The organism is Mesorhizobium sp. M5C.F.Ca.ET.164.01.1.1 (genome assembly GCF_004792125.1).
GTDB classification, from domain to species: domain Bacteria; phylum Pseudomonadota; class Alphaproteobacteria; order Rhizobiales; family Rhizobiaceae; genus Mesorhizobium; species Mesorhizobium wenxiniae.
In genome coordinates, this window is the sequence record NZ_SRTG01000002.1 from 1 (window position 1) to 55,605 (window position 55,605).

General features: G+C 62.3%; 58 protein-coding genes and 1 pseudogene (1 of these 59 only partly in view). 43 read left to right on the plus strand and 16 right to left on the minus strand.

All coding sequences use genetic code 11. From position 1 onward, the window contains the following. The coding region (locus tag EN807_RS16750; RefSeq protein WP_135935908.1) for a fumarylacetoacetate hydrolase at positions 1-877 on the minus strand (877 nt) is incomplete at its 3' end. 275 nt (positions 878-1,152) lie between these two features. On the opposite strand from EN807_RS16750, the gene EN807_RS16755 reads away from it, so the two are divergent. The 7 genes and pseudogenes from EN807_RS16755 (at position 1,153) to EN807_RS16785 (ending at position 8,557) form a co-directional block, all read left to right on the plus strand. Continuing rightward, on the plus strand, positions 1,153-2,490 hold the full coding sequence (locus EN807_RS16755) for an FAD-dependent oxidoreductase (RefSeq protein WP_292463053.1): 1,338 nt from the start codon (positions 1,153-1,155) through the stop codon (positions 2,488-2,490). A 27-nt stretch (positions 2,491-2,517) separates the two neighbouring features. Continuing rightward, a pseudogene (locus EN807_RS16760) lies at positions 2,518-3,404 on the plus strand (ABC transporter permease). Further along, positions 3,401-4,279: an ABC transporter permease gene (locus EN807_RS16765; RefSeq protein WP_135935909.1), complete on the plus strand. Its 879-nt coding sequence runs from the start codon at positions 3,401-3,403 to the stop codon at positions 4,277-4,279. Before EN807_RS16760 ends, EN807_RS16765 begins: the two are co-directional and overlap by 4 nt. Next, the gene (locus tag EN807_RS16770; RefSeq protein WP_127314322.1) at positions 4,264-5,334 is read left to right on the plus strand and encodes an ABC transporter substrate-binding protein; all 1,071 of its coding nucleotides are present in this window, start codon (positions 4,264-4,266) and stop codon (positions 5,332-5,334) included. The genes EN807_RS16765 and EN807_RS16770 overlap by 16 nt, the downstream gene beginning before the upstream one ends. A gap of 73 nt (positions 5,335-5,407) precedes the next feature. Then, positions 5,408-6,016 carry a cupin domain-containing protein gene (locus EN807_RS16775; RefSeq protein ID WP_135935910.1) on the plus strand — a complete coding sequence of 203 codons (609 nt, stop codon included), beginning with the start codon at positions 5,408-5,410 and terminating at the stop codon, positions 6,014-6,016. Next, the gene (locus EN807_RS16780; protein WP_135935911.1) at positions 6,006-7,091 is read left to right on the plus strand and encodes an ABC transporter ATP-binding protein; all 1,086 of its coding nucleotides are present in this window, start codon (positions 6,006-6,008) and stop codon (positions 7,089-7,091) included. The genes EN807_RS16775 and EN807_RS16780 overlap by 11 nt, the downstream gene beginning before the upstream one ends. Positions 7,092-7,129: 38 nt before the next feature. Continuing rightward, entirely contained in the window at positions 7,130-8,557 is a 1,428-nt protein-coding gene (locus EN807_RS16785) for an aldehyde dehydrogenase family protein (RefSeq protein WP_135935912.1), read from the plus strand. Positions 8,558-8,624: 67 nt separating this feature from the next. On the opposite strand, the gene EN807_RS16790 is transcribed toward EN807_RS16785, so the two are convergent. Beyond that, positions 8,625-9,317: an FCD domain-containing protein gene (locus tag EN807_RS16790; protein WP_065010097.1), complete on the minus strand. Its 693-nt coding sequence runs from the start codon at positions 9,315-9,317 to the stop codon at positions 8,625-8,627. 177 nt (positions 9,318-9,494) lie between these two features. On the opposite strand from EN807_RS16790, the gene EN807_RS16795 reads away from it, so the two are divergent. Genes EN807_RS16795 through EN807_RS16825 form a run of 7 tightly spaced genes read left to right on the plus strand, consistent with a single transcriptional unit; the run spans position 9,495 to position 16,127 of the window. After that, a complete protein-coding gene (locus EN807_RS16795; protein WP_135935913.1) occupies positions 9,495-10,490 on the plus strand; it encodes an ABC transporter substrate-binding protein in 996 nt (331 codons plus the stop codon). A gap of 12 nt (positions 10,491-10,502) precedes the next feature. Beyond that, complete coding sequence (locus tag EN807_RS16800; RefSeq protein WP_135935914.1) at positions 10,503-11,330, plus strand: ABC transporter permease; 828 nt, start codon at positions 10,503-10,505, stop codon at positions 11,328-11,330. 1 nt (position 11,331) lies between these two features. Continuing rightward, positions 11,332-12,135: an ABC transporter ATP-binding protein gene (locus tag EN807_RS16805; protein ID WP_127314370.1), complete on the plus strand. Its 804-nt coding sequence runs from the start codon at positions 11,332-11,334 to the stop codon at positions 12,133-12,135. 6 nt (positions 12,136-12,141) lie between these two features. Continuing rightward, positions 12,142-12,897, plus strand: a complete 756-nt coding sequence (locus EN807_RS16810) for an ABC transporter permease subunit (RefSeq protein WP_135935915.1) — start codon at positions 12,142-12,144, stop codon at positions 12,895-12,897. Positions 12,898-12,899: 2 nt separating this feature from the next. Further along, positions 12,900-13,598, plus strand: coding sequence for a fumarylacetoacetate hydrolase family protein (locus EN807_RS16815; protein WP_135936463.1), 699 nt, complete (start codon positions 12,900-12,902; stop codon positions 13,596-13,598). Beyond that, complete coding sequence (locus EN807_RS16820) at positions 13,591-15,141, plus strand: acyl--CoA ligase (RefSeq protein ID WP_135935916.1); 1,551 nt, start codon at positions 13,591-13,593, stop codon at positions 15,139-15,141. The genes EN807_RS16815 and EN807_RS16820 overlap by 8 nt, the downstream gene beginning before the upstream one ends. 2 nt (positions 15,142-15,143) lie before the next feature. Continuing rightward, positions 15,144-16,127, plus strand: coding sequence for a 2-dehydropantoate 2-reductase (locus EN807_RS16825; RefSeq protein WP_135936464.1), 984 nt, complete (start codon positions 15,144-15,146; stop codon positions 16,125-16,127). A 111-nt stretch (positions 16,128-16,238) separates the two neighbouring features. Here the strand turns inward: EN807_RS16825 and EN807_RS16830 are convergent, their stop codons facing one another. Next, a complete protein-coding gene (locus EN807_RS16830; protein WP_135935917.1) occupies positions 16,239-16,724 on the minus strand; it encodes an SRPBCC family protein in 486 nt (161 codons plus the stop codon). Beyond that, positions 16,721-17,086 carry a metalloregulator ArsR/SmtB family transcription factor gene (locus EN807_RS16835; RefSeq protein ID WP_135936465.1) on the minus strand — a complete coding sequence of 122 codons (366 nt, stop codon included), beginning with the start codon at positions 17,084-17,086 and terminating at the stop codon, positions 16,721-16,723. Before EN807_RS16835 ends, EN807_RS16830 begins: the two co-directional genes overlap by 4 nt. 180 nt (positions 17,087-17,266) lie before the next feature. Here EN807_RS16835 and EN807_RS16840 point away from each other — a divergent pair, with 180 nt between their 5' ends. After that, complete coding sequence (locus tag EN807_RS16840) at positions 17,267-17,623, plus strand: ArsC family reductase (protein WP_029355455.1); 357 nt, start codon at positions 17,267-17,269, stop codon at positions 17,621-17,623. A gap of 54 nt (positions 17,624-17,677) precedes the next feature. Here the strand turns inward: EN807_RS16840 and EN807_RS16845 are convergent, their stop codons facing one another. Together EN807_RS16845 and EN807_RS16850 are read right to left on the minus strand one after the other, a co-directional pair. Continuing rightward, complete coding sequence (locus EN807_RS16845) at positions 17,678-19,174, minus strand: FGGY-family carbohydrate kinase (protein ID WP_135935918.1); 1,497 nt, start codon at positions 19,172-19,174, stop codon at positions 17,678-17,680. Positions 19,175-19,229: 55 nt separating this feature from the next. After that, the gene (locus EN807_RS16850) at positions 19,230-20,213 is read right to left on the minus strand and encodes a sugar-binding transcriptional regulator (RefSeq protein ID WP_135935919.1); all 984 of its coding nucleotides are present in this window, start codon (positions 20,211-20,213) and stop codon (positions 19,230-19,232) included. Between the two features lie 139 nt (positions 20,214-20,352). Here EN807_RS16850 and EN807_RS16855 point away from each other — a divergent pair, with 139 nt between their 5' ends. Both EN807_RS16855 and EN807_RS16860 read left to right on the plus strand, forming a co-directional pair. Continuing rightward, on the plus strand, positions 20,353-21,681 hold the full coding sequence (locus tag EN807_RS16855) for a sn-glycerol-1-phosphate dehydrogenase (RefSeq protein WP_135935920.1): 1,329 nt from the start codon (positions 20,353-20,355) through the stop codon (positions 21,679-21,681). A 4-nt stretch (positions 21,682-21,685) separates the two neighbouring features. Further along, positions 21,686-22,495, plus strand: coding sequence for an HAD-IIB family hydrolase (locus EN807_RS16860; RefSeq protein WP_135935921.1), 810 nt, complete (start codon positions 21,686-21,688; stop codon positions 22,493-22,495). Between the two features lie 184 nt (positions 22,496-22,679). On the opposite strand, the gene EN807_RS16865 is transcribed toward EN807_RS16860, so the two are convergent. Next, positions 22,680-23,600: a sugar-binding transcriptional regulator gene (locus tag EN807_RS16865; protein WP_135935922.1), complete on the minus strand. Its 921-nt coding sequence runs from the start codon at positions 23,598-23,600 to the stop codon at positions 22,680-22,682. 155 nt (positions 23,601-23,755) lie between these two features. Here EN807_RS16865 and EN807_RS16870 point away from each other — a divergent pair, with 155 nt between their 5' ends. The 5 genes from EN807_RS16870 to ugpC all read left to right on the plus strand — a co-directional run bounded on the left by EN807_RS16870 (position 23,756) and on the right by ugpC (position 28,970). Further along, the gene (locus EN807_RS16870) at positions 23,756-24,643 is read left to right on the plus strand and encodes a sugar ABC transporter permease (RefSeq protein ID WP_029355468.1); all 888 of its coding nucleotides are present in this window, start codon (positions 23,756-23,758) and stop codon (positions 24,641-24,643) included. 1 nt (position 24,644) lies between these two features. After that, positions 24,645-25,517 carry a carbohydrate ABC transporter permease gene (locus EN807_RS16875; RefSeq protein ID WP_135935923.1) on the plus strand — a complete coding sequence of 291 codons (873 nt, stop codon included), beginning with the start codon at positions 24,645-24,647 and terminating at the stop codon, positions 25,515-25,517. Between the two features lie 59 nt (positions 25,518-25,576). Continuing rightward, a complete protein-coding gene (locus EN807_RS16880; RefSeq protein WP_029355472.1) occupies positions 25,577-27,082 on the plus strand; it encodes an extracellular solute-binding protein in 1,506 nt (501 codons plus the stop codon). A gap of 63 nt (positions 27,083-27,145) precedes the next feature. Next, positions 27,146-27,871, plus strand: a complete 726-nt coding sequence (locus EN807_RS16885) for an SDR family oxidoreductase (RefSeq protein WP_127314342.1) — start codon at positions 27,146-27,148, stop codon at positions 27,869-27,871. 31 nt (positions 27,872-27,902) lie between these two features. Further along, positions 27,903-28,970, plus strand: a complete 1,068-nt coding sequence (gene ugpC / locus EN807_RS16890; RefSeq protein WP_135935924.1) for a sn-glycerol-3-phosphate ABC transporter ATP-binding protein UgpC — start codon at positions 27,903-27,905, stop codon at positions 28,968-28,970. 45 nt (positions 28,971-29,015) lie between these two features. Here ugpC and EN807_RS16895 read toward each other — a convergent pair whose 3' ends face one another. From EN807_RS16895 to EN807_RS16905, 3 genes are all read right to left on the minus strand, one after another. Beyond that, positions 29,016-29,372, minus strand: a complete 357-nt coding sequence (locus tag EN807_RS16895; RefSeq protein ID WP_135935925.1) for a DUF488 domain-containing protein — start codon at positions 29,370-29,372, stop codon at positions 29,016-29,018. Between the two features lie 45 nt (positions 29,373-29,417). Beyond that, on the minus strand, positions 29,418-30,674 hold the full coding sequence (locus tag EN807_RS16900) for an aminopeptidase (RefSeq protein ID WP_135935926.1): 1,257 nt from the start codon (positions 30,672-30,674) through the stop codon (positions 29,418-29,420). An 84-nt stretch (positions 30,675-30,758) separates the two neighbouring features. Then, positions 30,759-31,673: a LysR substrate-binding domain-containing protein gene (locus tag EN807_RS16905; protein WP_135935927.1), complete on the minus strand. Its 915-nt coding sequence runs from the start codon at positions 31,671-31,673 to the stop codon at positions 30,759-30,761. A gap of 97 nt (positions 31,674-31,770) precedes the next feature. Here EN807_RS16905 and EN807_RS16910 point away from each other — a divergent pair, with 97 nt between their 5' ends. The 3 genes from EN807_RS16910 to sbmA all read left to right on the plus strand — a co-directional run bounded on the left by EN807_RS16910 (position 31,771) and on the right by sbmA (position 35,048). Then, a complete protein-coding gene (locus EN807_RS16910) occupies positions 31,771-31,992 on the plus strand; it encodes a hypothetical protein (protein WP_135935928.1) in 222 nt (73 codons plus the stop codon). A 496-nt stretch (positions 31,993-32,488) separates the two neighbouring features. Continuing rightward, positions 32,489-33,649, plus strand: coding sequence for a YbfB/YjiJ family MFS transporter (locus EN807_RS16915; protein WP_135935929.1), 1,161 nt, complete (start codon positions 32,489-32,491; stop codon positions 33,647-33,649). A 121-nt stretch (positions 33,650-33,770) separates the two neighbouring features. After that, positions 33,771-35,048: a peptide antibiotic transporter SbmA gene (sbmA, locus tag EN807_RS16920; RefSeq protein WP_135935930.1), complete on the plus strand. Its 1,278-nt coding sequence runs from the start codon at positions 33,771-33,773 to the stop codon at positions 35,046-35,048. 28 nt (positions 35,049-35,076) lie between these two features. Here sbmA and EN807_RS16925 read toward each other — a convergent pair whose 3' ends face one another. After that, on the minus strand, positions 35,077-36,072 hold the full coding sequence (locus tag EN807_RS16925; RefSeq protein WP_135935931.1) for a polysaccharide deacetylase family protein: 996 nt from the start codon (positions 36,070-36,072) through the stop codon (positions 35,077-35,079). Between the two features lie 203 nt (positions 36,073-36,275). Here EN807_RS16925 and EN807_RS16930 point away from each other — a divergent pair, with 203 nt between their 5' ends. Then, complete coding sequence (locus EN807_RS16930; protein WP_135935932.1) at positions 36,276-36,941, plus strand: tetratricopeptide repeat protein; 666 nt, start codon at positions 36,276-36,278, stop codon at positions 36,939-36,941. Positions 36,942-36,944: 3 nt separating this feature from the next. Then, the gene (gene der / locus EN807_RS16935) at positions 36,945-38,378 is read left to right on the plus strand and encodes a ribosome biogenesis GTPase Der (protein WP_135935933.1); all 1,434 of its coding nucleotides are present in this window, start codon (positions 36,945-36,947) and stop codon (positions 38,376-38,378) included. A 36-nt stretch (positions 38,379-38,414) separates the two neighbouring features. Here der and EN807_RS16940 read toward each other — a convergent pair whose 3' ends face one another. Then, complete coding sequence (locus EN807_RS16940) at positions 38,415-39,170, minus strand: glucose 1-dehydrogenase (protein ID WP_135935934.1); 756 nt, start codon at positions 39,168-39,170, stop codon at positions 38,415-38,417. Positions 39,171-39,358: 188 nt separating this feature from the next. Here EN807_RS16940 and EN807_RS16945 point away from each other — a divergent pair, with 188 nt between their 5' ends. The 12 genes from EN807_RS16945 to EN807_RS17000 all read left to right on the plus strand — a co-directional run bounded on the left by EN807_RS16945 (position 39,359) and on the right by EN807_RS17000 (position 47,977). Beyond that, complete coding sequence (locus tag EN807_RS16945) at positions 39,359-39,955, plus strand: L,D-transpeptidase (RefSeq protein WP_127314354.1); 597 nt, start codon at positions 39,359-39,361, stop codon at positions 39,953-39,955. 199 nt (positions 39,956-40,154) lie between these two features. Then, entirely contained in the window at positions 40,155-40,292 is a 138-nt protein-coding gene (locus tag EN807_RS36605; RefSeq protein ID WP_135935935.1) for an ABC transporter, read from the plus strand. 143 nt (positions 40,293-40,435) lie between these two features. Further along, complete coding sequence (locus EN807_RS16955) at positions 40,436-41,035, plus strand: hypothetical protein (protein ID WP_135936466.1); 600 nt, start codon at positions 40,436-40,438, stop codon at positions 41,033-41,035. A gap of 161 nt (positions 41,036-41,196) precedes the next feature. Next, positions 41,197-41,784: a protein-S-isoprenylcysteine O-methyltransferase gene (locus EN807_RS16960; RefSeq protein WP_135936467.1), complete on the plus strand. Its 588-nt coding sequence runs from the start codon at positions 41,197-41,199 to the stop codon at positions 41,782-41,784. A 10-nt stretch (positions 41,785-41,794) separates the two neighbouring features. Next, entirely contained in the window at positions 41,795-42,574 is a 780-nt protein-coding gene (locus EN807_RS16965; RefSeq protein ID WP_135935936.1) for a 2-oxo acid dehydrogenase subunit E2, read from the plus strand. Then, positions 42,571-43,461 carry an SDR family NAD(P)-dependent oxidoreductase gene (locus EN807_RS16970; protein ID WP_135935937.1) on the plus strand — a complete coding sequence of 297 codons (891 nt, stop codon included), beginning with the start codon at positions 42,571-42,573 and terminating at the stop codon, positions 43,459-43,461. Before EN807_RS16965 ends, EN807_RS16970 begins: the two co-directional genes overlap by 4 nt. A 386-nt stretch (positions 43,462-43,847) precedes the next feature. Continuing rightward, positions 43,848-45,032 (plus strand): cell wall hydrolase, encoded by a 1,185-nt coding sequence (locus tag EN807_RS16975; RefSeq protein WP_135935938.1) that lies wholly within the window; start codon positions 43,848-43,850, stop codon positions 45,030-45,032. A 242-nt stretch (positions 45,033-45,274) separates the two neighbouring features. Continuing rightward, on the plus strand, positions 45,275-45,673 hold the full coding sequence (locus tag EN807_RS16980) for an AtpZ/AtpI family protein (protein WP_127314360.1): 399 nt from the start codon (positions 45,275-45,277) through the stop codon (positions 45,671-45,673). A gap of 71 nt (positions 45,674-45,744) precedes the next feature. Beyond that, on the plus strand, positions 45,745-46,503 hold the full coding sequence (locus EN807_RS16985) for a F0F1 ATP synthase subunit A (RefSeq protein WP_135935939.1): 759 nt from the start codon (positions 45,745-45,747) through the stop codon (positions 46,501-46,503). 78 nt (positions 46,504-46,581) lie between these two features. After that, positions 46,582-46,806 (plus strand): F0F1 ATP synthase subunit C, encoded by a 225-nt coding sequence (locus EN807_RS16990; protein WP_023799397.1) that lies wholly within the window; start codon positions 46,582-46,584, stop codon positions 46,804-46,806. A gap of 69 nt (positions 46,807-46,875) precedes the next feature. Beyond that, positions 46,876-47,475, plus strand: coding sequence for a F0F1 ATP synthase subunit B (locus EN807_RS16995; protein ID WP_135935940.1), 600 nt, complete (start codon positions 46,876-46,878; stop codon positions 47,473-47,475). A gap of 10 nt (positions 47,476-47,485) precedes the next feature. Then, the gene (locus EN807_RS17000; RefSeq protein WP_127314363.1) at positions 47,486-47,977 is read left to right on the plus strand and encodes a F0F1 ATP synthase subunit B; all 492 of its coding nucleotides are present in this window, start codon (positions 47,486-47,488) and stop codon (positions 47,975-47,977) included. Positions 47,978-48,216: 239 nt separating this feature from the next. On the opposite strand, the gene EN807_RS17005 is transcribed toward EN807_RS17000, so the two are convergent. Then, positions 48,217-48,912: a ribonuclease HII gene (locus EN807_RS17005; RefSeq protein WP_127314364.1), complete on the minus strand. Its 696-nt coding sequence runs from the start codon at positions 48,910-48,912 to the stop codon at positions 48,217-48,219. Positions 48,913-49,067: 155 nt separating this feature from the next. After that, positions 49,068-50,222, minus strand: coding sequence for a PA0069 family radical SAM protein (locus EN807_RS17010; protein ID WP_135935941.1), 1,155 nt, complete (start codon positions 50,220-50,222; stop codon positions 49,068-49,070). Positions 50,223-50,373: 151 nt separating this feature from the next. Between EN807_RS17010 and EN807_RS17015 the strand changes: the two genes are divergently transcribed. From EN807_RS17015 to EN807_RS17030, 4 genes are all read left to right on the plus strand, one after another. Further along, positions 50,374-50,880 (plus strand): glycosyltransferase, encoded by a 507-nt coding sequence (locus tag EN807_RS17015; protein ID WP_095491071.1) that lies wholly within the window; start codon positions 50,374-50,376, stop codon positions 50,878-50,880. A gap of 237 nt (positions 50,881-51,117) precedes the next feature. Continuing rightward, positions 51,118-52,047 (plus strand): cyclase family protein, encoded by a 930-nt coding sequence (locus tag EN807_RS17020; protein ID WP_135935942.1) that lies wholly within the window; start codon positions 51,118-51,120, stop codon positions 52,045-52,047. A 192-nt stretch (positions 52,048-52,239) separates the two neighbouring features. Next, entirely contained in the window at positions 52,240-53,067 is an 828-nt protein-coding gene (locus tag EN807_RS17025; protein WP_135935943.1) for an MBL fold metallo-hydrolase, read from the plus strand. 259 nt (positions 53,068-53,326) lie between these two features. After that, a complete protein-coding gene (locus EN807_RS17030) occupies positions 53,327-54,301 on the plus strand; it encodes a hypothetical protein (protein WP_135935944.1) in 975 nt (324 codons plus the stop codon). Between the two features lie 32 nt (positions 54,302-54,333). Here the strand turns inward: EN807_RS17030 and moaB are convergent, their stop codons facing one another. Further along, complete coding sequence (gene moaB / locus EN807_RS17035) at positions 54,334-54,891, minus strand: molybdenum cofactor biosynthesis protein B (protein ID WP_135935945.1); 558 nt, start codon at positions 54,889-54,891, stop codon at positions 54,334-54,336. After that, a protein-coding gene (locus EN807_RS17040) for a 4-(cytidine 5'-diphospho)-2-C-methyl-D-erythritol kinase (protein WP_135935946.1) crosses the window boundary here: on the minus strand, positions 54,878-55,605 show its 3' portion. Its footprint extends 175 nt past the window's final position; only the last 728 of its 903 coding nucleotides appear in the window; the start codon falls outside the window, past its right edge; its stop codon occupies positions 54,878-54,880. Before EN807_RS17040 ends, moaB begins: the two co-directional genes overlap by 14 nt.

Below are 55,605 nucleotides of genomic sequence, written 5' to 3' on the forward strand. Positions count from 1 at the left end.
CGGCCATCGAACTGGCGCCCTCCAGCGAGAAACCGTCTTCGCCCTCGACCTTTAGACGCACGATGGCCTGCTTCACGTCATCGATGGAAAATGTCGCGTCGCACAAGCGGATGAACGGGCCGAGCGCGGCCGAGGCGTTGTTGTCCTTGGCCTTGCCGAGCAACAACGCCGAGCGCCCTTCGACGTCGCGCAGATTGACGTCGTTGCCGAGCGTCGCGCCAACGATCTTGCCGCTGCTGGCGGCTATCATGGCGATCTCCGGCTCCGGATTATTCCAGGTGGAAACCGGATGCAGGCCGACATCGGCGCCGAAGCCGACCGACGCCATCGGCTGGCATTTGGTGAAGATTTCGGCATCAGGGCCGATGCCTACTTCCAGATATTGCGACCAGGCGCCTCGTTGGATGAGCTTTGCCTTGATCTCCATCGCCTCCGGCGAGCCGGGCTTGAGCTTCGACAGATCGTGACCGATCAGCCCGGCAATGTCGGCGCGAATGGCGTCGGCTTTTTCCGCCGAGCCGCGCGCCTGCTCCTCGATGACCCGTTCGAGCAGGCTGACGACGAAGGTGACGCCCGACGCCTTGACCGCCTGCAGGTCGACCGGAGAAAGCAGGTACGGTTTTTGCGAATCGCGCGCGGCCTGGAAACTGTTGGCGGCGATCGCATCAAGTGATCCGATCGGTTCGCCTCTGGCCGCCTGGACGTACCCTGCCGGGTCTGGCATCTCGCAGACGTCGCGCACGGTTGGTGCCATGCTCAACGTGATGTCGAACACCGTGCCGTCGCGCACCGTGACCACCAGCGGATGGGACCTATCGCTTGTCCGGGCGCGGCCGATGAAGAGGCCCTCGTTGGGCAGGAGAGTGGTGTTCGTCATGGCTACGGTCCTCTGCTGTCTTGTTCTGCGACGGTCGTCGCTGCCGGACCAATGGTTCACAAAGAGCCTGGCAAGCGGCGGCGGCACTTTCAACAAATTCCGGCCAAAGGTCTATCCCATCCTCAAGGCGAGTTTTGTCAATCTGTCCGGGCGAACTCCGCGCTGCTTGACGGTGATTGCTCCTTGACGTGTCCCAATTGCGGAGCGGAAACGAGCTTTCAAAATTATGAAACGGTGACTAGGATTTTCACAACGAACTGCACTCCAGGTGATCCTTGCCCGCACCGTTTTCCGATCCGATCTGGCAGAGGCCGCAATCGGCCGCCGCGCCCCAGGCGCTTGTTGGCGGTAAACCCGTCGATGTCGTCATCATCGGCGGTGGCATCATGGGTTTGTCGACTGCGTTGCATGCAGCCCGGTTCGGCTTTGCCGTGCAGGTGCTGGAAGCCGGCGAGATCGGCCAAGGCGCATCGGGCCTGAATGGCGGCCAGGTGATCCCCGGCCTGAAATATGATCCGGAATGGCTGCTGGAGCATTTTGGCCCCGAACGCGGCGAGATCCTCGTCAATTTTGCCGCCTCTACGGCGGACGCCGTCTTCGAATTGATCCGCGACGAGAAATTGGCGGTGCCGTTCGTTCGCAACGGCTGGATCCAGGCAGCGCACACCGAGACGGCGCTGAAGGCGGCGGGGAACAGGGACCGGCAGTGGCGGAACCGCGGCGCCGATGTCCGGCTTCTGAGCCAGACCGAGATCGCCGCGTTGACCGGCGCGCAGGGCTATCTCGGCGGCTGGCTTGACCGCCGCGCCGGCGTGATCGATCCGCTTGCCTACACGTCGGAACTGGCACGAATCGCCTCGGCCGGGGGCGTGAAGATCGCCGAGCACCAGAAGGTGGTGCGCCTCGATAAGAACGCCGGCCTTTGGCGTATCTCGACGGAGGGCGGCGCCGAATTGCAGGCGAAGGCGGTCATTCTGGCGACGAACGCCTATACCGGCGATCTGCTCCCCGGTCTCGCCGAGACGATCGTTCCGCTGCACTCCTTCCAGATCGCGACAGCGCCGCTGCCGGCCGATCTGGCGGCCGGGATTCTGCCGGAGGGGCAGGCGGTATCGGATTCGCGCCGCATCCTCGTTTACTACCGCAAGAGTGCCGACGGGCGGCTGGTGCTTGGCGGGCGCGGCCGGATGGCGCTGCCGACCAGCGAAGGAGACTGGGCGCATCTCGAGCGCGCGCTGCTCCGGCTCTATCCCGCGCTATCCGGCGTCGGCATCGAAAAGCGCTGGTTTGGCCGGGTTGGCGATGACGCCGGATCACCTCCCGCATATTCACGAGCCCGAGCAGGGCCTGATAGCCGTGGTCGGCTGCCAGGGCCGTGGCGTCGGCCTGATGACCGCGCTTGGCGAGCGCATTACAGGCTATCTGGCGAGCGGCGACGCCAGGCAATTGCCGTTCCCGGTCTCTTCGATCCGGCCGATACCGTTCCACGCCTTTCGGCAGGTCGGCGTCGCTGCGACGATCGCTTGGTATCGTACGCTGGATGTATTCGAGCGCTGATTTCACACCGGCGTAGGAATCAGCTTGACAGTTTCATGATTATGAAAAACCTTTAGGTGATTTCAAATTCCGATGGGCATGCGATGTCGACCATCGTTGCAAGGCAGCCACTGCCGGAGTCCCGGTCCTCGGCGGGTTTCCGGTTGGCCATGCTGCTGCCGGGCGGGCTGGTCACCTTCTTCCTGATCCTGTTTGCGCTTGGTCTCGTACTTTTCCTCGCCTTTCGCGGCAATGACGGTTCGCTGCTGGGCGCCGGTTTCACCTTTGCGAATTTCATCACGGTGGCGTCCGATCCTCTGTACTGGAGGTAACGCTGCGCTCGCTGGCCATTGCCGGCCTGGTGACGCTGGCAACGGTCGTCACCGCCTATCCGGTTGCTTATTATCTTGCCTTCCACGCCGGACGGCGACGCGGCCTGCTGTTGTTTCTGGTGACGCTGCCGTTCTGGACCAGCTATCTCCTGCGCGTCTTCGCCTGGAAGATCGTGCTGGCCTATAATGGCGTGCTGAACTCGGCGCTCATCGAAAGCAGCATCTGGTCCGAGCCGACACTGGCGTTTCTCAACACGCCGGCCGCCGTCGTCGTCACGCTGGCTCACGCCTATGCGCCGTTCGCCATCCTGCCCATCTATGTGGCGCTGGACATGATCCCGAAATCGCTGCTCGAAGCTGCCTCCGATCTCGGCGCCAGGCCGTTCACCAGCTTCCGCCGCGTCGTGCTGCCGAACTCGATGCCGGGGGTGCTGGCGGCGGCTCTCGTCGTCTTCGTGCCGACGGTCGGCGACTATGTCACTCCGGCGCTGGTCGGCGGCCCTGCCAGCACCATGATCGGCTCGCTGATCCAAGCCCAGTTCGGCAAAGCCAATGACTGGCCGTTCGGCGCCGCACTCGCCGTCGCCGTCATGCTGGTCATCCTTGCCGTGGTGCTGGTGGTGCGTTCCGCCGACCGCAGATTTGGCAGCCGGACATGAACACGGCGCGTATCGATGCAAAGCAGGGCGGCGGTTGGCTGGGCGCCTATGTCCTTGCCTATCTGGTGTTCCTGTACTTGCCGATACTGCTGATCCCGCTGTTTTCCTTCAACAATTCGATCCAGGCGGCGTTTCCGCTGCAAGGCTTCACGTTCGAATGGTACGCGACGCTGTTCGGCAATTCGGCGCTGTCCGGCGCGCTTGGGAACAGCCTCGTCATCGGTGCAACTGCCGCCACCGGCGCGACGCTCTGCGGCATCACAGTGTCCTATATGGACCTCTACGGCCGCTCGCCGCTTGCCGCCACTATCAGCGCCATCGCGCGGCTGCCGATCCTGATCCCCGGCGTGATCGTCGGCATCTCGCTGCTGATCCTGGTCAACCTCATTGGCTTTGGGCCGTCACGCACTGCCATCGTGCTCGGCCACATATTGGTGGCGCTGCCGACGACGGTGGTGATCATGAAAAGCCGCTTCGCTGCTATCCCGAAGACGATCCGCGAGGCCGCGCTCGATCTCGGCGCTTCCGATTGGACGACATTCAGACGGGTCATGCTGCCGCTCAGCCTGCCCGCCATTGTGTCAGCGTTCATGCTGGCCTTCCTGACCTCCTTCGACGAGTTCATCGTCGCCTTCTTCCTCGCCGGCACCGAGCCGACGCTGCCGCTTTACATCTGGAGCCAGCTGCGATTCCCGAAGTCGCTGCCGACCGTCATGGCGCTGGGCACGGCCATCCTGGCCGTGTCATTCGTCATCGCGGCAATTGCCGAAATCCTGCGCCATCGCGGGCTCGCCGCCGCCCAACGGCCGGTGCCCGCCGACCTGTCCAAACCAGAAGAAACCGAAAGAGGAGAACTGCAATGGCATTCGACCTGAAATCGATAAATCGCAAGACAGTCCAAGCCGGATTGGCCGCCTTCGCGCTGGCGCTTTCGTCGACCGTCGCGCTTGCGGCCGACAAGCTGCAGTATTTCACCTGGTCGGGCTACGAACTGCCCGACTTCAACAAGAGCTTCCTCGCCGCACACCCCGATGGCGTCGAGGCCTCGATGTTCGGCGACGACGATGACGCCTTCACCAAGGTCAAGGCCGGTTTCCGCCCTGATGTCGCGCATCCCTGCTACGACAAGGTCGCGCGCTGGAACAAGGAAGGCCTGCTGCAGCCGATCGACACCAAGCGCATCAAGAACTGGGATTCGATCTTTCCGGTCTTCAAGAACCTGCCCGACCTGCAGGCCGGCGACGGCAAGGTCTGGATGGTGCCGTGGGACTGGGGCAATACCTCGATCCTCTACCGCACCGATCTGGTGAAGAACCCGGAACCGAGCTGGAACCTTTTGTGGGACAAGCAATATGCCGGGCGCATGGCGACGATCGACGCCGTCCATGACACGCCGGTGGTGGCGGCGCTTCTCGCCGGCGTCAATCCGTTCGACATGACGCCGGAGCAGATGGACAAGGTCGCGGAAAAACTGCGCGAGCAGCGCCCGCTGCTCTCGAACTACACCACCGACATGACCTCGGTCGAACAGGCGCTGGCGAGCGGCCAGCTTGTCGCCGCCATGACCTGGAATGCGTCGGCCACCTCGCTCAAGAAGCAGGGCGTGCCTGTCGAGTTCATGAAGCCCAGGGAAGGCATGCTGACCTGGGCATGCGGCTTCGTCATGCTCAAGGACGCCAAGAATGTCGACCTCGCCTATGACTTCATCAACAGCCGGCTGGAGACCGATTCGGGACAATACCTGATCCAGGCCTATGGTTACGGCAGCTCCAACAGCTCGGCCTTCGCCGCGGTGCCGAAGGAGGAACTGGAAAAGCTGCAGCTGCCGTCCGATCCGGAAGTGATGCTGAAGACCACCGTCTTCACCGGGCCGATGAAACAGAATGACGAACTCGCCAAGATGTTCGAGAAGGTCAAGGCAGGCGGCTGAGCTTCTGAGGTGCCGCGCGGTTTCGACTGCGCGGCACCGCTCCAGGATACCGAAAACGAGGTCGGGAAAACAGATGGACATACTGAACGAAACGGCTGAAAAGCCGAAGGACGACGCCGACGTGCGGGTCGGCCGGCGCGTGCGGGCGCTCAGGCTGGAACGCAATCTTTCGCTGGCCGAGCTTGCCGCCAAGGCCGGCGTTTCGATCGGGGCGCTCAGCCAGATCGAGCGTGGCCTGTCCTCGCTTCGCGTGAAAGTGATCTGGCCGCTCGCCGCCGCTCTCGATATCGAGCCCTCGGCTTTGATCACCGACGGCAACGATGCCTGCAACGACCTATATTGCGTGCGGGCCAACAGCCGTCGGCAGATCCCGGTGAAGTCGGAAGGCATCGCCAAGGCTCTGCTGTCGCCGCCGGCCGCCACGCTCACCGGCATGCTGGTGACGGTGGAAGCCGGTGGTGGCACCGTCGAAGCCTACGCCCATCCCGGCCACGAATTCGGTTTCGTCCTGTCGGGCGAAGTCGAACTCGTGGTCGATTCAACCACCTATGGGCTGAAGACCGGCGACAGCTTCGCCTTCAAGAGCACCTTATTGCATGCCTTCCGCAATCCGGGCGCCGAGCGCTGCCAGATCCTCTGGGTCAACACGACCAAGCCGTCCGAGGTTCGCGATGGCGCCTGAACCTCTCGTCCGGCTGGATGCGGTCTCGAAGATTTTCCCCGGCGGCATCGTCGGTCTCGACGCCGTCGATCTCGACATTGCCCGCGGCGAGTTCCTGACCTTGCTCGGGCCCTCCGGCTGCGGCAAAACCACCAGCCTGCGGGTGATCGCCGGTTTCGAAAGCCCATCGAGCGGACGGGTGTTGCTCGAAGGCCGTGACATTACGACACTCAGGCCGTTCGACCGGCCGGTCAACACCGTGTTCCAGGACTATGCGCTGTTTCCGCACATGAACGTCGCCGAAAACGTCGGCTTCGGTCTGTCGCTGCGCAAGCTTTCCGGGGCTGAACAGGCAAAACGGGTCGGCGAAGCGCTCGACATGGTCGGCCTTGCCGAAAAGCTCGGGGCCCGCGTGTCCGAATTGTCGGGCGGCCAGCGCCAGCGCGTCGCGCTTGCCCGTGCGATTGTCTGCGAACCACGTGTGCTGTTGCTCGACGAGCCGCTGTCGGCGCTCGACGCGCATCTGCGCGAACAGATGCAGGTCGAATTGAAGCGGCTGCAGTCGCGGCTCGGCACCACTTTCGTCATGGTCACCCACGACCAGACCGAGGCGCTGTCGATCTCCGACCGCATCGTCGTCATGAACAAGGGCCGCATCGAGCAGATCGCACCGCCCGCCACGCTCTACGACAGGCCCGCCACAAAATTCGTCGCCAGTTTTATCGGCACGATGAATCTGCTGCAGTCGCGCTTTGTCGGCCGTGACGGCGATCGATTGCGCTTCAGCGCCGGCGCCCTGCCGCTCGAAGCCACGTCGGAAACCGGCGAAGCGCCCGGAGAAGGCGCGGTGCGAACCATCGGTGTGCGTCCGGAGGATCTTTTAGCGACGACCGAAGCAGCGACCGGCACCGCGCCGGTGCGGGTGAGCAGCATCGTCTTTCACGGCCGCACCCTGCGCCTGCACGCCGTATTGTCGCAGGGGATACCAGTGGTGATCGATGCGCCACGCCGGGCGGAAGGTTTTCAATTCAGCGTCGGCGATGTGGCGCATATCAGCCTGCGCCGCGGCGCTAACTGCCCTATGCTGCCCGGCTGATCTGATCCCCATCCTTCCAAAAAACCGGAGCATCACCCATGAGCAATCACCTGAACTTCTTCATCGACGGAAAATGGGTCGCGCCCGTGGTGCCGGCAACGCTGGATGTGATCGATCCATCCACCGAGGAGGCCTATACGAAAATCTCCGTCGGCTCGAAGGCCGATGTGGATCGCGCCGTGGCAGCGGCGAAGGCAGCCTTTCCGGCCTTTTCGCAAACCAGCAAGGCCGAGCGCCTGACACTGCTGAAGCGCATCCTGGAAGTCTACAACGAGCGCTACGAGGACATCGCGCAGGCTGTCAGCCAGGAGATGGGCGCGCCGATCACCTGGGCGCGCGAGGCGCAGGCCTGGGCGGGCAGGGCGCATATGGAGTCCACCATCAAGGCGCTGGAGGATTACGAATTCAGCGAGAAGCGCGGCGGCACCATAGTAGTCAAGGAACCGATTGGCGTATGTGCGCTGATCACGCCGTGGAACTGGCCGCTCAACCAGATCGTCTGCAAGGTGGCGCCGGCGATCGCAGCCGGCTGCACGGTCGTGCTAAAGCCTTCCGAGATCGCGCCGATCAGCGGCGTCATCTTTTCGGAAGTGATGGAAGCGGCCGGCACGCCGAAGGGCGTCTACAACATGATCAACGGCACCGGTCCGGATGTCGGACAGGTCATGGCCGGCCATCCCGACGTCGACATGGTCTCGTTCACCGGTTCGACCCGGGCCGGCATCATCGTCGCCAAAACAGCTGCCGAGACGGTCAAGCGCGTCGCGCAGGAGCTCGGCGGCAAGTCGGCCAACATCGTGCTGCCCGATGCCGACTTCGAGAAGGCCGTGCGCAAGGGCGTCAACGCCTGTTTCGGCAATAGCGGCCAATCCTGCGATGCGCCGACGCGCATGCTGGTGCCGGCCGGCCGCCACGACGAGGCGCTTGCGATCGCCAAGAAGGCGGCCGAGGCGCACAAGGTTGGCGATCCGCGCTCGGAAGAAACCAAGCTCGGCCCTGTGGTCTGCAACATCCAGTTCGACAAGATCCAGCGGCTGATCGAGGCCGGCATCGCCGAGGGTGCGACACTGGTCACCGGAGGTCCGGGCCGGCCGGAGCACCTCAATCGCGGCTACTATGTCAGGCCGACCGTCTTCGGCCACGTCACACCAGGCATGACAATTGAGCGGGAAGAAATCTTCGGGCCGGTGCTTTCGGTCATGTCCTACGATGACGATGACGACGCGGTGAAGATCGCCAACGACACCGTCTATGGCCTCGCCGCCTATGTGCAATCAGGGGATATAGGCCACGCACGCAAGATCGCCGGCCGCCTGCGCGCCGGGCAGGTCTCGATCAACTATCCGGAGTGGGACACATTCGCGCCCTTCGGCGGCTACAAGCAGTCGGGTAATGGCCGCGAATATGCCGACTGGGCGATCCATGACTTCCTCGAGATCAAGGGCATCATCGGCTACGGCGCCTAGCGCATGACTGCGAACAGCGCCGCGTGTCCAAGAAGGACGCGCGGCGCGTAGCGTGGGCAAAGCCAAGCTATTCGGCGGCTTCGCGGACGGGGATCAAACGCCGCTCGACCTGTTGGAGATGCAGCCGCATCGCCGCGGCCGCGCCGCCGAGGTCGCGCTCGGCGATCGCTTCCACGATCCGTTCATGGTCGGCGAAGCTGTGATGGTCTGCCGGAGGGCGGGCGCCTTCTGAACGAAGGCGTCCCCAGACCACCGTTCGGCGCACGGCGTTCAGGACGTCGAAAAGGCCGAGCAGCACATTGTTGCGGCTCGCCTGCGCAATTTGCCGGTGGAGCAGATTGTCGATGTTCTCGTATTGCCGCCATGTGACGGCTTCCCGCGTCTGCACCAGCGATTGTCGCATCGAGGCGATATCGGAAAGCGTGGCGTGCAGCGCGGCTTCGCGCGCAATCTCGGGCTCGATGATGAGGCGCGCGCGCATCACGTCGGCCGGATTTGTGCGCCCGGCGATTTCCGAAATCCCGATCGTTTCCTCGACCGGTCCACTGCCGACGAAGGTGCCCCTGCCGACGTGACGCCAGATGCGGCCGTCCTTCTCGAGCACCGCCAGCGCCTTGCGCAGATCGCCGCGCGATACGCCGAGGCTCTCCGACAGTTCCCGCTCGGCAGGCAGCCGTGTCTCGCCGGCATGGTCCATCTGGGCAAGATAGGCCTGAAGCTGAACCAGGGCGGCGTGGCCGCCATTGCCGGGATCGTCCATCAATTTAACCAATTCGCATATGATTTCCCTTTGCCGGTGTTAAAACGATTAGCGGAAACCGTCAACTGCCGAGTTTTCTAGGCCCGCTCATCTGCCATCGCGCAGTTTCTCCTTGACCAATCCGCCCCACAGCCTTAACCAATTAAGGTAATGGTTACAAAAACGGGAGGAATGACAATGGCCAGCATGACCGGACGTACCATCCTTGCCACCGCTTTCGCTGCGGTTCTGGCATTTGCATCGCACCTGTCGGCCGCAAATGCGGGCGACATGCGCATCGCCTTCGGCGACCTTCCCGGTATAGAATCGATCCAGACGCTCGCCGCGATAGAGCGCGCCAAGGAACGCGGCGTGAATGTCGAGCTCATTGTTCTCAATGACGAGGATCTGGCTGCCCAGGCGATTGTCGGCGGCCAGGCCGATGTCGGCATCGGCGCGCCCTATACTTTGATCCAGAAGGTTGGCGTGCCGATCCGCATCTTAGCGCAGATATCGACGCTGCGCTTCTTTCCTGTCGTCAACAGCGAATTTTACAAGGAATGGAAGGATTTGGACGGGCAGGAAGTCGCCGTTCAGGCGCGCGGCTCCGGCACAGAGGCGGTCATGCTCCTGATGGCGAAAAACCACGGCATCAAGCTCGGCAACATCAGCTATGTCCCGGGTTCCGAGGTTCGCCGCAATGCGCTGCTGCAGGGGACCATCAAGGCGTCGATCGTCGATGCCGCCAACAGGCGAGCGCTTGAAGCCGAAGCCCCCGGCAAGTTCATCGTTCTGCCGGTCGAGGATCTCGGTGCCTCGGACGAAGCGCTTTTCGCGACCGCGGACTATCTGAAGAACAACGCCGCCGACGTCGACATCCTGGTCGAGGAACTGATGAAGACCGCGCGCGAGATCACCGCGAACCCGGCGGTGGCGGTCGAGCTCCGCAACAAGTACAAACTGCTGCCGGATCTCGGCGCGGAGGCGGATAGCGAAATCACCGAATACTACAAGGAAACCGCGGAAGCCGGCAGCCTTGCGCTGAATGGCGGCGGAGCGGATGCGGCCAAAGACGACTTTGCCTTCTTCAGCCTTGCCGGCCAGATCGAAGGCGATCCCGCGAGCCTCAAGGTCGAGGACTTCTGGGATGTCGCCGCAATCGACCGCGCCGTCGCCAAGCTCGGCAAGAAATAGGCGGCCTGCCGGATGGCCGTAAGCATTAGAACCGACGGCGAGGCTGCCGGCCTCGCTTCCCCATCGACTCGAAGCGCAACGGGCGCATCGTGGGACCAGCCAATCCTGCTCAGGCTGGTGTCGATCGCTCTGTTCGCGGGAATTTGGGAAGTGGCCGGGCGTATTCCCGTCAGCTTCGCCTTTCCGACTTTTTCCGACACCATCGTCGCATTTTTCGGATTGCTCGCCGACGGCAGCCTGGCGACCGCCTACCTTTCGACACTGCAGCCGCTGTTGCTCGGCGTTGTCCTGTCGGCGTTCCTGGGTGTCGGCCTCGGCACGATCTGTGGCCTGTGGCGCACCGGCGAATGGCTGGTGATCCCTGTGTTCATCGTGCTTCAGGCAGCACCTGTCGCCGCCTTCATTCCAATGGTCACCTTCGTCTACGGAATAGGCATGACCGCCAAGACGCTCGCCGTCATGATCCTGGCGCTGCCGGTCATCGTGCTCAACACCTACAAGGCCGTGCGCAACGTCAACGAGTCGCTGCTCGTCATGTGCCGATCATTCCTGGGCACACGTTGGCAGACCGTCGCCAAGATCACTCTTCCGGACGCCAGCCCGGTGATTTTTGCCGGTTTGCGCCTCGGCGTCGCTGCCGGGTTTGTCGGCGTGGTGCTCGCCGAGCTGCTGATCACCCCGACCGGCATCGGCGACCTCATCACCTTCCACCGCTCGCGCGCAGACTACGCCGAGATGTACGCAACAATTGCCTCGATCATTGCGCTTTCCACCCTGACGCTCGTCTTTCTGCAGTGGGTGGAAGTCCGTGTTTTCAGGCCCGAGAGTAGAGGTGCTTAAGATGGGCGCGACTGCATTGCGAAATGGACCGTCGCCGGTTCCCGCACCGATCGATTCAATCGTGGAAGTGAGAGGAATTTCCAAGACCTACGGCAATGTCGAGGCGCTGCGCGGCATCGACCTCGACTTTCCCAGGGGCAAGCTGACCAGCCTTCTCGGACCCAGCGGTTGCGGAAAGACGACGCTGCTGAAGATCATAGCGGGGCTGATACGGGCCGATGGCGGCACCGTCGCGATCAACGGCAAGCGCGTCAGCGCACCAGGCCCCGAACGCGCTTTCGTGTTCCAGGATTTTGCGCTGATGCCCTGGGCGACCGTGACACGCAACGTTGCCTTCGGACTTGAACTGCGCGGCACCAACAAGGCCGAACGCGAGGAGATCGCCCGCCGCTATATCGCAGAGGTGGGTCTTGCCGGCTTCGAGGATAAATATCCCCACGAGCTGTCGGGCGGCATGCGCCAGCGCGTCGGCCTGGCGCGGGCATTATCGGTCGATGCCGATGTCCTGCTGCTCGATGAACCGTTTTCGGCGGTCGACGAGCAGAACCGGCGGAAGTTCCAGGAAGACCTGATCCGGCTGCGCACCAACCAGAACAAGACCTTTATCTTCGTGACGCACTCGATCGAGGAGGCGGTCTACATCTCCGACCGCATCGTCTTGCTGTCACCGAGACCCGGCCGGGTGTCGCAGATCATTGAACCGGAAATCGATCGCTCCGGCGACCCCGAGCGCATTCATCGCGACAGGCACTATCTCGATACGGTCGACGAGATCTGGCAGGGGCTGAAGCAGTATGTGGAGTGACCGGCCGTGACCCTGTTTGGCTACCGAGTACCAATGATGGCGTCCCTGCTCGTCTGGTGCGTCGTATGGGAAATCGTCGGCCGGCTGGACCTTGTCTTTCTGCTGCCACCGTTTAGCGACGTGCTGGCTGCAGCGGTCGGTTTGGTGCAGACCCCGTCCTGGCAGAGCGCGACGGTCACGACCCTTCGCGCCTTCGCCATGGGCATGGCCCTGTCGATCGTAATCGGCGTGCCATTGGGCATCCTGATGGGACGGATCAAGATCGCCGACGACCTGCTCGGCATGTGGGTCAACATATTTTCAAGCGCACCGCTCTCGGCGATCGTCCCGGTGCTGATGATCCTGTTCGGCTTCGGCGAGAAGACGATCGTTGCGGCGGTGTTCCTGTTTGCGATCTGGATCATCGTCCTCGACACCCGCGCCGGTGTCCGCCATATCTCGCCGTCGCTGATCGAAATGGCGCGCTCTTATGGCGCCTCGCGCCCGGCGCTTTATTCCAAGATCATCCTTTGGGCGGCACTTCCGGAAATCCTCGCCGGCATCCGCCTCGGCCTCATCCGCGGCGTCAAGGGCGTCGTCATCGGCCAGCTGCTCGTCGCCATCGTCGGCTACGGCGCGCTGTTCGAGACCTTCTCGCGAAATTTCCGCATGGCCGAATTCTGGGCCTTGACCATCATCCTTTTTGCCTTCGCCCTGCTGATCGCCGAACTGATCGAAAGGGCCGAAGCCAAAGTCGAATACTACGCAGGAGCAAGACAGTGAACATGCACGGCACGACCTCAAGCTACATCATCGAACCGAACGCAATCCCCAGCATCCCGGTGGCGGGAACTGACAAGATGTTTCCGGTACACCGGGTCTATTGCGTCGGACGGAACTATGCCGCTCATGCAGTCGAGATGGGACACGACCCCAACAAGGAGCCGCCATTCTTCTTCCAGAAGAATCCCGACAACCTCGATACGACAGGAGAATTTCCGTATCCTCCGGCCTCCAACGATGTCCATCACGAGATCGAAATGGTCGTGGCGCTGAAGAGCGGCGGCACGGACATCGCGGCCGAAAAGGCTCTGGACTGCGTGCTCGGTTATGGCGTAGGTCTCGACATGACGCGGCGCGACCTGCAAGGTAAGGCGAAGGACATGGGCCGTCCATGGGAGGTGGGCAAGGCCTTCGAGGCATCGGCGCCATGCACGCCATTGGTTCCGGCAAGTTCGATCGGTCATCCAACCCAGGGAGCGATTTGGCTGGACGTCAATGGCGAGCGAAAACAGACCGGCGATCTCAACCAGATGATTTGGAAAGTTCCGGAAATGATCAGCTATCTCTCGGGTCTCTTCACACTGATGCCGGGGGACATCATTCTTTCCGGCACGCCGGCGGGCGTCGGGGCAGTTGTTCGCGGTGATGTTCTTCGCGGTCATATCGATGGCGTCGGCGACCTAGAGGTTCGCGTTGTCTGAAGCGGCGTCGATCATTGAACGGCTTGCTGCCGGAGCGGACGATGCGCCGGCGATTTCGGCACCCGACAGGATCGCGCTCACCCATGGCGGACTGCGCCGCCTGATTTCCGAAACGGCAGCGCAATTGCACGCGCTGGGTCTCGGCCGTGGCGACCGGGTGGCCATCGTGCTGCCGAACGGGCCGGAGATGGCCACTGCCTTCGTCGCGGTAGCGGCGGCGGCCTCCACGGCGCCGCTCAACCCGTCCTACCGGGCCGACGAGCTCGACTTCTACCTTACCGACATTGGCGCCAAGGCGATCCTTGTTGCCGAAGACGAAAGCGGCCCGGCGATCGCCGTTGCGGAGCGCCTGGGCATAGCTGTGCTCAGGCTCGCAGCACTGCGTGACGCACCGGCCGGAAGCTTTGCAATCGAGGGCGAACCGATCGGCCCGCCGGCTGCGCCCGAACTGGCTGAGGACGGCGACATCGCGCTGTTGCTGCACACTTCAGGCACCACGTCACGACCCAAGCTGGTGCCGCTCAGCCATGCCAATCTTGCCGCCTCGGCCGCCCATATCGGCGCGACGCTCGGCCTGACGGCCGTCGATCGCTGCCTCAACATCATGCCGCTGTTCCACATCCATGGTCTGATCGCGGCGGTGCTGTCCTCGCTCGCCGCCGGCGGCAGCGTCTTCTGCACGCTGGGCTTCAACGCGCTGCGCTTCTTCCATTGGCTAAGCGAGGCGCGGCCGAGCTGGTACACGGCCGTGCCGACCATGCATCAGGCGATCCTGCCGCGGGCGGCGCGCAATGCCGATGCAATGGCCGCCGCGCCTCTTCGCTTCATCCGCTCGTCCTCGGCATCGCTGCCGCCGCAAGTGATGGCCGAGCTTGAGGCGACCTTCGGCTGTCCGGTGATCGAATCCTACGGCATGACCGAGGCCGCACACCAGATGGCCTCGAACCGGTTGCCGCCGGGCCTGCGCAAGCCGGGCAGCGTCGGCGCCGCCGCCGGACCGGAAGTGGCGGTGATGGCGCTGGACGGGCAATTGCTGAAGCCCGGTGAGACCGGCGAGATCGTCATTCGCGGGCCTAATGTCACCGCGGGCTACGAGAAGAATCAGGACGCCAATGCCACTGCCTTCGCGCATGGCTGGTTTCATACCGGCGACCAGGGCGTGCTCGACGGCGACGGCTATCTGCGCGTCACCGGCCGGCTTAAGGAAATCATCAACCGCGGCGGCGAGAAGATCTCGCCGCTCGAGGTCGACGACGTGCTGATGGACCATCCGGCGGTGGCGCAGGTCGTCACCTTCGCCACGCCACACGACAAGCTCGGTGAGGAGGTCGCGGCTGCGATCGTGCTGCGCGAGGGCATGGCCGCCACCGAAGGCGACATCCGCAGATTTGCCGCGATGCGGCTTGCCGACTTCAAGGTGCCGCGCATTGTCATGATCCTGGACGAAATCCCGAAGGGCGCGACGGGCAAGCTGCAGCGCATCGGTCTCGCGACCAAACTCGGTCTTGCCAAACCCGGGCTTGCCAAACCCAGGCTTGGATGATGATGCGGATCACCATTTTTGGCGCCGGCGCGATCGGCGGCTATCTCGCGGCCAAGCTTGCCATGGCCGGCCGGGTCGATCTGTCGATCATGGCGCGCGGCGCTCATCTCGATGCGATCAAGACGGCCGGACTTCGCCTGATCGAAGACAGTCATGAATCCGTTGCCTCTGTCAGGGCCGCCGCGCAAGCGCAGGAGCTAGGCGTCCAGGACTATGTCGTACTGGCGCTCAAGGCCCATTCTCTCGCACCGGCGCTCGACCAGATCGCGCCGCTGCTGGGCGAGGGGACGGCCGTCGTTACCATGCAGAATGGCGTGCCGTGGTGGTACTTCCACAAGATCGGCGGTTCGCTCGAAGGCACGCGGTTGCAAGCGGTGGATCCCGGTGGAGTGATCTGGGATCGGCTTGGGCCGGATCGCGTCATCGGCTCGGTCGTGTATCCCGCGGCTGAGGTGGATGCGCCCGGCCTGGTCCGCCATATCGAGGGAAAACGCTTTTCGCTCGGCGAGCCCTCGGGCGAGAAGAGCGAACGTGTCACGCGGCTTGCTGCGGAGATGGTTGCGGCAGGGCTGCAGGTGCCGGTTCGCGACGACATCCGAAGTGAGATCTGGGTGAAGCTCTGGGGCAATCTCTCCTTCAACCCCATTTCCGCGCTGACCGGCAGCACGCTTGCGGCAATCTCTGCCGACGAGGCAACCCGCACGCTTGCCCGCACCATGATGCTGGAGGCGCAGGGGATCGGCGAAAGTCTCGGCGTGCGGTTCCCGATAAATGTCGACCGCCGCATCAAGGGGGCCGGCGACGTCGGCGAGCACAAGACCTCGATGCTGCAGGATCTGGAGCGCGGCCGACCAATGGAGATCGATGCGCTGGTGACGGCGGTTCAGGAACTCGGCCGGTTGACTGGCCAGCCAACGCCCACCATCGACAACGTGCTGGCGCTGGTGCGCCGCCTCGCCATCGAGCGCGGCTGCTATCTGACGTAAGCTAGCGCAGGCGGGTTCACGTTGATAAAACCATCTGCAGGCGTTGGACGCTGGCAGCTGAACGGCTACGACGATTCAGTGGCCGCCATGTGAGCGCGAAACAACGCCGCTTCAGAGCCTCTTAACGTAGTCCGCCAGCTGATCCGCTACGGTGCCCCAGCCATCGAAGAATCCCATCTCCTCGTGGTTCTTGCGTGTGGCTTCATCGCGGTGGATGGCGGTCGCGGTGTAGCGTGTCGCCTCGCCTTCCGGGTGCAACGATATGACCGCTGTGATGAATGGGTCCCCTGACGGCCGATAGCCGGGCAGCAACGCATCGGTCCATACCAGCCGCTCGTTGGGCACGATGTCGAGGTAGCAGCAGCGGCGGTCGTTGACTTCCTTGCCATCAGGCGACTGCATCCTGGTCCTGAACAGGCCGCCGGGCCTGAGGACGATCTCGCAATCGGTGACGATCCACGGCTTCGGTGTGAACCATTGCCGGACATGTTCGGGCTTCGTGAAGGCGGTCCAGAGCAGTTCTCGTGGCGCGTCGATGACGCGTTCGAGGACGAGGTCGAGTCTCGGGTCGGGCTTGAACAGCGGGGTCGAATTCATTTGTCTTTCTCCTTGAGCGTCATGACGTAGGCATCTAACTGGTCGAGGCGGCGTTCCCACAGCGCGCGCTGCTCGGCCAGCCAGCTTTCCGCGAGCTTCAGCGGCTCGGGGGCAAGCCGGTAGGTCCTGACGCGGCCGGCCTTTTCGGAATGAACAAGCCCGCAGCCCTCCAGCACCCTGAGATGCTCGACGAACGAGGGCAGAGCCATGTCGAATGGCTGCGCGAGCTCGCTGACCGAGGCCGGGCTTCTGTTCAGCCGCTCGACAACACGGCGGCGCGTTGGATCGGCAAGCGCCCGAAAGATGCCGTCGATCGGCGGGACGCTCGGACTCGCGGTCTGTGGGCTTGTTGCGACGGTCATGTCTTCCTCGCGCCACTGCGCATAGCCAAAGATGATGATTCGGAAAAACACTTAGGAAGATTCCTTAGTATAGGCAAGCCCAAAAGTTCTGAGGATGCCTGCGGGGTCTCTGACAAAGTCTGAAAGGTGGTTTAGGGTGCCGCCAGATTCGACGAACGATCAGTCCGAGGGGCCAAAATTTTGACCATCACGATGTACGGCATCACCAATTGCGATACGATCAAGAAAGCGCGTGTCTGGCTGGAAAGCCACGATGTCGCCTACCGCTTTCATGACTACAGGGTCGAAGGACTGGACGCGGACCGGCTGAACGGCTGGTCCCGCAAAGTCGGCTGGGAAATCCTGCTCAACAAGGCGAGCACGACGTTTCGCGAACTGTCGGACAAGGACAAGCTGAGCCTCGACGAGAAGAAGGCCAAGGCGCTGATGTTGGCCAACCCGACGATGATCAAGCGGCCGGTCCTCGAACTTGGCGATCGCATCCTCGTCGGCTTCAAGCCTGATGTTTACCAGCAGGCGGTGGGCGGGTTGAAGTAGTGGGACGGGACGCTTTTCGCGCTCCAGTTCGAGAGCCTGCTTGCCGCGCCGGTCTCAATTCCGCCAGGCGAATTGGGTCGCGGGGAAGACCTTGGCCTGCCTGGCCGACAGCGCGTCCCATGCTTCGCGGCTGCGTGGGTCCGGCTCGATTGTCTCCGCGATGCTCGTCATGGCGTCCGCGGCCTCAGCAAAACTCTCGAACCATCCGATGCCCACCGCAGCGCTAATGGCTGCGCCGAGGGAGGAGGCTTCAGCGTTGTGACCCTTATGGATCGAGATCCCGGTCGCGTCCGCGATCATCTTTGTCCAAAGTTTGCTGTTGGCGCCGCCGCCGATCGCCACCATTTGCGTCGGCGAAAGACCATGGCTGCGCATCTCTTCGAGAGCCCGGGCGGTTTGCAGCGTCATCGCCTCCAGCCCCGCACGATAAAAATGACCGAGCGTGTGCGAGGGGTGCATGCCGATGAAGCTCGCGCGTGCGCTCGGATCCCAATGCGGGTCCATGCAACCGACCAGGGTGGTGCCGGCGAGAAGTCCGTCCGAGCCGATCGGGACGGCCGCCGCTTCCCTTTCCAGGCGGTCGAAGATCGCCGGATCGGAGCGTCCGCCGGCAAACATGTCTACGAACCAGTTGACGAAATAGACACCCGCCCGCTGCACTGCCTCGAGGAAATAGCCATCGCCTGTCGGCGAGGTCATGGTACGCCAGAAGGCGCCGACCACCGGTTCCCGCGACCAGATTCCCGCGATGATCGCAGTTCCGAGATTGAGATAGACGACGCCGTCGCGCATGGCATTGACGCCGAGCCCGGCGCATTGGCCATCGCCGCCGGCGGCAATCACCGGCGTTCCTTCGGCTAGCCCTGTTGCGGCGGCGGCCGCGGCATGAACGGCCCCGACCCGTGCGCCGGACCGCACCGCATTGGGAAGTTGCGACGGCCTGATGCCGAGATGATCGAGGAGCGGCTGCGACCATGTCTTGCGCGAGATGTCGAAGAGACCGAACGGATCGGCGCTCGTCCAGCTCGCACTCGGCGTTCCCGTCAGTTTCAGCGTCAGATAACCGTGCACGTCGAGGATTTTCTTCGCATGGTCCAACCGTTTCGGTTCGTTCTCGCGCAGCCACTTGAGGCGGTAGACCACCGGCGTCACATCGATCGGCTTGCCGGTGATCGCGTGCAGCCGCTCACGGCCGATTTCCGCCGCGAAACGGTCGACCAGCCCGGCGGCGCGTTCGTCGAGCCAAAGGCTCGCGGGTCCGATCGGCTCGCCGGCGCCGTCGATGAGCGCAACGGTCTCGCGCTGGTTGGAGATCGCGATACCGGCGATGCGTTTCGCATCGACCGCGCCGACAAGCTGTCGCAGCGCCACTGTTGCGGCCCGCCACCAGTCGGTGACCTCCTGCTCGACATACTCCGGCCTCGGCTTCATCAGCTCGAGCGGCGCGCGGCCTTCCGCCACGGCTCGTCCGTCCCGGCTCCAGGCAATCGCCTTGCAGGATTGCGTGGAACTGTCGAGCCCGACGACAAGAGGTCCGTCGCTGCTGCCCATGATTGTCCTCCCGAGACGATGAGTTCCACCGAGTGCTGGTTAGTCCGAGTGCCGGTTATTCCAAGAGAATGTTCGCGGTGGCCATGTCGGTGACAAAATGTGTCGCATATCCGCCGCCGAGCCCAGCCCTGATCGCCCCCATCTTGCGGGCGCCGCCGGCGGCGCAAATACGGACGGGCACCGCTTTCAGTTCATCGAGCGTGATGCCGACGGTGCGTCCGTCGAGCGGAGTTGCGAAAGGAGCGCCTTGAGCGTCGATGAACCGCCCGATGATGACCCCGAGCGCTCCCTGCTCGATCATACCGGCAAGTGCGTCGGCATCCGATATCCCGGCTCGGGCATAGGTGCTCTCCGGCCCTATATCGCCGATCCCGAAGATGACCTTGCCGGCGGCACGGATCATACGGAACTGGTTGACGAGCATCGGCTCCTGCATGAGTTCGTCGTGCAGTTCGTCGGTGGAGACGATCGCCGGGGCAAGCAGGTTGATGCAGCGGGCTCCGAGCCGATTGGCCATCAGCGAGGTGCAGAATTCCGGCGAGAAATCGCTGGTGCCGATCGAGCTTCCCGAGAGCTGGACGACGGTGAGGTTCCGGTCATGCCGTAATCGTGGAATTGAGCGGGCGGCAGCGAGCACCGTTTTTCCCCAGGCGACGCCGATCGTGTCACCCGGATCGACCATGGATGCGAGCAACCGTCCTGCCGCTTCGCCGATGCGGCGGTCGGCATCGTTTGGATCGAGGTCGGGGATAACCGCCGCGCCGCGAAGGCCGTATTTTTCCATGAGGCGCCGCGAGGTCAAGGTGCGGGCAAAAGCGTCGTGATCGACCTGCACGGCGACAAGTCCGCTTTCGCGTGCCTCCTGCAGATAGTTTACCACGCTCGCCCTGGAGACGTTCATGACCTTGGCCACATCGCTCTGGTTGAGCTGGTCGACATAGTAGAGCCAGGCAGCCCACGCCACCGCGCTGTCGAATTCGGGCGGCAGTGCCGAGAGCCCGGATGTTCGGACCACGTCGATGTCGGCGTTGGCATTCATGTCCCTTTTTCCGCAGGTTTGCAGAACGAAGTCAAGCGTTGCGGGCAGATGCTTGACAAAAGACAGTGATAGGTGACTATTGTTCGATCCCGCAGCGCGCCTGTGTCTGGACTAGAGAGTTGCCCCACAAGAGGACGCCATGATGAATCCGGCAGCCGGATCCTGGACGACTTTAATCGACGACATTTTGGACGGGAACTGGACCAGCCCGGAGACCGGGAACAAGGCCGTGGTGCCGTATGATCGGATCGTCATCGAAGAAAGCCTCCACGGGCGGGCGGCCGATCTCGTTTCGGAGCTCGGTCTGGGTGAGCGGTTCACCGTCGTCGCGGATGCCGCGACCTACGATGCGCTTGGCGAACGCGTTGCGCGCGAACTGAAGACGCTCGGCCCTGTCGATGTCCTGATATTGGACCACCCGCATGCCGATATGGCCAACGTCGAAAGCCTGGCCGTCAAACTCGCGGATGCGGATGCCGTGGTCGCGGTCGGTTCCGGCACGATCAACGATCTCTGCAAGTTCGTCACCGGAAGGAACGAACGGCGCTATTGCGTGTTCGGGACGGCCGGTTCGATGAACGGCTACACATCGACGACCGCGTCCATCACACTTGAAAGCGGCCTGAAGGTATCGCTCCCTTCCCACGCGCCATCAGGCTTTTTCGTCGACCTTGGCGTCTCAGCTGCCGCCCCGACCTATCTATCAGCGGCGGGGTTCGGTGACTGCCTTTGCCGATCGGTCGCCCAGATCGACTGGTGGATGTCGCACCGTCTGCTTGGCACTGCCTACCATCAGGTTCCGTTTCTCATCCAGGAAAAGGATGAAGCGGCGCTCAACGAGCGTGCGGCAAAGCTTGCCGAACACGACATCGAGGCCAATGGCTATCTCTATCGCGTGCTGACGCTCTGCGGCCTCGGAATTTCCTTCACCGGCGTCTCCAATCACGGTTCCATGGGCGAGCATCAGATATCGCACTACATAGACTGCTTCGCCGGCGAGCGTCACCCCGGTACGCTCCACGGCACCCAGGTCGGCGTCGCTTCGCTCACCATGGCGCGATTGCAGCAAGCAATGCTTGCTAGCGACAAGCCGCCGGTGGTGAAGGCGACGAAGATCGATCCTGACGACATGGTCCGCCGCATGAGCCCGGCTGTCGCCACACAATGTCTCGACGAACTGAAGAAGAAGGCCTTCGACGAGAATGCCGCCGCTGCATTCAACGAGCGGCTGCAGGAGCTCTGGCCGACACTCAGGCAGGAGCTCAAGCCATTCATGGTGCCTGTCGACGAGATGCAGCGCCTGCTGAAATCTACCGGCGGGCCGATCTCAGCCGCCGAATTGGGCACGTCGCCCGATTTCTACCGCGAAGCCGTCGTTCATTGCCGGGAGATGCGCAATCGCTTCTCGTTCCTCGACATTGCTGCGGATGCAGGAATGCTGGAGGATTTTGCGCGCGGGGAAGCCTGACCGGATGCGCGACCTCGCCGAATTCGGACCCGAAGCCGCGTCGCGCATTCGCGGCGTCTTCTGCGATATCGACGACACCTTGACGACCGAGGGTCGTCTTCCAGCCGACGCCTACCGTGCGCTCGAACGTCTGCACGAGGCGGGCCTTGTCGTTGCTCCCATTACCGGGAGACCGGCAGGCTGGTGCGACATGATTGCCCGGTTCTGGCCGGTGACCGGCGTGGTCGGTGAAAATGGCGCTTTTTACTTCGCTTATGATCAGGCAACGCGAAAGATGATCCGGGTTTTCGCCGCGAGCGCTGAGGAACGCCGGGAAAACAGGCGCAGGCTCACGGACCTGGAAAAGCGTATTGTCCAGGAAGTGCCGGGTTCGGCCGTATCCGCCGACCAGCAATATCGCGAAGCCGATCTGGCCATCGACTTTTGCGAAGATGTTCCGGCGCTGCCGATGTCCGATGCCAGGCGCATCAAGCAGATTTTCGAGGAAGCCGGCGCTGTCGCCAAGATCTCGTCGATCCATGTGAATGGCTGGTTTGGCCGATACGACAAGCTGTCGATGACGCGCCGCTTTGCGAGCGAGAGGCTGGGAACCGATCTCGATGCCGAAAGGCAGGCCTACGCGTTCGTCGGAGACAGTCCGAACGACGCTCCAATGTTCGGGTTCTTTCCGAACTCGTTCGGGGTCGCGAATGTCATGGGCTTCCAGGGACAAATCGACGCCGAACCCGCTTTCGTCGCCAGGTCGCGGGGTGGACGCGGCTTCGTCGAGGTTGCCGATATGATCTTGGCAAACCGGAGGTCGGAGGTGGTCTGATCGGCCGGCGCGAAATGTGCCGGCTGCAAAAGACGCAAAGGATGTTCTGCAGGCGATGGAAGCGAACCAGGGACGGCTTAGGGAGGATTCGATGCCAGTCTGCTTTCAGAGGAAAGCGAGCGCGATGCTCCAGGCAACATCGCACAGCACCTTCGGTTGCTACCGCACTCCCGGCCGGTGGATGTCAAAGCGAACTCCCCGTCTCCTGGTCGGTGATGAGGCCGGTGAAGAATCCCTTTTCCAGGAGCTTGGCCATGATGCCGACCTTATTCTTTCCGCCGGAAACGAGAATGCGTTTGGGAATGTTCATTGTGTCGAGAGGGTAAACTCCGACAATGCGTTCATTGACGGGATGGTCGATGAGTTCGGCGTTCCGGTCGAAGAAATAGCCGAGAAAGTTCCCGATCGGTTTCATTCTGAGGATATCGTCGAATTCCTCGTCGGTCATATAACCGACGCTCCGAAGCGTCGAGCTGGTTGTGCCGCCGACGCTCATCAGCGCAAGGTCGGCGTTCAGTGCCTTCTGGATAACCTCGCGCGCGCTCGGTTGCTGCAGGATCGTCTCGCGGCTTTCGCGGCTGTCGCAGATGATGGGTCCGGGGAGATAATAGGATTCGGCCTGGGTGCGCTGGGCAAAGACGGCGGCGGCGTCGTATTTGTCGATCGACGACCGGCGCGACAGAGAGCCGAGAAGCGGCACGACGGTAACGTTCCTGAGGGCCACCGGTTCGATGTTGGAGGCCAGCCATCTCATGGTTCGGCCCCACGCCATGGCGACCGTCATGTCGTCCCTGAGCAGCGTCTCGACGGTCTGCGCGGCATAGATGCCGATCACTTCGGAGAGCCCGAGCTCCGACCCGGTATCGTTCGGTGTGACGCTGCATATGTCGAGCCGGTACTTCCGCCTGAGCTGCTCTTCCATTTCGAGCGCCTGGGACGTCCCGGCGTTGATGCGGATCGAGACGATGCCGCGCTCCTTCGCCTCGGCCAGCAACCTGTGGATCTTGGTGCGGTTGATCTGCAGCCGCTCGGCGATGGCCTGCTGCGTTTCGCCCAACACGAAATACTGATGGGCTACCCGTGCCAGGAGGCCGATCGACGTCATGAGGGTCCTCCGATGCTGGTGGCTCACCCATCCGAATGCCGCTGTAGCCGGCCAACAAGTGCTTGCCACAGACAGGACGACAATATAGCATTTGAACAAATGCACAAGTTATGAACATTTGTGCATCGCAAAACGAAGCGGTTCGGGAGGAACGCGTGCGGGTTGCCCAAGCCAGACGTTTCGTCGTTTCGGATCACCCGCTGCCCTGGCTGCTGCCGCTGGTGGCGATCCTGCTTGTCTTCACGGTCTACCCCCTGATCTACAACATCTGGCTGAGCTTCCATGAGTTCGTCCCGCGCCGACGGGCGCTCGAATTCGTCGGAACGGAAAACTGGGTGCAGCTCTGGAACGACACGCGGTTCTGGCAGTCGCTCGTCATCACCTTCACCTATTTCGCCATCGCGCTGGTCTTTGAACTGGTGCTCGGCATGGCGATCGCGCTGCTCCTCGACAGCGACGGCTTCGGTTTCGGATTCTTGCGCGGCGTCCTGACAATGACGCTTGTCATCCCGCCGGCCATCGTCGGCATGATGTATCTGCTGATGGAGGACCCGCAGTTCGGGGTGATCAGCTACCTCCTGCAGTCGATCGGCCTGCTCAATCCGAACAACCCTATCCTCGCCACGGCGTCGACCGCGCTAGCCGGCGTTCTCGTCGCGGAAATCTGGCAGTGGACGCCGTTCATGGTCCTCATCTTCCTTGCCGGTCTCAGGGCGCTGCCGCCGGAGCCTTACGAGGCCGCGATGATCGACGGCGCGTCGTCGTTCCAGATTTTCCGGCGCATCACCCTGCCGATGATGTCGAAGGTGATCGCGATCGCCGTGCTGGTCCGCGGCATCGATCTCTTCCGCGTCTTCGATTATGTCTTCGTCATGACGTCCGGCGGGCCGGGAGCGTCGACCTACTCGCTGTCCCTCTATGCATGGCAGCAGACGTTCAGCTTCGTAAAATGGGGCTATGGAGCCACGCTCAGTCTCGTCACCCTGGTGATCATCCTCGTCATTGCAAATCTGTTCATCCGTATCGCGAAGGTGAGATGGTAAAATGAACGGCTCCTTCTCAACCCGCATGCTTCGCACCATCGCCGCCTGGGTTGTGGTCGCAGTCTTCTTCTTTCCGATCTACTACTGGACGTCGGTGGCGTTCAAACACGGCAATGACATCTTCAACCGGCCGCCGAAACTGTTCGCCTTCACGCCGACCTTCGACAATTTCCAGAAGGTGTTCGGGATTTCGCTGGGCAGCGGCGGCATCACCGTGACGCCGGGCGGCGGCAACTTCTACATGGCGCCCCGCGTCTGGGATTCGATCGTGATCGCGACGCTGTCGACCGTGCTCGCTGTCGCCATCGCCACGCTTGCCGCCTATGCCCTGTCGCGAATGAACTTCCGCGGCCGGCACAGTTTTGTCGGATGGGTGTTGTCGACACGCATGATGCCGCCCGTCGCGGTCGCGGTTCCGATGTTCTTCATCTACAAGAATTTCGGTCTTATCGACACCTATACCGGCATGGTGCTGATCCACGCGCTGATGAACCTGCCGCTCGCCGTCCTCCTGATGAAGAGCTTCTTCGACGACATTCCGTCGGAGATCGACGAGAGCGCCATTGTCGATGGCGCCAGCCGCTTCATGATCTTCCGGCGGATCGTGCTGCCGATGGCCAAGGGCGGCATCGCCGCCACGGCGGTCCTTTGCTTCATCTTCAGCTGGACCGAATTCCTGTTTGCGCTGACCCTGACCACCACATCTGTCAAGACCGTGCCTGTCGTCTCGTCGACCTTCGTCACCTCGATCGGCACCGCCTGGGGCAACATGGCCGCGCTTGGCGCCGCATCCATCATTCCCGCTTTCATCTTCATTCTGTTGGTTCAAAAGCACCTCGTGCGCGGTCTCACGATGGGATCGTTGAAACAATAGATGGGAGGCTCGAATTCGCAGCCTTGTGAAAATCGCGAATTAAACCGGAGGAGTAGACAATGAAAGACAGCATCAGAAAGGCGCATCTTGCCTCTGTCACCGATCGCTTCGTTCGCGGACAGATGGACCGGCGCTCGTTTCTTCGCGCAGCAAGCATTCTCGGCCTCGGCGCCGGCGCGCTCGGCATGGGCCTGGGACGACGTCCGTTCTACGGCATCAGCCAGGCATCGGCTCAGGAACAGGAACTAAAGCCCAGCGCCGAAATCACCAAGTGGCTCTCGGATGTCGGCAAGCCCTTTGCCGGAACGACCCTTCGTCTCGCCACCGAATCGACGCCGCCGTCGAATGCCATCGCCACGCAACTCAAGCAGTATTTCGAGGAGGCTACCGGCATCAAGGTTGAGATCGAAGTGCTGCCGCTCGAGCAGGTGCTGCAGAAGCTGACGCTCGACGTGGCGTCGAGCCTCGGCACTTACGACCTCTACTATATCGACCAGAGCTGGGCGGCGAGCTTCAGCCAGGACGTCTTCGATCCGCGCGAGCAGCTCAAGAACGCTGATCTGGCAATGCCGAACTACAACATCGACGACTTCCTGAAGCCGCTCGTCGACGGTATCGCCATGTACGAGGACCGCATGGTCGGCGTGCCCTATGACATCCCGATCTTCATCATGCAGTACCGCAAGGACGTCTGGGACGAGCTCAAGCTGCCGCCTCCGGCCACGCTGGACGATTTGCTGAAGGCGTCTGCGGCGATCACCGACGCCAAGGGCCCGAACATGTACGGCACCAGCGGCCAGATGAAATCCGGCCATTACAGCCTCGAATGCGATTGGACGGCGTGGCTTTGGGGCCATGGCGGTTCGATTTTCGGCCCCGACGGCAAATTCACCGGCAATGACGAAGCTGGCTTGGCCGCCATGGCCTACTGGGACAAGCTCAAGGCGACGATGCCGCCCGGCGTCGACGGCTGGACATGGGATGGCGAGGGCCAGTCGGTCGGCCAGGGCGTCGCGGCCTCGATGCTGTCTTGGGGCGAATTCTTCCCGTTCTTCGACGATCCCAAAGCCTCAAAAGTCTCCGGTCTGATGGAAGCGATGGTTCCGCCGAAACCTGCCGCTACGCTGCGCACGGTCGAGCAGACCGGATTCGGCGAAATTCCGGGCGTTGGTCACCAGGGCGGTTCTTCGCTCGCGGTGTCGAAATACTCGAAGAGCCCGGACGCTGCCTGGATTTTCATGCAGTGGGCGACCTCAGCCGATACCCAAGCGCTGATAACCGTTCTGGGCGGCGGTACGGGGCCAACGCGCACCAGCGTCTATGACGATCCGCGCGTGCTGGCCAATGCCCGTGTCGGCGCCGGCACGACCCGCCATTTGCCGGTCGTGCGCGACACCATCGCCAACTACATGGGATCCGAGCCCGACCTGCCGGCGTGGGCAGAACTCTCGAGCGATATGATCCCGGTTGCACTGGGCAAATACTTCGCCGGCCAGTCAGGCTCGGCCAAGGAGTCGCTTGACGCCCTGAAAACCCAGGTCGACGATCTCGTCGCCAAGGGCTGAGCGTTCCGGGGTGGCGGCCTTGGGCCGCCACCCCGGGTATCGACAATTCCATGAGGAAAAACAATGGCTGGAAAACAGCTCGTAGCAGTGACAGGAGCCAGTTCTGGTATCGGCGAAGCGGTCGCCAAGGTGTTTTCGCGCGCCGGCCATCCTGTTCTCATGATGGCCCGCCGTCTGGAGCGCATGGAGGCGCTGAACCTGCCCGACAGCATGGCCCGGCAGGTCGACGTCCGGGACCGCGCCGCAATTGCAGCCGCGGTGAAGGAGGCGGAAGCCGAATACGGGCCGGTCGACATGCTCTTCGCCAATGCCGGCATCGCCCGTCTTGCCGACATAGGTCGCCAGCCTCCCGAGGAATGGGACGAGATGATCGACATCAACACGAAAGGCGTGCTGAATTCGGTCCACGCGGTGATGTCGGGCATGATGGAGCGCCGCCATGGAACGCTGTTCATGATGAGTTCGATCGCTGGCCGGAAGGTCTATCCGGATCATACGGTTTACTGCGGGACGAAATTCTTCGTTCACGCCGTGTCGGAATCGCTGCGCGACTATCTTTCCGACTATGACGTCCGCGTGGTCGTGCTTTCGCCCGGGGTGATCGAAACCGAAGTTCTGAGCGGCGTCCTCGATCCGCAGACGCTCGCCAACTACAAGGCCAACAAGCTCAAGATCGGCGGCGGGATCGGACCGGAGCACGTCGCTGACCTCATGCTGCACACCTACCAGATGCCGCAGAACGCTCTCGTGCAGGAAATCGTCATCACGCCGACCAGGCAGAAATACTGACGACCCGAATCCGGGGTTCTGGAGAGAGAGAATGGCTACCGTAGAATATAAGAACATCGCCAAGAGTTTCGGGCATGTCGAGGTGATGAAGGACATCTCCTTCGGCATTGCCGACCGCGAATTCGTCGTGCTTCTTGGGCCGTCGGGCTGCGGAAAGACCACGCTCCTGCGCATGACAGCAGGGCTCGAGAGAGTGACCAACGGCGATCTGTTGATCGGCGACAGGCGGGTCAATGACGTTCACCCGCGCGATCGCGACATCGCGATGGTGTTCCAGAACTACGCGCTCTATCCGACAATGAAGGTGTTCGACAATATCGGCTTCAGTCTCGAAGTGGCGAAAGTGCCAAAGGCGGAGATCAGGAAGAAGGTCGAATGGGCGGCGGCAATCCTGAATCTCACGCCCTATCTCGGGCGCTATCCCAAGGAACTGTCGGGTGGCCAGCGCCAGCGCGTCGCCATGGGCCGCGCCATGGTGCGGAATGCCGCCGTTTTCCTCTTCGACGAGCCGCTCTCCAACCTAGACGCGAAGCTGCGCACGCATATGCGCGTGGAAATCCGCCAACTCCACAATCGTCTCGGCACGACCACGATCTACGTCACCCATGACCAGATCGAGGCGATGACGATGGCTGACAAGATCGTGCTGATGCACGCCGGCAGGATCATGCAGATCGGCACGCCCGACGAGGTCTATGAGCGCCCGAACTCGAAATACGTCGCTGATTTCATCGGCTCGCCGTCGATGAATTTCATCGCTGGCGCTGTCGAGACCGCGGGCGGCAGTCCTCGCTTCGTCGCCGAAGGCGTGTCGATCGGCCTCTCGCCGGAGATCAAGGCGAAGCCAGGCCAAAAGGTCATCATGGGCGTCCGGCCGCACGATCTCGGCATTTCGGATGCGGGTGAGATCAAGGGCGAGGTCGTGCTGTCCGAAACGACCGGCGCGGATGTCCAGATTCATCTGCGCGTGGCGGGATACGACGCCGTCGCCGTGGTGCCGCGTGACGAGCGCCGCAATGCCGGCGCCGCGATCAACCTTTCGGTACTGCCGGGTAAGGTGCACCTCTTCGATGCGGCGACGGAACTGCGTGTCGCCTGAGATTAGCGACGAAGGCGTGGATATGACCCGGCAGCGCGCGCTGCCTCAGCCCTTTAGGCTGAGATAGTCGGCCAAAGCCACTGCGTTATTGTGCGTGTCATCCTGGGCGCCGTAGAGCAGCGTCACACGGCCGTTGTCGAGGAGGGCACGCAACTGGCCGACCGCGTCGCTGTTCCTGTCGAGCTCACCGCGATATCGCTGCTGGAATTCCATCCAGCGGGTCGGCTCGTGACCAAACCATTTGCGCAATTCATCGCTTGGCGCGACGGTCTTCAGCCATAGCGTCAGCGCGGCGTCCACTTTGCGGACACCGCGCGGCCATACGCGGTCTATGAGCACCCGCTGGCCATCGCCAGGCGAGGGCGGCTCGTAGATGCGCTTGACCTTGATATCGAGTCTCATTGCCAGCTCCGGGGTTGACCGCCATGACGGTTTGTTGGCGGCTCCTTACGCCCACTCGCCCTTACGCATAACCGGCACGCGGCTGCCGTCCTTGCCGACGCCGTCGATGTCGATCCTGTCCGAACCGATCATCCAGTCGATATGGATGAAGCTCTTGTTGCCGCCACGCGTCCCGATCTCCTCCTGGCTTAGCGAGGCGCCGTCGACAAAGCACTTCGAATAGCACTGGCCGAGCGCGATGTGGCAGGCGGCATTCTCGTCGAACAGCGTGTTGAAGAACAGCAGGCCGCTCTTCGAGATCGGTGAGGAATGCGGCACCAGCGCGACCTCGCCGAGACGGCGTGAGCCTTCATCGGTGTCGAGCACTCTTTTCAGCACGTCCTCACCGCGACTGGCCTTGGCATCGACGATGCGGCCGTCCTCGAAACGCACAGCGATACCGTCGATCAGCGTGCCTTGATAAGACAGCGGCTTGGTCGAGGAGACATGCCCCTCGACGCGCCTGGCATGCGGCGTGGTGAAAACCTCCTCGGTCGGAATGTTCGGATTGCAGGTGATGCCGTTCCTGGCGGTCGAAGCGCCGCCCATCCATTCATGTCCGTCGGCCAGACCGACAGTCAGATCGGTGCCGGGTCCGGTAAAATGCAGCGCGTGGAAATCATGGCCGTTCAGCCATTCGGTGCGGCTGCGAAGAGCCGCATTATGCGCCTCCCAGTTGCCGATCGGGTCTTCCACATCAACCCGTGAGGCGGCAAAGATCGCGTCGGCGAGTTTTGCCACGGCAACGTCGTCGGTATCGCCCGGAAACACCTGCTTGGCCCAGGCCAGGTCGGGATAGGCGACGATGTTCCAGTTGATGTCGAAGCCGGTGATCTTTTCCAGCGCCGGCTGGTAGGCGACCGAATTCGCCTTGTTGGCGCGCGCTACTTTCGCCGGATCCTGCGCCGACAGCAGCGACGGATCCTCGCCGCGCACGGCAAGCCGCGCCGCATTGTTGGCGAAGGCCTTTGCCATGCCCTCATAGAGCCAGCCGGCGGCGTGGTCGAAGCCGGCATCGGCGCCATAGCGGAAGCGTGCCAGCGTCATCTCGTCGTCGTTGAAGATCGGCGTCACCAGGCCGGCGCCGGCCCTGTAGGCATGCTCGACGATCCGTCGCGTCAAAGGCAGCGCTGCGATCGACGATGTCAGCACCAGATCCTGCCCCGGCTGCAATTGCAGTCCGACCTTGATGGCGACTTCGGCCAGCCTGTCGAGCTTCACCGGGTCGATCGTTGCGGAAACGCCGCGCGAATGTGTGGTCATGATCCTGCCTGCCGTGATGTGAGGGTCTCATCCTTACATAGACCGGTGCCGTCGGTCTTTCCACCGCGATCGGCTGGGCCTGCTTTAGGCCGCGCTGTCGAGCCCGCCAAACTGCGCCATCGTTGCCTCGATCTCCTCGCGGATCCAGGCCTTGAAATCGCGCACCTTGCGGCTCTCGCTCTTGCTGGCCGATGTCACCAGCCAGTAGCCCAGCCCGCTCTCAGCGCGCACGCCGAACGGCGCGACCAGCCGGCCGTCGGCGAGAGCGTCAGCCGTCAGCAATTGCCAGGCGAGCATCACGCCATGGCCGGCGATCGCCGATTCCAGGCAAAGCATCGGGTCGGTGAAACGCGCGCCCTTGAGAAAGGTGACGGGCTTCACCCCGGCCGCCTCGAACCAGCTGTCCCAACTGATCATCGACCGCTCGTCGGTGATCGCGCATGTCAGGGCAAGGTCTTCTATCGATTTCAGTTTGTTGGCGATCACCGGGGCGCAGACCGGGAAGACCTCCTGCGCCAACAGCAGTTCCGCCCGCCCGCCCGGCCATTTGCCGTCGCCAAGGCGGATGGCGATGTCGATATCGGAGCGGTCGAGATCGGCGATCCGCACTGAGGCGTCGATGCGCAAAAGCACGTCCGGATGCCGTGCGAAGTGGCGTGACAGTCTTGGTAACAGCCACTTCGATGCAAAGGCCGGCGCCACCGAAACCACCAGCGTGCATTGCGATGCCTCGTCGGCGAGCGCTATCGCCTGGGCGAGTTCGCGAAACCCTGCCCCGAGCCGGGCGGCGAAGACGGTGCCGAATTCGGTCAGCACGAGACCGCTTGCCGTTCGTTCGAACAGCGCCTGGCCGAGTTGCTCTTCCGTCCGCTTGACCTGCTGGCTGACGGCACTGGCGGACACGTTGAGTTCGCTCGCCGCAGCCGAAAGCGATCCCAGACGGGCGACGGTTTCCACGGCGCGCAGGCCGTTGAGGTGGACGCGGTTCAGCATGGCCATACAGTTTTTCTAAACCGACACGACTAAAATCTCAATTGAAACATACGGCGGAATGGCAGATTTTAAGGAAAAAGGCAGACCTAGCGAGGAAAATCCGATGAAGATTTTATCATTGTTCAGGGGCTTTTCCGTTGCCGGCGCGCGGCAAAGCCGGTCGCATGAAAGTGAGACCACCCGATGGGCGACCGATCCGCTGTCGCATCCTGTGCTCGACACCATGTCGGAGCGCGAACTCGCCGACGTGCCGTTCAGGCTGACGGCCCGGCGCACTGCCTACGAGACGGCTGCGGCGCAGGCGGGATGCGGCGCGAGGTATTAGCATTCTGCGCAGAGGATTTGACTCTTTGGTTGAGCCTAAAGGGGAGACTGTGGGCGGTGGCTGACGGCCAACCTCCAAGCTGCCAATCTCCAAGGCCTGCGATTTGCCACAGGCCACCATGCCTTCGTCATCCCAGGGCGGAGCGAACGCGAAGCGGAGAGCAGACCCTGGGATCCATGCCGTAACATCAGCCGAAGAATGCAGCGGCCCGGAACGGCCCCGTGTACGCAACAGTGTAAGCTACCTGCCTGTCGGTGCGAGGAGGGCCCTCGTTCCGTTCCGTCTTCGTGTGCCGCAGATGTCACGGCATGGATCCCAGGGTCTCCGCTACGTCGCTTCGCTCCTGCTCCGCCCTGGGATGACGAAGCGAGGGATGTTTCGGCCAACCTCCAAGGTTTGTGATTGGCGTTCGCTACTGATCGACGGTCGCGCAACCCCTTCTGGCCCAACAAGAAGCGGATTGTTTGACAGGCTCGTGCACCTATTGTGCACCGCAATGAAAGCCGCTTCGCCATCCCCTTTGCGTCTCGCCTTCGCCGGCATGGTCGCCCTGGCCGTTGCCATGGGTATCGGCCGTTTCGTCTATACGCCGATCCTGCCCGGCATGATGGGAGAACTCGGCCTGTCGGCGGCGGACGCTGGTTGGATCGCATCCGCCAACTATCTCGGCTATCTCATCGGCGCGCTTGCAGCGGTCGGCGGCTGGGCGCATGGCCGCGAGCGCCTGCTGATGCTCGCCGGTCTTGCCGCCACCGCGGTCCTCACCGGGGCGATGGGCCTGGCCGGTACTATGGCGGCTTTTCTCGTCATCCGGTTTCTTGCCGGTCTGGCCAGCGCCTTCGTCTTGGTCTTCATGTCCAGCATCGTTTTCGGCCATCTGGCCGCGGCCGGCCGTAACGACCTGCAGGCGCTGCATTTCGGCGGCGTCGGCCTCGGCATAGCGGCGTCGTCGGCGCTGATGGCGATCCTCGTGACGGGACATGCCGGCTGGGAGGCGGGCTGGTTCTGGTCCGCCGCGATCTCGGCATGCGCCTTTCCCCTCGTGGCGCTGCTGCTCGGCAGCACTGCGACCGCCAACGGCGCCGACGGTCGCGAACCGGCGCTGCCGAAGGATCGGTCGCTGATGAAGATCATCGTCGCCTATGGCCTGTTCGGCTTCGGCTACATCGTGACGGCGACGTTTCTGATCGCCATTGTCCGGCAGGGTGGCGGCGGACGCGTCTTCGAAGCCGTGGTCTGGATGGTCACCGGCCTTGCCGGGATTCCTTCGGTCTGGCTGTGGCAGAAGATCGCCGCAAGGATCGGCCTGTATGCGGCTTATGCCTTCGGCTGCCTCGCCGAGGTGGTCGGCGTCACCGCGAGCGTCGCCATGGTCGGACACATTGGGCCGCTGCTCGGCGGGTTTCTGCTTGGCGGAACCTTCATCGCCATCACCGCGCTCGGCCTGCAGACCGGAAGACAGCTTGTCCCGCGAGCGCCGCGCCGGGTCCTGGCGTTGATGACGGCTTCCTTCGGCCTCGGTCAGATCATCGGTCCGATCGTCGCCGGCCTGCTTGCGCAAGCCACGGGCGACTTCTTCCTCGCGTCGATCGTGGCCGCCGCCGTCCTGCTTGTCTCAGGCGCGATCACCTGGTCGGCTGCGCCAAAATCGCCATGATTGTGGTCTTGCTCGGGGCCGGGCATGGCGCACCGGCCATTTTCATTCCGATCGATGTGTGACCTTATGCCCGCTGAACAGCAACGCCGCTGATTGCGCATCGACCGAGGATTTCCCCACCGTGTTCGTATCCTTCTTCCCGCAGCCGAAGCTTTTTTTCATCTCGGCGGTCGCATGGAGCCTTCTGCTCGTCATCCTGTGGTTTTTCGGCGGCGAACACCTTGGCACGATGCTCGGCATGCCGCCGGTTGACCCGCAGGTCGCCCCTGTCATCAGCCCAGTAAGATTCCTGACGCCGGCTTTCCTCTGGTTTTACGGATATTTCTTCGCCGGTATGGGCATTTTCTACCTTTTTTGGGCGCTGTATTCCCCACATCCGTGGCAAAACTGGTCGATCCTCGGCTCCGGCCTGGTTATTTTCGTCACCAATTTCATCGTGCAGATAACCGTGGCCCTAAATGATTGGCGTGGCATGTTTTACAACATGGTGCAGAAGGCCCTGACCACGCCCGGCTCGGTTACGCCGGCCGAGCTTTACTACGGAGTGTGGCAGTTCCTGGCTTTGGCTCTAGTCTATATGACCATTGCCGTTCTGAACGTTTTCTTCGTCAGGCACTATGTCTTCCGCTGGCGCACGGCGATGAACGACTATTTTACCGCTTATTGGCCAAGGCTGCGCCATATCGAAGGGGCATCACAGCGCGTTCAGGACGACACGATGCGCTTCTCGGGCACAATGCAGGGGCTCGGAGTGAACTTCATCGACTCCGTCATGACCCTGATTGCATTCCTGCCCATACTAGCGGCCCTTTCGGTGCATGTGCCGATTTTGCCTGTCGTCGGAGCAATCCCTTATCCGCTGGTCATAGCGGCCGTCGTATGGTCGCTGTTTGGCACAGGCTTGCTGGCAGTCGTCGGCGTCAAGCTACCCGGGCTGGAATTTCGTAATCAGCGTGTTGAAGCCGCTCTGCGCAAGGAGCTTGTCCTTGGTGAGGACGATACGGCACGAGCTCAGCCACCAACGCTGGCTGAGCTTTTCAGAAATGTTCGGAAGAACTACTTCACGCTATACGCTCATTACGTCTACTTCGACATGGTTCGCTATCTATATCTCCAAGTTGACAACGTTTTTGCTACACTCATTCTTGTTCCGACCTTGGCCATTGGCAAGATAACCTTTGGGCTTTTTCAGCAGATTGTCACCGCATTTTCCCAAGTCGCCAGTTCCTTCCAATATCTCGTGAATTCCTGGCCGACCATCGTCGAGCTGATATCCATCTACAAGCGCCTGCGCGCCTTCGAGGCGACGCTTGAAGGGGCGCCGCTGCCGGAAATCGACCAGAACTATTTGGAGCGAGAGCGAGCCGGCCTGCGCCCTGAAGATCAGCCGGTAAGTTGAGGAGTAGCGGGCGGCGAGCGCTTCCGGCTCAGCCGCCCACCGACCCCTGTTTTTCCTCAGCGCCTCGTCGCGAAACATAGTCGCGATAGCTGATGCACTCGACATCGGGCTTTGTGCAGACCTCGCCGGCGAAGCGCTCCAGCGCATTCCAGTAGGCGCCGTCATTCATCAGCGTGAAGTGGAAGCCGAGTTCCAGCGGAATTCGTTTTCCCTGGTATTGGGCGTCGAAGGCGGCGCGAAAGGCGTCGTAGGTCCGTTTGGCGAATTCGTTGGCCTTGCTCGGCCGCTCGAAGCCGCCGGAATGCCTGACATAGAGATTGTAGTCCATCGCGATCACCGGTCGTGACCTCGGGCCTTCCGGAATCTGCGGCAGCGAAAAGCGCGTGATGCCGTTGCCGGTCGGTGGCAGGGCAGGGCCGCGCGACACACCGCTTGCGTCGAACAGGAAACCTGCCTTTGGCAGCGCCTCGTAAAGCGCCTCGTTTGTCGACAGATAGGGCGCGCGAAAGCCCACCACCTTGCGTGCGATGTCGCGCCAGCCTGCGGGTTCGAGGGTAATAGCGTTGATCGAATAGGCGTTTTCGAGAATGCGCTTGAACGAACCGAACTCGCTCAGCCAGTCGGCCTTGCTCCAGTCCTTGCCGTCGTAATGGCCGCAAGCGTGGCTGCCGATGTCATGACCTTCCGAGGCGGCGAGCTCTATCTGCTCGAGCCGGTCAGCGACTTCCTGTTTCGAGGCGGCGAAGCCGATATTGGATTTGCCTGATGTCTTGCCGGGCGCCGTGTATTCCTTGCGCGTATCCGACGAGAGCAAGAAGACGCAGGACACGAAATAGGTGAAATGGACGCCGGTGCGTGCGGCCAGGGCGCGGCTGCGCTTCCATTGCGAAATATCGCGGGCGCTGTCGAACGAGATGATGACGGCCTGCTTCGGCTTTAGCGGCGCTGGCGGATCGGCGACAGCAGCGTCCGCCGCAGCAAGCGACACGATCGAGAACGCAACAACGCGGGACAAACGAGGCATCGATCTCTGATCTGGATTGTGAGAAAGGTCCGAGCACCGGCTATCGGCGAAATGTGGCGCGGGTGCGGTCGCCCTTTTCAGTCGTCCTTTACATCGTCTGTCCGGCGATTAGCCGATTTTCCGGTCGAACCCCTTCCATGCCGACAAAATATCGCTAAAACGCGGGGCTTACCCCCCTTCAGGGGCAGGAACGGTTTTGATCCATGTCGGACGACAGTTTTATCCGCGAAGTCAACGAAGAGATGCGTCGCGATCAGGCGCATGCGCTATGGGACCGTTTTGGCCCTGCCTTGCTTGCGCTCGCGATACTGGTGGTGGTTGGCACCGCCGCCTTTGTCGGCTATCGCTATTGGGACGAGACCCGCGCCAATCGCTCGGGCGACGCCTTCTCGCAGGCGCTGAAGCTTGCCAATGAGGGCAAGAGCGACGAAGCGCTGGCAGCCCTCGCTGAGCTGGAGAAGGACGGCTACGGCGCCTATCCGTTGCTCGCCCGCATGCGGGCGGCAACCGTCAAGGCGGATAAGGGCGATGCCGCCGCCGCCGTCAAGGACTTCGACGAGGTGGCCGCCGACACGGACATTCCATCAGGCCTTCGCGACATGGCGCGCCTCAGGGCAGCACTGCTGCTCGTCGACCACGGTTCCTTCGCCGATGTCTCCAGCCGCGTCGAGGCGCTCACCGCCGATACCAACCCGCTGCGCCACACGGCGCGCGAAGCGCTCGGCCTTGCCGCCTGGAAGGAAGGCAAGGCGACGGACGCACTGAAACTGTTCGACCAGATCGCCTCGGATGACAGCGCCCCGCGCAACGCGCGCGAGCGGGCGACGCTGATGTCTGAGCTGATCCGTGGGTCGGGCGGCGTGTCGTGACGGATGACGTTCAAAGTCGCCATCATCGGCCGGCCTAACGTCGGCAAATCGACCCTTTTCAATCGTCTCGTGGGAAGGAAGCTGGCGCTTGTCGACGACACGCCGGGCGTCACCCGTGACCGTCGCGTCCATGCCGCCAAGCTCTACGATCTGCATTTCGACGTCATCGACACCGCCGGCTTCGAGGATGCTGCTGCTTCGACGCTGCCGGGCCGAATGCGCGCCCAGACCGAGATCGCCATCCGCGAAGCCGACCTGATCTTTTTCACGATCGATGCCAAGTCCGGGCTGATGCCTGACGACAAGACCTTCGCCGAGATCGTGCGCAAGTCCGGCAAGCCGGTTGTCGTCGTGGCCAACAAGGCCGAGGCGCGCGGCGCCCAGGGCGGCATGCTGGAGGCCTGGGAGCTCGGCCTTGGCGAACCGATCCCGGTCTCGGCCGAACACGGCCAGGGTCTGCCCGATTTGCGCGATGCGGTGATCGCCGCACTGGGCGATGCGCGCGCCTTCGGCGAAGAAGAAGAGGATGCGGACGAGGAGACCGCCGCCAGCGAAGTGCTGATCGGCGAGGACATCACCGATCCTGATGCCGAGCCGAGCTATGACGATACCAAACCGATGCGCATCGCCGTTGTCGGCCGCCCGAATGCCGGCAAATCGACGCTGATCAACGCGCTGATCGGCGAGGAGCGGCTTTTGACCGGGCCGGAAGCTGGCATCACCCGCGATTCCATTTCCGTCGACTGGGACTGGCATGGCCGCCGCCTGAAACTATTCGACACCGCCGGCATGCGCCGCAAGGCCAGGATCCACGAAAAGCTGGAAGTCATGTCGGTGCAGGACGGCTTGCGCGCCATCCGCTTTGCCGAGATCGTCATCATCGTGCTCGACGCCACCATTCCCTTCGAGAAGCAGGATCTGCAGATCGCCGACCTGATCATCCGCGAGGGCCGCGCACCGGTGATCGCCTTCAACAAATGGGATATGATCGACCATCCCCAGGAACTCCTGGCGGAACTGCGCGAGAAGACCGAGCGGCTGTTGCCGCAGGCGCGCGGCATGCAGGCGGTGCCGGTCTCGGCCGAGACCGGGCGCGGCCTCGACAAGCTGATGGATGCCGTCATCAGAACGCACAGAGTGTGGAACAGCCGCGTCTCGACCGGCAAGCTCAACCGCTGGCTGGAAGGCATCCTGGCGCATCATCCGCCACCCGCCGTGGCAGGCCGCCGGCTGAAGATCAAATATGTCACCCAGGCCAAGACGCGCCCGCCGGGTTTCGTCGTGTCCTGCTCACGGCCGGACGCGATGCCGCAATCCTATGTCCGCTATCTCTCGAACAGTCTGCGCGAGGCCTTCGATATGCCAGGCGTGCCGATCCGCATCGCCTTGCGCACCTCGGAAAATCCGTTCGCCGGCAAGGCGAAGAAACGCCGCTGAGCCAGTAGCCAGCACGAGTGGGGACGGCCACTGCACCTAATGGGCGGTGTAAGCTCCGTCCACCAGATGGTAGCTCCCAGTGATAAAGCTGGCCTGATCGGACAAGAGGAAGCAAACAAGAGCCGCTACCTCTTCCGGTTTCCCGCGCCTGCCCATCGGCTGAAGACCTGCCATGCGCCGGCTGGCTAATACCTCCGTTTGCTCCGATAAAAGAGGCGTTTCGATCCAGCCGGGGCCGACGACATTGATCCGGATGCCCATCCTCGCATATTCAATCGCCGCAACCTTGGTCAGTCCAACGACCCCGTGTTTCGCTGCCGTGTAAGCGGACGCAGTCGGCAAGCCGACGGAACCGAGAATCGAGGACATGTTCACGATGGCGCCTCCGCCTCGATCCAACATGGCGGCGATTTCGTACTTCATGCTGTAGAAAACGCCATTTAGATTGACGTTTATCAGCTTCTGCCAGTTGTCGAGCGGATAGTCTGCCGTTGCTTTTCGAACGCCGTCGATACCTGCATTGTTTACCGCCATATCCAGTCCGCCGCATTTCTGGACAGTGAACTCGATCAGCTTTTCGACGGCTGCCGCATCCGTGACATCGACCGCAAAGTCGTAGGCCCTGCCTCCTTGCGAGCTTATTTCGGCGGCTCTGCAGCGCGCGGCCTCGGCGTCAAGGTCGGCGACAACAACCTCGGCTCCTTCCTGCGCGAGTTGCCGTGAAACAGCCGCTCCTATCCCGGAGCCTGCCCCGGTCACAATCGCGACTTTACCATGAAAGTCAGGCTTCATCGTCTCTGTCCTATGCCCATTGTGACATACCGAACAGAGGTAGACGGTTATCGCAAGAAGTTTCGCTCCAATTCGCTTGTCAATCCTGTGAATTCATTTTGCCACCGCACAGCGAGACTTGGCCCGCAGGCCTTGGAATGGTAGAGACGAGGGCGGCGGTAGATCGACCAATTTCCTAGCAGGTAGAAATGAAAGAACACCACATTGCGCGCCGGGGGCTCGTGCTGGGTTGTCTGGCTCTGATGGTCTCCGGATGTACGTCGACGTTGCGACAGGTGACGGAGCCTATTTCATCCGCGTTCGGACCAAGAAGTGGCCTCAGTCCTCGATTCCGGCGGCAGCATGTGCGGTACGACGGAAACGAGCCGCCTGGAACCATCGTCGTCGATACGTCGCAACGTTTTCTCTATGCCGTCGAGGGCGACGGGTGGGCGACGCGTTACGGCGTCGGCGTTGGCGAGCAGGGACTTTCGTTCAAGGGTACAGCGACCGTCGCCCGCAAGGCGGACTGGCCGTCGTGGACACCCACCGCCAACATGATGAGGCGCAAGCCGCGCCTGGTGAAGTATGCAGGGGGGGTCCCTGGCGGACCAAACAACCCGCTTGGTGCGCGTGCCCTCTATCTCTATCGCAACGGGCGCGACACCCACTTCCGGATACATGGTACAAACGAGCCATGGACGATAGGCACAGCGGTATCGAGCGGATGCATCCGTTTGATCAATGACGACATCATTGACCTCTACGACCGTACTTCCTTGGGCACGACGGTGGTGGTTATTTGATGGTGGGCAGGCCCGATTTCCGTTGGATGGTGAACCCTGCCAGCACGTCACCGCAAAGGTGCCGCCTGCAACCGGGCGCCGACTGTGTCATTTCTGCACTAGGCTTTGGTGTAGATCGCAGCTAACTTGGTGGGGCTGCATATCTTTTTATTTGTGGCGATTCTATAGGCTGTTCCGCCCCCGGGGAAAGGATTGCTTGATGAACAGGATGTTGATTGTAATGGTTGCTACCCTCGCCGTTGCCAGCCTGAGCGGCTGCGCGAACGGGATTGGTAAAGGAAAGGGGAAGGCTCCTCCGCCGGAACCCGCTGCCGTAGAGGAGCCCGTGATTAAATAAGCGCCGGCTTTCGGAGATTTGGGGAAGGGCCGCCAGGCCCTTCCCCATCGATATGCAGGGGCCAAGGCCGGATTCGCAGCCTACGTGCGGTTGGCGGGCGTAGGCTGGCACCAGGTCTGCGGTCCTCGGAGTTCTGGATGAGAATGACGCTTGTAAGTGGCCGTTCAACAATTGTGGCCCTGCTCGCGCTTGTCGCCGCGTCGTGTCAGTCGCAGGACAACAAGCCCCAGCCGACTTTCGTGTCCAATGATCGGGCACTGAGAACCGCGGCGATGCCGGCGCGCGCGGCGGCGTCAACTCAAGCCCAACAGCATTTCATCGAGTTCCGCTCCCGGTACGCCCTTACCTACGGCCATTCCTACGTGATTTTTGGACGATTGAATCAGGCGGGACGGATGGTCAACCCCGAAGTCGCGGGGCTCGCTCCGAAGTCCGATGATCCCAATGTCTATGTTCTCGGCCATTTGGCGCCCGTGCCAGCCTCCACCGGGTGGACGGACGGCGACCTGGAAGATGCCTACCGGTCGGCAAGCTGGCGAGTTTTACTTACCGAAGCCGAATATAGGAAAGTCGTCGCGAGCATACGAAAGCTGCAGGCCAGCTCTCCGCTTTGGCACGCGTCGCTCTACAACTGCAACGCATTCGTAGCGGACATCGCCATATCCATGGGGTATAAGACCCCCGGCACCTGGCTGCGGCCACAACAATTCATAACCAAGCTTCGGGAGATGAACGGGGGTTGAAATGCGATTGGCAAAACCCGTTTTCGCGCCTCATTCGCCCGGTTAAGTCCGAAAGGAACGCGCTCTGAATGTCTATCGGTCGACAATTCGGACGATGACATCGTTGCGACGGCTTGCCGTGGTCCCAGATCGAGAAAAGGCTCCGGTGACCTGAAGTGAGCATTGCTGTAGCCTCAGTTGGCGAGATCATATGGGTAATCGGCATAGTTGCTTGGTACGTGATCCGGTATCCCTTCGAGCGCCGGGCGAGGCGCGTGCGAATTGTAGCTGGCGGCCGCTCAAGTTCCGACACCGTGGGGCTTGCATCGGCTCTCCTTGGCCTCGCGATCCTGCCTGGCTTCTATGTCGTCACCGGCATCCCCGCAGCTGCTGACCATCCGGCCAGCGCGTGGTCCGTGGCGCTCGGAACCATCATCTTCTGCGCTGCGCTGTGGATTTTTCGCCTATCCCACAAGGAACTTGGCCGTAACTGGTCGATTACGCTCGAGATTCGCGAACGGCATGAACTGGTCAGCGCCGGGCCATACGCCTTGGTCCGTCACCCGATGTACACCTCGTTCCTGCTTATGGGGCTCGGCCAGGTCTTTCTGCTGCCGAACTGGGTTGCGGGCATATCGGGTTTGATTGGTTTCGCAGTCCTTTTCCTGCTGAGAGTGGATAAGGAAGAGCGTATGATGCTGGAGAGTTTCGGCTCGCAATACCGTGCCTATATGGAAAAGACCAAGCGAATAGTCCCTTATCTTTACTAGAGGTCTTTTGATGCGAGGCCGAGCCCTCAAGCTTTCGGCGCCCCGGCGCCTTGTTGGCGATCTGATGAGGTTTTCGATCGGCGTGCCACGGGTCGCGGTGCAGCGTCAGATGAACCTCGGCCCACTCGTACGGGCTAGAATGGCGCAGCAGACCAGGCCCTCGTGGACCGCGATCTTCCTGAAAGGATATGCGCTTCTCGCCCTAGAGATGCCGGAGCTGCGGCGCGCCTATGTCAAGTTGCCCTGGCCGCAGCTTTACGAGTATCCGGCAAGCGTAGCCTCGATTGCCCACGAGCGCGAATATGAAGGCGAGCCGGCCGTTCTGCTGAGCTGCATCAAGTGCCCGGAGCGCTACTCCATCACGGAACTTGAGGGATCCATCCACGCCGCTCGATCCCGGCCGATCCTGGAGGTCCCGGAGTTCCGGCGTGCCTTGCGGATGGCAGGTGCGCCCGCGCCAGTCAGGTGGCTGCTTATGTGGCTGGGGTTGAACATCGCCCGGCAAAGGGCAAATTACTTCGGTACCTTCCAACTGTCCGTCTATTCTGGTCTCGGCGCGGAGTCACTCAACCCGCTGACACCATTGACCACGCTTCTAAACTACGGTCCGATCGGCGAAGACGGATCGGTGAATGTCCGCATCCACTACGATCACCGGGTAATGGATGGAGCGAACGTCGCACGAGCGCTGGAGAGATTCGAAAAGATTCTGAACGGCACTGTCGCCGATGAAGTGCTGTTGCTTACTCAAAGTGTTGCCGCTCCTGCAAGACAGAGGAACGCGACATGATTTCGCACCGTGAATTCCGGCCAGCCGTCGTCGTGATTGGCGGCTCGGGTGGAATTGGCCGGGCAGTTGCGAGCGTCGCTGCACGGGAGCGCGGTGCGGTTGTGCTGGTTGCCCGCTCGCCCGAGGGTTTGGCCGCCGCGGCGTCCGAAGTTCGGGAGGGGGGTGGCGAGGCATTCACGCTCGAGTTGGATCTCGTGGCGGGCGATGCGCCAACGCGCCTAGAGGACTTTCTGTCCGCACACGGCCTTGTCTGTGATGTCCTGGTCAACAGCGCCGGCTATGGCCTGCGGGGCGCGGCGACGGTGCTGCCTGTTGATGGTCAGCTCGGCATCATCGACCTTAACATACATTCCCTCACAGAACTGACCCTCCATTTTCTGCCGGGAATGGTGGCGCGCCGACGGGGCGGGGTGCTCAATCTCAGTTCCGTCGCCGGGTTCGTTCCCGGGCCTTATATGGCTCTGTACTTCGCTAGCAAAGGTTTCGTGCGCTTCTTCTCAGAGGCACTTCACCAGGAGTTGCGCCGAACCGGCGTGACGATCACATGCGTGGCACCAGGTCCGGTGTCGACGGAGTTTCTCGCAAGGTCAGGCGCCTATCAGACGGTGCTCTTCAACATCTTGCCCAAGGTGGATCCAGAGTATGTGGCCGAACGTGCGTGGCGAGGGTTTAAATCCGGTCGTCGCCTCGTCGTACCGGGAATCTCGGCCAAGTTGGCTGCCCTTGCGGCGGCGTTACTGCCTTCCGCAGCGATGCTGCCCCTGGTCGCCCGGCTGCAACGCGGCGGCAATGATCCATGTCCTTGCGGTTCAGGTATGAAGTTCAAGAAATGCTGCGGTACCCGCCAGATCCAGCTACGCCGCGGCCCTCGGGGAATTAACCCCTGACCGGACCAGCACGCCACCGCTCGCCACTTCAGGAGTCGCTGATGGTCTTGGTTGCGCTCAATGAACAAACGCTTTCCACCTAAACCGTTGCTGCGCTCTCGTTGAGGCGATGGGCCCTGGCTCGAACCAAAAGGTGCGAAAGCAACGCCATCGAAAAACCTCATTGAAGCAAGAGACCGATCGCCGATGACGGGCTGTTAAGCATGTTCGTGGCATAGAGCAGGATCCTCCATCTCTGAACAGCGCTCTGCCGAGTGCTTATTGGGACCGTTGGAGCCATTCCAACAAAGCCATTGAAACGATTGGCGTTGTCCGTTAACGCCCCATCAAGGTTAATGCATCATTGTGCCTCTCCAGTGGGGTCAGTTGCGTTTCTGGAGAGTTCCGTGCATCGACGTGTTCTGAAGCGGCTTGTCGCTGTCGCCGGTGAGAAAAAACGTTCCTTTCTGTCTCCTCTGGTCCTTGGGCTTGGCATCTGGGTCGGCTTTCCCAATGTCATTGCCTACCAGGACATGACGAGCCTGATTTCCGGCCTCAAGGCGCCAAATGCCCGCTGGAACGCCTATGTCGAGAAATCCGTCGCCGGCTCGGTCCATGCCGCCGAAATGCCTTTCCTTGATTCCGACACCACCGGCTCGATCTCGGGTTCCGGCGTACGGTTGCCCGGCCTCGGCGCCGTGTCGTTTCGCGGCAAGGGCAGCGTGGCCAGCACGACACCCGACGAAAACCGCATCATGCGCGCCGACAAGAAGGGCCGCATCATCATCGTCTCGCCGGTCGCGCCGCCGAAGAACTTCAACGCCGGCTCGATTTTCGAGCGCACCTCCTCGCTGCTTCGCCCGAGCATGGACAGCGGCCTGAAGATGGCTTTCGCCAAGCCCGAGATCAAAGGCAAGGAAATCCAGATTGCCGCCGCGTTTCACAGGCGCGCTGACAAGAAGCCGGATCCCGGGGTGCCGGCCATGCTGGCCGCACTGGTCAACAACGACCGCCCCGACGTCCTGGCAACCGCCTACGCAGCGGCCGCGCCCGACTATGCCCAGGCTTCGCCCTTCGAGGCCTTGCTTCAGGACGAGAAGCCGAACGATGGCCGTTTCATTCCGCCGGTGGCCAAGGGCGATCATTCGTGGATGCAAACTCCGCTGCCGGCGAGCGTCTTCTCCAAGCCGGAACAGACTTGCCTCGCCAACGGCATCTATTTCGAGGCGCGCGGTGAATCCGTGCGCGGCCAGGCCGCCGTCGCCCAGGTCATTCTCAATCGCGTTCGCAATCCGGCCTATCCGAACTCGATCTGCGGCGTCGTCTACCAGAACGACAAATGGTTCAACCGTTGCCAGTTTTCTTTCGCTTGCGACGGCAGGAAGAAGCGCATCCAGAGCCCCTCCCACTACAAGACCGCGCAGGATGTCGCCATGGCGGTCACTGCCGGCAAGATCTTCATCCCGGAAGTCGGATCGTCGACCCATTACTACGCCAACTACGTCAACCCGGGTTGGGCGCGAACGATGAAAAAAATGACCAAGATCGGCCTGCATATCTTTTACCGCACCTATGGCGGCGGCTGGAGCTGAGCGCTCCGGCAAGGCCCCGGGCGCGGCCGATCGAAGACCCGTCGCCGGAGGGATTCGGTCGCGGCACGCCAACGACGGTAGCGGGCACGATGTCGCACCCTGGCAAGTGGTTGATTTAAATAGAGAAAATACTTAAGGCTGAAGTCCCGCCCGTGGCTTGACGGGCGCGGACCCTCTAACTATGTTGCCGGCGACTTAAGAGCGGACGGACGGCGACGATCTGACCGGGCAAGGGGGTTGCGATGGCCGACAAGAATGGGCCAGACGGAACCGGAGAAACCGGCCCCGGCAAACAGCGTCAAGCCGACATCCGCGACGACGATCTTGAGCGCCGCCGGCGTGACCTTGAAGCATCGCTTGCGACAAGGCGGCCGGGCCGGCTCGAGGGGAAAGACGACGCGAAAGCGGGCAGTGCGGCCGGATATGGCCAGGCGCTCAAGCTATCCAGCGAGTTCATCGCCGGGATAGTGGTTGGCGCTGGTCTCGGCTGGATCATCGACCGTGTGGCGGGGACTTCGCCATGGGGTCTGATCGTTTTTTTGCTGCTGGGTTTTGGCGCCGGCGTGCTCAACGTCCTGCGTTCCGCAGGGCTTATGGCGGAATTCGGACAGGGCGACAAAACGCGCGATCCGAAAGAATGAACTTGAGGCGCCGCTTGCCGGCGCAGTGAACAGGACACTAAAGCCGCGTGCGGCTTTGATGGGGATTTAAAGTGGCTGCTGACAAGGTCGATCCGATCCACCAGTTCCATATCAACAAGCTGATTCCGATCGAGATCGGCGGCTACGACCTGTCCTTCACCAATTCGGCGCTCTTCATGGTCGCGACCGTCGCCGTCGCATCGGCGTTCCTCTATCTCACCACCTCGAGTCGCAGCCTCGTCCCCACCCGTCTTCAGTCGGTCTCGGAAATGGCCTACGAATTCGTCGGCAACATGCTGAGGGACGCGGCCGGAACGCAAGGCATGAAGTTTTTCCCCTTGGTGTTTTCGCTGTTCATGTTCGTGCTCGTTGCCAATCTGCTCGGTCTTTTTCCGTATTTCTTCACCGTCACCAGCCACATCATCGTCACTTTCGGCCTTGCCGCGCTGGTGATCGGAACCGTCGTCGTCTACGGCTTCATGAAGCACGGCCTCGGTTTCCTGAAACTGTTCGTCCCTCATGGCGTGCCGATTTATCTGCTGCCGCTGGTGGTGCTGATCGAGGTGATTTCCTTCGTCTCGCGCCCGGTCAGCCTCTCGGTTCGTCTGTTTGCCAATATGCTGGCCGGCCACATCACGCTGAAGGTGTTCTCGGGCTTCGTGGTGAGCTTGAGCGCGCTTGGCACGCTCGGCATTGCCGGGTCGGTCCTGCCGCTGGCGATGGCCGTGGCGCTGACGGCGCTGGAATTGCTGGTCGCCTTCCTGCAGGCCTACGTCTTTGCCGTGCTGACCTGCATGTATCTGAACGACGCCCTGCATCCCGGGCACTGACCCAGGCTGGCCAAGAGTTTCCGGCATTGCTGCCGGATGGAATTGCAACGGAATTTTAGATCCAAAGGAGTTGAACAAATGGAAGCAGAAGCAGCAAAGTTCATCGGCGCCGGCATCGCATGCCTCGGCATGGGTGGCGCCGGTATTGGCCTCGGCAACATCTTCGGCAGCTATCTGGCGGGCGCGCTGCGCAACCCGTCGGCCGCGGATGGCCAGTTCGGCCGCCTGATCTTCGGCTTCGCCGTGACTGAAGCGCTGGGCATCTTCTCCCTTCTCATCGCGCTTCTGGCCCTGTTCGGCTGAGCCCCTGTTCGGCTAAGATTGGAAGGGCCGGCCGCAATCGGCGGCGGGCCTGATATCAGGGGATAGTCCATGTTCGTGACATCTGCCTTTGCGCAAGAGTCCGCGCCCGCCGTCGAAGGCGGCCATACCGGCACGGAAGGCGATACGCATTCCGGGACCGGCGTGCCTGCAGAGGCGCACGGCGTGTTCCCGCCATTCGATCCGGCGACATTCCCGTCGCAGCTTCTGTGGCTGGCGATCACCTTCGGGCTGTTCTACCTCTTCCTGAAGAAGGTGGTGATGCCGCGTGTCGGCGGCATCATCGATGTCCGCAACGACCGCATCACCCAAGATCTCGATCATGCCGCCAGGCTGAAGGGCGAGGCCGATGCCGCCGTTGCCGCTTATGAGCAGGAGCTGGCGGAGGCCAAGACCAAGGCCAATGCGATCGGTCAGCAGGCCAACGATTCCGCCAAGGCGGAAGTCGAAGCCGCCCGCAAGAAGGTCGAGGCAGCGCTTGACCAGAAGCTTGGCGAAGCCGAGGCTCGCATTTCGTCCATCAAGGCCAATGCCATGAAGGAAGTCGGCACGATCGCCGAGGACACTGCTTCGGCCATCGTCGAGGCGCTTGTCGGCGGCAAGGCCAGCAAGGCCGAGGTCGCGGCAGCCGTCAAATCCGTGGCCCGGTGAGGAGCGCATCATGGACGCCACATCACTCGCGACGCTTTGGGCCACCGTTGCCCTCGTCATTTTCCTGGCCATTGCCGTCTATATCAAGGTGCCGAGGCTGATCGCCAAGGCGCTCGACGCCCGCGCCGACAAGATCAGCAACGAGCTTGAAGAAGCGCGCCGGCTGCGCGAGGAGGCCCAGCAATTGCTCGGTCAATACCAGCGCAAGCGCAAGGAAGCCGAGCAGGAGGCCGCCGACATCGTCGCCGCCGCCAAGCGCGAGGCCGACATGCTGGCTGCCGAGGCGCACAAGAAGACCGAGGACTATGTCGCCCGGCGCACCGCGCTCGCCGAACAGAAGATCGGTCAGGCCGAGCGCGAAGCGATCAGTGAGGTGCGCGCCAGCGCCGTCGATATCGCCGTCGAAGCCGCCCGCACGCTGCTCGCCGGCAAGATTGACGCAAAGGCCGGCGCCGACCTGTTCAAGGCCTCGCTGCAGGACGTCAAGTCCAAGCTGAATTAAGCGACTTCATCCAGAAGTCATCGAAAGGCCGCCTGGGAAACCTGACGGCTTTTTTGTTATGGCGAGGATAATCTCCCCCTCGAGGGGAGATGGCCGGCAGGCCAGAGGGGGCTAGCCGCGCGTTTCGTCTTACATGCGAGCGCCGCCGAGGCGACCCCTTCCGTCGCCGTCGGCGACATCTCCTTCTCAAGGGGGAGATTACGCGCTCAGCTGCATTCGCCGCGAGGATCGCGAATCGCTCAATCCAGGCCGGAAAGGCACTCTTCGTCCTGCACCTCGGTTCCGCCAAGCCGGAACGGTGCGAAGGACGCTCGGTGCAGCCGCGCCACCGGTCCGTGCACCTCGATTGCGGTGCGGTGGCGGACCGTGGCGTAGCCCATATGCAGTTCGAAGCCGTAATGCGCGTGATGGCTGCCGCAGCCGCACATCATGCGGTCGCGCATCACCTTGGCGACGATCGAGGCGGCGGCGATCGACTGCGAGCGCTGGTCGCCCTTGATCAGCGCTCTTCCTTCGCATGGCAGTCCGGGCGGCACGTCTCGGCCGTCGGCCAGGGCCAGCTTTGGCTGCACCGAGAGCCCGACCAGAGCGCGGCGCATCGCCTCGAGGCTGGCCTTGAGAATATTGCTGCCATCGATGCCTTCCGCGCTGACCGAGGCCATCGACACGCCAAGAGCGGAGCCGAGGATTTTCAGGAACAGCGCCTCGCGCTGCAGATGGCTGAGGCGCTTGGAATCGTCGAGACCATCGGGAATGTTGGCGGGATCGAGCACCACCGCTGCCGCGACGACCGGCCCGGCGAGCGGGCCGCGGCCGGCCTCGTCCATTCCCGCCACCGGCCACAGGCCTTCGGCCATCGCCTTCGTCTCGAAGGAGAAATCGGGTCTCTCGACGATTTCGAAGAGAAGCGGAGAATCAGAACGCGCGCGAGCCATGTTGCGGCGAGGTTCGCATCGGCTCCGATTCTCCGCAAGCCCCTCCGGGTCGGGCGGGGCACCGGACCCGGAGGGCACCGTCTGCAAGCCCGGGGACAGGACAGGCCGGACGGGATCCTTTCATCTGCCGCCGGCAACGGCGGCACAGGATGTCTTCAAAGCAGCATCAGTTGCTCGGTTGCCTTGGCCGCGGCGACGAACTGGTCGGTCCTGAGCGACCGCCGCTCGGCGTTGAGACCAAGCCTTTTGGCGGCGATCTCGAAGCGTCGGCCGATCTGCCAGGCATAGGGTCCGGAGCCTTTCATGCGCTTGCCCCATTCCGAATCGTAATCCTTGCCGTCGCGCATCGAGCGGATCAGCGACATCACGTGACGGTAGCGGTCGGGATAATGGCGCAGCAGCCAATCCTTGAAGATCGGCGCGACCTCCAGCGGTAGGCGCAGCAGGACGTAGCCCGCCTCACGCGCGCCCGCCGCGTAGGCTGAATCGAGGATGCGCTCCATCTCCTGGTCGGTCAGCCCAGGGACGATCGGTGCGACCATGACAGAGGCCGGAATGCCGGCATCCGAAAGCTGCCTGATCGCCTCCAGCCGCTTGGTCGGCGTCGAGGCGCGGGGTTCCATGGTGCGCGCCAGCATGCGGTCGAGCGTCGTCACCGATAGCGCCACCTTGGCCAGTCCGCGCTCGGCCATGCGCGACAGGATGTCGATGTCGCGCGTCACCAGCGCGGATTTGGTGACGATGCCGACCGGGTGGCCGCGCACCTCCAGCACTTCGAGGATCTCGCGCATGATCCGGTACTGCTTCTCGATGGGCTGGTAGGGATCGGTGTTGGTGCCGATGGCGATGGTGCGCGGCTGGTAGCCCTCCTTCGACAGCTCCTTGTCGAGCATGCGCGCCGCATCCGGCTTGGCGAACAGCTTCGATTCGAAATCCAGCCCCGGCGACAGGCCCATAAAGGCATGCGTAGGCCTTGCGAAACAGTAGACGCAGCCATGTTCGCAGCCACGATAGGGGTTGATCGAGCGGTCGAAGGAAATATCGGGTGATTCGTTGCGGGTGATGATGGTGCGCGGCTTCTCGACCTGCACCTCGGTCTTGAACGGCGGCAGCTCCTCCAGCGAGTTCCAGCCGTCGTCGAAGACATGCCGGCTGACCGGCTCGAACCGCCCGGACGGATTGATGCCCGCGGAACGGCCGCGATTGCGCTCCGGACGCACGCGCATCCCGCTCTGTTCGATCATCGCATTGGCCATCTCGGCTCTTCCTGCTCCGAAGGCTGCAATGTCGGCACGGACGATCTGTTCCATTTTCGCCCTCTCCCAGGGACTGTCGGCTGGCTGTCGAATCGCTCTGTTCATGAAATTATTCCTATTTCGTTTACTAGAACAAATCAAGAACATTTTTATGATGCGACGCAAAAACTGGCGCTGCGCCCGGCTTTCCGCTATTCGGCTAACGATGCTCAGCGTTCTCATCCAGACCCTGAATGACGAGGAAAGACTTGCCCGCACGCTCGCCTCGCTGATCGGCGGCGCGGTCGAGGGCGTGGTGCGCGATGTCATCGTCTGCGACACCGGCTCGACCGACCAGACGCACCGCGTTGCCGAACATGCCGGTTGCCTTTATGTGGCGAGCGGTGGCATTGCTGCCGGCATCAGACAGGCCAAGGGCGACTGGCTGCTGCTGCTGGAACCGGGCGCACGGCTGGCGGAGGGCTGGATCGACGAGGTCGTCGCCCACACCGCCAGACAAACCATGCCGGCGCGGTTCTCGCGGGCGCGCGGCAGCCGCGTGCCGTTCCTGTCGCGGGTCTTTTCGGGAAACCGGGCATTGGCCGAAGGGCTGGTGATCAGCAAGCGTCAAGCTGCGGCCCTGTCGAAAAACGCCCGCAGCGCCGAAGCCATCGCGCGCGGCCTCGCGACCAAGAGGCTCGACGCCGAGATCTGGGTGGCGCCGGCGAAGTAGGTCCTCTCTCCCGGTAAGCGGGCGAGGGAAGGTCGCGTCCTTCGCCGAAGTGAAATTTTGCCGAGGTCGTCTTTTTATCAGACCGGTAGCTTGTCTGGGATTAGACGGCGCGCAAACCGTGGGCGGAAAACGGCCTGCCGGAAGCCGTATTGCCGCGACACTCCTGGGAGGAATGCACTATGCTTGTCGTGCTGCGGGAAACTCGCGATACTCGGCGACATTTCGGGGAGATTGCAGATGAATGTATTCGTTCGTATCGCCTTGCTGGCAGCCGCTTGGTCAGTGCCGACGATCGCGGTGGCGCAGGAGTCGTCCCTTTGGTCGATTTATGAGAACACGCTCAAATCGGCCAGGTACATCGATCTGACCCACGCCTTCGAGCCCGTGCAGCCCGTATGGCCGGGTTTCGCCAATGCCAAGTTCAAACCGACTGTCGCCGGCAAGGATATCGAGGGCTACGTCAAGGCCGGCGAAGAGTTCACCTACGACAAGCATGGGTTCGTCGCGAGCGCCTACGAGTTGACGACGGACCAGTATGGCACGCAACTCGATCCGCCCTCCCACTGGAACCCGCTCGGTGCAACGATCAGCGACCTGCCGGCCACTTATGCCGTGCGGCCGCTCGTCGTGATCGACATCAGCGGCAAGGTGCAGACTGACGAAGGCTATCACCTCCAGGTCGCCGACATCGAGGAGTGGGAAAAGGAGCACGGCCGCATACCGGAGGGTTCGGTCGTCTTCGTGCGTTCGGATTGGTACAAGAAATGGTCCGATGCCGCCCGCTTCAACCAGAAGCCGTTTCCAGGCGTCAGTTTGGACGCACTGAAGTTACTGCATCTGGAGCGGAAGATCCTGTTTCATGGTCATGAGCCGCTCGACACCGACACCACGCCCAATCTCGAGGGCGAATATTGGCTGCTTCACAACGATTTCACCCAGGCAGAAGGCGTTGCAAATCTCGATAAGGTGCCAGAGGCCGGGGCGTTGGTCACAATCGGCTTTGCCAAGCCGCTCGGCGGGTCAGGCGGCTATGCGCGTTACGTCGCTATTGCACCCCCCGACTGGACGGAGGGCGTTTCGGTCATCGAAGCGCCTGGCGTGCCGCTTTCCCGGCAAACCGCACCGCTCAAGCGCGACGAGAATGGCGTCTTCCGTCCAACGCCCTGATCGCTGGCGATATCATCGGGGGCGGCCGGCTTGGCGCGTCCCATTCCGCGCGATTTGTCGCGTAAGTCGGGACAAAAGGTCCAGACGACCAGCCCCTCCGGCGCTCGCGAAAACGTGACTGTCCCGACGATAGCCATCACAATTGCTAGCGCTATCGTGGCATGAGCGCCGATCCTGCCACGGGAGGCAGTCATGCTCCGCCTATCTGCTGCCGTTCTGCTGACCCTGGCTTTCTGGCCGTTCGCCGCGTCGGCCCAGGAAGAGCCGCCGCCATCGAGATGCGTTGCGATCGCCGAAGCGCTGCCGTCGGCCACCTATGCCAGCTTCACAGCGCCAAAGGCGCGGACGCCTCTGCTGGCCGAGGCTTTCGTCGACGGCGACGTTACGATCACCTATGCCGGCCATTCGACCTACATCATCGAGACGCCCGCCGGCGTCAGGATCGCCACCGACTTTTCCGGCGTCTACGGCGCTGACCCGCTGCCGCGCGTGGTGACCATGAACAAGGCCCACCGCACCCATTATTCGGACCATCCGGATCCCGCCATCGAATATGTGCTGCGCGGTTGGAATCCGGACGGCGGTCCGGCGCGCCACGCCGTTGTCGTGGACGATGTCTACATCCGCAACGTGCCCACGGACATCCGCAATGGCGGCGATCTCGGCAAGGACGGCAATTCCATCTTCATCTTTGAAGTGGCGGGACTCTGCATCGGCCATCTCGGCCATCTGCACCACCGGCTGGAGGATGCGCATTACGGCGCCATCGGCCGGCTCGATATCCTTATGGTGCCTATCGACGGCGGCATGACGCTGTCGCTTGACCGGATGACCGAAATCACCGCGCGGCTCTATTCCTCGATGATCCTGCCGATGCATCGCCATGCCACCGCGATCAGCGAATTCACAGGCAGGATGGGCGACGATTTCGCGGTGGAATTCCTCTCCGGCCGGTCGCTGACGGTTTCGCTGAAGACCCTGCCCGACCGGCCGACGATCATCATTCTCGACGGGGTTTGATCGCTTCGTCGCGATCTTCTCCGCCGCGCGCGGCCTCTTCGTTCCACCTCGCTCGAAACACTCGCTGTCGCGAAATCAACGAGCCTTAATGCTCTGTCAAGCTTGCCGGAAAGTTTGCGACAGCTCCTTTCATTGTGCATTGCACAAAATCTGACCGGGGGTTACCATTCCTTTGATGCGGGCGGATCGGTTATGGGTAACGCCTGAGCGGTGAGCGGCCGACGCTTCGTCGACGCTGCCCTCAAAACTGAGGATCCTGATGGGCCTTTCAAGCCCTGACAATTCCGGTGCTGCAAGCCTCGAGTCGATCGCTCGAAACGGCAGCCTGCTGCGCCGCATTGCCGTGCGGATTCCAACCTATCTGTCGGATCTTCGCGAGAATCCGGCATGGCTGCCGATGTTCATGCTGGCGCGCACCATGCCGGGGCGGCGGTTGCATTGGCGTGGCGCAAAACCGGTTCGACCGGCACAAAAAGCTGAGGAGACGATGTTCACCGGCGTCGATCGTGATGCGGTGGTCGGCGCGCTCCGCTCGGACGGCCTCTTTTCCGGGCTTGCCCTGCCGTCGTCGGTCCACCAGGAGATCGCCAGCTTTTCGCAGCGCACGCCTTGCTTCGGCAATTTCGACCGACGGCTGGAGTTCCTGCCGGGCGAGCACGCCGACGCCGAGAAGCACTTCGGCCGTCCCCTGCTCAGCGGCCACTTTTTCGAGCGGATTCTCGACTGCAATGCTGCGCTTACCGTGCAGCGCGATCAGCTGCTTCTCGACATCGCCGCCCATTACCTCGGCAGCCAGGCGAGGCTGATCACCACGCGCGTCTGGTGGAGCTTTCCGACGAGCTCCGCCTCCGACGCCGAGAAGAACCTGGCGTCGCTTGGCAAATACCACTTCGATCTCGACGATTGGCGGATGCTGAAATTCTTCTTCTATCTCAATCCGGTCGATGCCGAGACTGGTCCGCATGTCTATGTCCGCGGCAGCCACAACCGCCGCGCCCTCAAGCACCAGTTGACGCTCCTCGTCGGCCATCCAGCGGAAGAGGTTCTGAACGTCTACGGCGCGCAGAGCCCGATTACGCTGACCGGCGAGGCAGGTTTGGGCTTTGTCGAGGATCCTTTCGGCTTCCACATGGGCACAGTGCCGACGCGCAAGCCGCGGCTGATGATGGAAGTCGGCTTCGGCGTTTCGCCGCCCTCGCGCCGGCGGTTCCACGGCGAGCCGGTTATTCGCTGATTTTGACCCCGAAACAGCCTTGGGAGCTTGGCCTAACTTGTCTTGGTGCCGCCGCGCCGCAGATGTTCGTCCAGGCGCGGCATGATCTCGACGAAGTTGCAGGGCATGTGCCGGTAATCGAGCTGCAGCTTCAAAATGCCGTCCCAGGCGTCCTTGCAAGCGCCGGGCGAACCCGGCAGCACGAAAACGAAGGTCGCGTTGACGACGCCGCCGGTCGCCCGACTCTGGATCGTAGAAGTGCCGATCTTGTCGTAGGAAATGCGGTGGAACACTTCGGAAAAGCCGTCCATGCGCTTTTCGAAGATCGGCTCCAGCGCCTCCGGCGTCACATCGCGACCGGTAAAGCCGGTGCCGCCGGTGGTGATGACGACATCGATCGCTTCGTCCCTCGACCAGCCCAGAACCTTGGCTCGAATTTTCTCGCGGTCGTCGGTGACGATGTCGCGGGCGGCGAGTAAATGGCCGGTCTCCACGATGCGGTCGGCCAGCGTCTGGCCGGATTTGTCGTCGGCGAGGCTGCGCGTATCGGAAACGGTCAGCACCGCGATGCGCACGGGAATGAAGGAACGGCTCTCGTCAATCCTGGCCATGCGTGTCAGCCTCCGATGTCATGGTTCGCGTCGCGGCGACGAACCAGTCGGGATGGCGTCTGCGGATATCGACGGCCGCGCGCTTGGCGACATTGCCAGTCTCAAACAGCCCGAAGCAGGTCGCGCCGGAACCCGACATCCGGGTGAACCCCGCTCCAGCCTTGTTGAGCACCGAAAGAGCCTTACCGATGGCGGGTTGGATTGCCCGCGCCGCGGGCTCGAGATCGTTGCGCGTAATCTCCAGCCAGTTGCGGATGCTGTGGAAGTCGAGGTCGCGCGGCAGCGGCGGCAGGCCCTCATTGTGGCGATCAGAAAGCGCATTGAACACCTCGACCGTGGAGACGGCGGTGCCGGGATTGACGAGGACCAGCCCGAGTGCCGGAAAGCCCGGCACGGCCGACAGCTCGTCGCCAATGCCGCGCGCAATCAGCGGCTTTGCCGCAAGGCACATGGGAACGTCGGCGCCCAGCGAGAGGCCGATCCGCGCCAGTTCGGCGTCGTCGAGATCCAGCCTCCATATCTCAGCGAGCCCGCGCAACACCGTTGCGGCGTCGCTCGACCCGCCGCCGACGCCGGATGCGACCGGCAGGTTCTTTTCGAGCCTGATGGCGACCGACGGCGTTTGCGCCGGACCGGCCTGCTTTCGCAGCGCGTCGCGCGCTTTGACGGCTAGGTTGCTGTCGTCGAGCGGGACCGCGGAGACGTATCGGCCTG

What these genes read in the sequence shown, in the direction of transcription:
- EN807_RS16865 (WP_135935922.1), bottom strand. Translation starts at nt 23,600, where the DNA reads ATGACGTCGATCGGCCTCCTGGCACGGGTAGCCCATCAGTATTTCGTG.
- ugpC (WP_135935924.1), top strand. Translation starts at nt 27,903, where the DNA reads ATGGCTACCGTAGAATATAAGAACATCGCCAAGAGTTTCGGGCATGTC.
- EN807_RS17000 (WP_127314363.1), top strand. Translation starts at nt 47,486, where the DNA reads ATGGACGCCACATCACTCGCGACGCTTTGGGCCACCGTTGCCCTCGTC.
- EN807_RS16830 (WP_135935917.1), bottom strand. Translation starts at nt 16,724, where the DNA reads ATGAATTCGACCCCGCTGTTCAAGCCCGACCCGAGACTCGACCTCGTC.
- EN807_RS16940 (WP_135935934.1), bottom strand. Translation starts at nt 39,170, where the DNA reads ATGAAGCCTGACTTTCATGGTAAAGTCGCGATTGTGACCGGGGCAGGC.
- EN807_RS17005 (WP_127314364.1), bottom strand. Translation starts at nt 48,912, where the DNA reads ATGGCTCGCGCGCGTTCTGATTCTCCGCTTCTCTTCGAAATCGTCGAG.
- EN807_RS16790 (WP_065010097.1), bottom strand. Translation starts at nt 9,317, where the DNA reads ATGGACGATCCCGGCAATGGCGGCCACGCCGCCCTGGTTCAGCTTCAG.
- EN807_RS16800 (WP_135935914.1), top strand. Translation starts at nt 10,503, where the DNA reads ATGGCCGTAAGCATTAGAACCGACGGCGAGGCTGCCGGCCTCGCTTCC.
- EN807_RS16965 (WP_135935936.1), top strand. Translation starts at nt 41,795, where the DNA reads ATGCGAGGCCGAGCCCTCAAGCTTTCGGCGCCCCGGCGCCTTGTTGGC.
- EN807_RS16990 (WP_023799397.1), top strand. Translation starts at nt 46,582, where the DNA reads ATGGAAGCAGAAGCAGCAAAGTTCATCGGCGCCGGCATCGCATGCCTC.
- EN807_RS16910 (WP_135935928.1), top strand. Translation starts at nt 31,771, where the DNA reads ATGAAGATTTTATCATTGTTCAGGGGCTTTTCCGTTGCCGGCGCGCGG.
- EN807_RS16875 (WP_135935923.1), top strand. Translation starts at nt 24,645, where the DNA reads ATGAACGGCTCCTTCTCAACCCGCATGCTTCGCACCATCGCCGCCTGG.
- EN807_RS16895 (WP_135935925.1), bottom strand. Translation starts at nt 29,372, where the DNA reads ATGAGACTCGATATCAAGGTCAAGCGCATCTACGAGCCGCCCTCGCCT.
- EN807_RS16930 (WP_135935932.1), top strand. Translation starts at nt 36,276, where the DNA reads ATGTCGGACGACAGTTTTATCCGCGAAGTCAACGAAGAGATGCGTCGC.
- EN807_RS16765 (WP_135935909.1), top strand. Translation starts at nt 3,401, where the DNA reads ATGAACACGGCGCGTATCGATGCAAAGCAGGGCGGCGGTTGGCTGGGC.
- EN807_RS16955 (WP_135936466.1), top strand. Translation starts at nt 40,436, where the DNA reads ATGACGCTTGTAAGTGGCCGTTCAACAATTGTGGCCCTGCTCGCGCTT.
- EN807_RS16785 (WP_135935912.1), top strand. Translation starts at nt 7,130, where the DNA reads ATGAGCAATCACCTGAACTTCTTCATCGACGGAAAATGGGTCGCGCCC.
- EN807_RS16780 (WP_135935911.1), top strand. Translation starts at nt 6,006, where the DNA reads ATGGCGCCTGAACCTCTCGTCCGGCTGGATGCGGTCTCGAAGATTTTC.
- EN807_RS16860 (WP_135935921.1), top strand. Translation starts at nt 21,686, where the DNA reads ATGCGCGACCTCGCCGAATTCGGACCCGAAGCCGCGTCGCGCATTCGC.
- EN807_RS16885 (WP_127314342.1), top strand. Translation starts at nt 27,146, where the DNA reads ATGGCTGGAAAACAGCTCGTAGCAGTGACAGGAGCCAGTTCTGGTATC.
- moaB (WP_135935945.1), bottom strand. Translation starts at nt 54,891, where the DNA reads ATGGCCAGGATTGACGAGAGCCGTTCCTTCATTCCCGTGCGCATCGCG.
- EN807_RS16775 (WP_135935910.1), top strand. Translation starts at nt 5,408, where the DNA reads ATGGACATACTGAACGAAACGGCTGAAAAGCCGAAGGACGACGCCGAC.
- EN807_RS16945 (WP_127314354.1), top strand. Translation starts at nt 39,359, where the DNA reads ATGAAAGAACACCACATTGCGCGCCGGGGGCTCGTGCTGGGTTGTCTG.
- EN807_RS16770 (WP_127314322.1), top strand. Translation starts at nt 4,264, where the DNA reads ATGGCATTCGACCTGAAATCGATAAATCGCAAGACAGTCCAAGCCGGA.
- EN807_RS17020 (WP_135935942.1), top strand. Translation starts at nt 51,118, where the DNA reads ATGAATGTATTCGTTCGTATCGCCTTGCTGGCAGCCGCTTGGTCAGTG.
- EN807_RS16995 (WP_135935940.1), top strand. Translation starts at nt 46,876, where the DNA reads ATGTTCGTGACATCTGCCTTTGCGCAAGAGTCCGCGCCCGCCGTCGAA.
- EN807_RS16835 (WP_135936465.1), bottom strand. Translation starts at nt 17,086, where the DNA reads ATGACCGTCGCAACAAGCCCACAGACCGCGAGTCCGAGCGTCCCGCCG.
- EN807_RS16925 (WP_135935931.1), bottom strand. Translation starts at nt 36,072, where the DNA reads ATGCCTCGTTTGTCCCGCGTTGTTGCGTTCTCGATCGTGTCGCTTGCT.
- EN807_RS16900 (WP_135935926.1), bottom strand. Translation starts at nt 30,674, where the DNA reads ATGACCACACATTCGCGCGGCGTTTCCGCAACGATCGACCCGGTGAAG.
- EN807_RS17030 (WP_135935944.1), top strand. Translation starts at nt 53,327, where the DNA reads ATGGGCCTTTCAAGCCCTGACAATTCCGGTGCTGCAAGCCTCGAGTCG.
- EN807_RS36605 (WP_135935935.1), top strand. Translation starts at nt 40,155, where the DNA reads ATGAACAGGATGTTGATTGTAATGGTTGCTACCCTCGCCGTTGCCAGC.
- EN807_RS16815 (WP_135936463.1), top strand. Translation starts at nt 12,900, where the DNA reads ATGCACGGCACGACCTCAAGCTACATCATCGAACCGAACGCAATCCCC.
- EN807_RS17025 (WP_135935943.1), top strand. Translation starts at nt 52,240, where the DNA reads ATGCTCCGCCTATCTGCTGCCGTTCTGCTGACCCTGGCTTTCTGGCCG.
- EN807_RS17015 (WP_095491071.1), top strand. Translation starts at nt 50,374, where the DNA reads ATGCTCAGCGTTCTCATCCAGACCCTGAATGACGAGGAAAGACTTGCC.
- EN807_RS16805 (WP_127314370.1), top strand. Translation starts at nt 11,332, where the DNA reads ATGGGCGCGACTGCATTGCGAAATGGACCGTCGCCGGTTCCCGCACCG.
- EN807_RS16905 (WP_135935927.1), bottom strand. Translation starts at nt 31,673, where the DNA reads ATGGCCATGCTGAACCGCGTCCACCTCAACGGCCTGCGCGCCGTGGAA.
- der (WP_135935933.1), top strand. Translation starts at nt 36,945, where the DNA reads ATGACGTTCAAAGTCGCCATCATCGGCCGGCCTAACGTCGGCAAATCG.
- EN807_RS16845 (WP_135935918.1), bottom strand. Translation starts at nt 19,174, where the DNA reads ATGGGCAGCAGCGACGGACCTCTTGTCGTCGGGCTCGACAGTTCCACG.
- EN807_RS16850 (WP_135935919.1), bottom strand. Translation starts at nt 20,213, where the DNA reads ATGAATGCCAACGCCGACATCGACGTGGTCCGAACATCCGGGCTCTCG.
- EN807_RS16915 (WP_135935929.1), top strand. Translation starts at nt 32,489, where the DNA reads ATGAAAGCCGCTTCGCCATCCCCTTTGCGTCTCGCCTTCGCCGGCATG.
- EN807_RS16970 (WP_135935937.1), top strand. Translation starts at nt 42,571, where the DNA reads ATGATTTCGCACCGTGAATTCCGGCCAGCCGTCGTCGTGATTGGCGGC.
- EN807_RS16825 (WP_135936464.1), top strand. Translation starts at nt 15,144, where the DNA reads ATGCGGATCACCATTTTTGGCGCCGGCGCGATCGGCGGCTATCTCGCG.
- EN807_RS16980 (WP_127314360.1), top strand. Translation starts at nt 45,275, where the DNA reads ATGGCCGACAAGAATGGGCCAGACGGAACCGGAGAAACCGGCCCCGGC.
- EN807_RS17010 (WP_135935941.1), bottom strand. Translation starts at nt 50,222, where the DNA reads ATGGAACAGATCGTCCGTGCCGACATTGCAGCCTTCGGAGCAGGAAGA.
- EN807_RS16795 (WP_135935913.1), top strand. Translation starts at nt 9,495, where the DNA reads ATGGCCAGCATGACCGGACGTACCATCCTTGCCACCGCTTTCGCTGCG.
- EN807_RS16880 (WP_029355472.1), top strand. Translation starts at nt 25,577, where the DNA reads ATGAAAGACAGCATCAGAAAGGCGCATCTTGCCTCTGTCACCGATCGC.
- EN807_RS16855 (WP_135935920.1), top strand. Translation starts at nt 20,353, where the DNA reads ATGATGAATCCGGCAGCCGGATCCTGGACGACTTTAATCGACGACATT.